The 56,643-nt window shown below is 72.4% G+C and carries 49 protein-coding genes (1 of these 49 only partly in view); 13 read left to right on the top strand and 36 right to left on the bottom strand.

What is annotated here, in order from left to right; all coding sequences use genetic code 11:
* The 5 genes from ACFVHO_RS34845 to ACFVHO_RS34825 all read right to left on the bottom strand — a co-directional run.
* Positions 1-359: the 5' portion of an ATP/GTP-binding protein gene (locus ACFVHO_RS34845; RefSeq protein WP_030357053.1), read on the bottom strand. Its footprint begins 241 nt before the window's first position; only the first 359 of its 600 coding nucleotides appear in the window; the start codon lies at positions 357-359; its stop codon lies beyond the left edge, outside the window.
* Positions 337-708, bottom strand: coding sequence for a DUF742 domain-containing protein (locus ACFVHO_RS34840; RefSeq protein WP_030357052.1), 372 nt, complete (start codon positions 706-708; stop codon positions 337-339). Before ACFVHO_RS34840 ends, ACFVHO_RS34845 begins: the two co-directional genes overlap by 23 nt.
* A 2-nt stretch (positions 709-710) precedes the next feature.
* A complete protein-coding gene (locus ACFVHO_RS34835; RefSeq protein WP_030357202.1) occupies positions 711-1,145 on the bottom strand; it encodes a roadblock/LC7 domain-containing protein in 435 nt (144 codons plus the stop codon).
* 182 nt (positions 1,146-1,327) lie between these two features.
* Positions 1,328-3,454, bottom strand: a complete 2,127-nt coding sequence (locus ACFVHO_RS34830) for an ATP-binding protein (protein ID WP_385723745.1) — start codon at positions 3,452-3,454, stop codon at positions 1,328-1,330.
* 410 nt (positions 3,455-3,864) lie between these two features.
* On the bottom strand, positions 3,865-5,061 hold the full coding sequence (locus tag ACFVHO_RS34825; protein ID WP_385723742.1) for an MBL fold metallo-hydrolase: 1,197 nt from the start codon (positions 5,059-5,061) through the stop codon (positions 3,865-3,867).
* A gap of 200 nt (positions 5,062-5,261) precedes the next feature.
* On the opposite strand from ACFVHO_RS34825, the gene ACFVHO_RS34820 reads away from it, so the two are divergent.
* The 3 genes from ACFVHO_RS34820 (at position 5,262) to ACFVHO_RS34810 (ending at position 7,942) form a co-directional block, all read left to right on the top strand.
* The gene (locus ACFVHO_RS34820; protein WP_385723739.1) at positions 5,262-5,840 is read left to right on the top strand and encodes a carboxymuconolactone decarboxylase family protein; all 579 of its coding nucleotides are present in this window, start codon (positions 5,262-5,264) and stop codon (positions 5,838-5,840) included.
* 151 nt (positions 5,841-5,991) lie between these two features.
* Positions 5,992-7,257, top strand: coding sequence for a Glu/Leu/Phe/Val dehydrogenase dimerization domain-containing protein (locus ACFVHO_RS34815; RefSeq protein ID WP_385723737.1), 1,266 nt, complete (start codon positions 5,992-5,994; stop codon positions 7,255-7,257).
* 73 nt (positions 7,258-7,330) lie between these two features.
* Entirely contained in the window at positions 7,331-7,942 is a 612-nt protein-coding gene (locus tag ACFVHO_RS34810; RefSeq protein ID WP_385723734.1) for a TetR/AcrR family transcriptional regulator, read from the top strand.
* Positions 7,943-8,191: 249 nt separating this feature from the next.
* Here the strand turns inward: ACFVHO_RS34810 and ACFVHO_RS34805 are convergent, their stop codons facing one another.
* The 3 genes from ACFVHO_RS34805 to ACFVHO_RS34795 all read right to left on the bottom strand — a co-directional run bounded on the left by ACFVHO_RS34805 (position 8,192) and on the right by ACFVHO_RS34795 (position 12,321).
* Positions 8,192-9,094, bottom strand: a complete 903-nt coding sequence (locus ACFVHO_RS34805; RefSeq protein ID WP_385723732.1) for an SIMPL domain-containing protein — start codon at positions 9,092-9,094, stop codon at positions 8,192-8,194.
* Positions 9,095-9,306: 212 nt separating this feature from the next.
* Entirely contained in the window at positions 9,307-10,110 is an 804-nt protein-coding gene (locus ACFVHO_RS34800; protein ID WP_385723729.1) for an SGNH/GDSL hydrolase family protein, read from the bottom strand.
* 78 nt (positions 10,111-10,188) lie between these two features.
* Positions 10,189-12,321, bottom strand: coding sequence for an alpha-galactosidase (locus tag ACFVHO_RS34795; RefSeq protein WP_385723727.1), 2,133 nt, complete (start codon positions 12,319-12,321; stop codon positions 10,189-10,191).
* A gap of 267 nt (positions 12,322-12,588) precedes the next feature.
* Between ACFVHO_RS34795 and ACFVHO_RS34790 the strand changes: the two genes are divergently transcribed.
* The gene (locus ACFVHO_RS34790) at positions 12,589-13,386 is read left to right on the top strand and encodes a tyrosine-protein phosphatase (RefSeq protein WP_385723724.1); all 798 of its coding nucleotides are present in this window, start codon (positions 12,589-12,591) and stop codon (positions 13,384-13,386) included.
* A 36-nt stretch (positions 13,387-13,422) separates the two neighbouring features.
* Here ACFVHO_RS34790 and ACFVHO_RS34785 read toward each other — a convergent pair whose 3' ends face one another.
* From ACFVHO_RS34785 to ACFVHO_RS34695, 19 genes are all read right to left on the bottom strand, one after another.
* Positions 13,423-13,539, bottom strand: coding sequence for a DUF6126 family protein (locus ACFVHO_RS34785; RefSeq protein ID WP_289955497.1), 117 nt, complete (start codon positions 13,537-13,539; stop codon positions 13,423-13,425).
* Positions 13,540-13,594: 55 nt separating this feature from the next.
* Entirely contained in the window at positions 13,595-14,266 is a 672-nt protein-coding gene (locus tag ACFVHO_RS34780; RefSeq protein ID WP_385723721.1) for a helix-turn-helix domain-containing protein, read from the bottom strand.
* A gap of 94 nt (positions 14,267-14,360) precedes the next feature.
* Positions 14,361-15,746: an aspartate aminotransferase family protein gene (locus ACFVHO_RS34775; RefSeq protein WP_385723767.1), complete on the bottom strand. Its 1,386-nt coding sequence runs from the start codon at positions 15,744-15,746 to the stop codon at positions 14,361-14,363.
* Positions 15,747-15,751: 5 nt separating this feature from the next.
* Positions 15,752-17,719, bottom strand: a complete 1,968-nt coding sequence (dxs, locus tag ACFVHO_RS34770; RefSeq protein ID WP_385723719.1) for a 1-deoxy-D-xylulose-5-phosphate synthase — start codon at positions 17,717-17,719, stop codon at positions 15,752-15,754.
* 26 nt (positions 17,720-17,745) lie between these two features.
* Positions 17,746-18,912 (bottom strand): flavodoxin-dependent (E)-4-hydroxy-3-methylbut-2-enyl-diphosphate synthase, encoded by a 1,167-nt coding sequence (gene ispG, locus ACFVHO_RS34765; RefSeq protein WP_385723716.1) that lies wholly within the window; start codon positions 18,910-18,912, stop codon positions 17,746-17,748.
* A 4-nt stretch (positions 18,913-18,916) separates the two neighbouring features.
* The gene (gene hpnH / locus ACFVHO_RS34760; RefSeq protein ID WP_289944018.1) at positions 18,917-19,939 is read right to left on the bottom strand and encodes an adenosyl-hopene transferase HpnH; all 1,023 of its coding nucleotides are present in this window, start codon (positions 19,937-19,939) and stop codon (positions 18,917-18,919) included.
* A gap of 5 nt (positions 19,940-19,944) precedes the next feature.
* Complete coding sequence (locus ACFVHO_RS34755) at positions 19,945-20,595, bottom strand: 1-hydroxy-2-methyl-2-butenyl 4-diphosphate reductase (protein ID WP_385723713.1); 651 nt, start codon at positions 20,593-20,595, stop codon at positions 19,945-19,947.
* Positions 20,595-22,589, bottom strand: coding sequence for a squalene--hopene cyclase (shc, locus tag ACFVHO_RS34750; protein ID WP_385723710.1), 1,995 nt, complete (start codon positions 22,587-22,589; stop codon positions 20,595-20,597). Before shc ends, ACFVHO_RS34755 begins: the two co-directional genes overlap by 1 nt.
* 105 nt (positions 22,590-22,694) lie before the next feature.
* On the bottom strand, positions 22,695-23,819 hold the full coding sequence (locus tag ACFVHO_RS34745) for a polyprenyl synthetase family protein (protein WP_385723709.1): 1,125 nt from the start codon (positions 23,817-23,819) through the stop codon (positions 22,695-22,697).
* Positions 23,816-25,222, bottom strand: a complete 1,407-nt coding sequence (gene hpnE, locus ACFVHO_RS34740; protein WP_385723706.1) for a hydroxysqualene dehydroxylase HpnE — start codon at positions 25,220-25,222, stop codon at positions 23,816-23,818. The genes ACFVHO_RS34745 and hpnE overlap by 4 nt, the downstream gene beginning before the upstream one ends.
* A 109-nt stretch (positions 25,223-25,331) precedes the next feature.
* On the bottom strand, positions 25,332-26,282 hold the full coding sequence (hpnD, locus tag ACFVHO_RS34735; RefSeq protein WP_385723703.1) for a presqualene diphosphate synthase HpnD: 951 nt from the start codon (positions 26,280-26,282) through the stop codon (positions 25,332-25,334).
* Entirely contained in the window at positions 26,279-27,178 is a 900-nt protein-coding gene (gene hpnC, locus ACFVHO_RS34730) for a squalene synthase HpnC (RefSeq protein ID WP_385723701.1), read from the bottom strand. The genes hpnD and hpnC overlap by 4 nt, the downstream gene beginning before the upstream one ends.
* 336 nt (positions 27,179-27,514) lie before the next feature.
* A complete protein-coding gene (locus ACFVHO_RS34725; RefSeq protein ID WP_385723698.1) occupies positions 27,515-28,300 on the bottom strand; it encodes an ABC transporter ATP-binding protein in 786 nt (261 codons plus the stop codon).
* Positions 28,293-29,222 (bottom strand): ABC transporter permease, encoded by a 930-nt coding sequence (locus tag ACFVHO_RS34720; protein ID WP_385723695.1) that lies wholly within the window; start codon positions 29,220-29,222, stop codon positions 28,293-28,295. The genes ACFVHO_RS34725 and ACFVHO_RS34720 overlap by 8 nt, the downstream gene beginning before the upstream one ends.
* Before the next feature lie 98 nt (positions 29,223-29,320).
* A complete protein-coding gene (locus tag ACFVHO_RS34715; protein WP_385723765.1) occupies positions 29,321-30,166 on the bottom strand; it encodes a glycosyltransferase family 2 protein in 846 nt (281 codons plus the stop codon).
* A 71-nt stretch (positions 30,167-30,237) separates the two neighbouring features.
* On the bottom strand, positions 30,238-31,017 hold the full coding sequence (locus ACFVHO_RS34710; RefSeq protein WP_380855864.1) for a CDP-alcohol phosphatidyltransferase family protein: 780 nt from the start codon (positions 31,015-31,017) through the stop codon (positions 30,238-30,240).
* A complete protein-coding gene (locus ACFVHO_RS34705) occupies positions 30,995-32,059 on the bottom strand; it encodes an iron-containing alcohol dehydrogenase family protein (protein ID WP_385723692.1) in 1,065 nt (354 codons plus the stop codon). Before ACFVHO_RS34705 ends, ACFVHO_RS34710 begins: the two co-directional genes overlap by 23 nt.
* Complete coding sequence (locus ACFVHO_RS34700; protein WP_385723690.1) at positions 32,047-32,799, bottom strand: sugar phosphate nucleotidyltransferase; 753 nt, start codon at positions 32,797-32,799, stop codon at positions 32,047-32,049. Before ACFVHO_RS34700 ends, ACFVHO_RS34705 begins: the two co-directional genes overlap by 13 nt.
* The gene (locus ACFVHO_RS34695; protein WP_385723762.1) at positions 32,796-34,649 is read right to left on the bottom strand and encodes a DUF5941 domain-containing protein; all 1,854 of its coding nucleotides are present in this window, start codon (positions 34,647-34,649) and stop codon (positions 32,796-32,798) included. Before ACFVHO_RS34695 ends, ACFVHO_RS34700 begins: the two co-directional genes overlap by 4 nt.
* Positions 34,650-34,904: 255 nt before the next feature.
* Here ACFVHO_RS34695 and galE point away from each other — a divergent pair, with 255 nt between their 5' ends.
* The 4 genes from galE (at position 34,905) to idi (ending at position 39,334) form a co-directional block, all read left to right on the top strand.
* On the top strand, positions 34,905-35,885 hold the full coding sequence (gene galE / locus ACFVHO_RS34690; RefSeq protein ID WP_385723687.1) for a UDP-glucose 4-epimerase GalE: 981 nt from the start codon (positions 34,905-34,907) through the stop codon (positions 35,883-35,885).
* A gap of 181 nt (positions 35,886-36,066) precedes the next feature.
* Entirely contained in the window at positions 36,067-36,999 is a 933-nt protein-coding gene (locus tag ACFVHO_RS34685) for a cation diffusion facilitator family transporter (RefSeq protein WP_385723685.1), read from the top strand.
* Between the two features lie 290 nt (positions 37,000-37,289).
* Positions 37,290-38,582 carry a GNAT family N-acetyltransferase gene (locus ACFVHO_RS34680; protein ID WP_385723682.1) on the top strand — a complete coding sequence of 431 codons (1,293 nt, stop codon included), beginning with the start codon at positions 37,290-37,292 and terminating at the stop codon, positions 38,580-38,582.
* A 158-nt stretch (positions 38,583-38,740) separates the two neighbouring features.
* Positions 38,741-39,334, top strand: coding sequence for an isopentenyl-diphosphate Delta-isomerase (gene idi, locus ACFVHO_RS34675; RefSeq protein WP_380855876.1), 594 nt, complete (start codon positions 38,741-38,743; stop codon positions 39,332-39,334).
* A gap of 33 nt (positions 39,335-39,367) precedes the next feature.
* Here the strand turns inward: idi and ACFVHO_RS34670 are convergent, their stop codons facing one another.
* Together ACFVHO_RS34670 and ACFVHO_RS34665 are read right to left on the bottom strand one after the other, a co-directional pair.
* Positions 39,368-39,844 (bottom strand): ATP-binding protein, encoded by a 477-nt coding sequence (locus tag ACFVHO_RS34670; RefSeq protein ID WP_385723679.1) that lies wholly within the window; start codon positions 39,842-39,844, stop codon positions 39,368-39,370.
* A gap of 129 nt (positions 39,845-39,973) precedes the next feature.
* Positions 39,974-40,681 (bottom strand): HdeD family acid-resistance protein, encoded by a 708-nt coding sequence (locus tag ACFVHO_RS34665; protein WP_385723676.1) that lies wholly within the window; start codon positions 40,679-40,681, stop codon positions 39,974-39,976.
* A 74-nt stretch (positions 40,682-40,755) separates the two neighbouring features.
* Between ACFVHO_RS34665 and ACFVHO_RS34660 the strand changes: the two genes are divergently transcribed.
* Positions 40,756-41,577 carry an enoyl-CoA hydratase/isomerase family protein gene (locus ACFVHO_RS34660; RefSeq protein WP_385723674.1) on the top strand — a complete coding sequence of 274 codons (822 nt, stop codon included), beginning with the start codon at positions 40,756-40,758 and terminating at the stop codon, positions 41,575-41,577.
* Here ACFVHO_RS34660 and ACFVHO_RS34655 read toward each other — a convergent pair.
* Together ACFVHO_RS34655 and ACFVHO_RS34650 are read right to left on the bottom strand one after the other, a co-directional pair.
* The gene (locus tag ACFVHO_RS34655; RefSeq protein ID WP_385723672.1) at positions 41,552-42,199 is read right to left on the bottom strand and encodes a DJ-1/PfpI family protein; all 648 of its coding nucleotides are present in this window, start codon (positions 42,197-42,199) and stop codon (positions 41,552-41,554) included. The two genes, ACFVHO_RS34660 and ACFVHO_RS34655, sit on opposite strands and share 26 nt — an antisense overlap.
* A 71-nt stretch (positions 42,200-42,270) precedes the next feature.
* Entirely contained in the window at positions 42,271-43,260 is a 990-nt protein-coding gene (locus ACFVHO_RS34650) for a GlxA family transcriptional regulator (RefSeq protein WP_385723669.1), read from the bottom strand.
* Positions 43,261-43,462: 202 nt separating this feature from the next.
* Between ACFVHO_RS34650 and ACFVHO_RS34645 the strand changes: the two genes are divergently transcribed.
* The 3 genes from ACFVHO_RS34645 to ACFVHO_RS34635 all read left to right on the top strand — a co-directional run bounded on the left by ACFVHO_RS34645 (position 43,463) and on the right by ACFVHO_RS34635 (position 47,089).
* Positions 43,463-44,356, top strand: a complete 894-nt coding sequence (locus ACFVHO_RS34645; RefSeq protein ID WP_385723666.1) for a hypothetical protein — start codon at positions 43,463-43,465, stop codon at positions 44,354-44,356.
* Positions 44,357-44,463: 107 nt separating this feature from the next.
* The gene (locus tag ACFVHO_RS34640; RefSeq protein ID WP_385723664.1) at positions 44,464-44,607 is read left to right on the top strand and encodes an LPFR motif small protein; all 144 of its coding nucleotides are present in this window, start codon (positions 44,464-44,466) and stop codon (positions 44,605-44,607) included.
* Between the two features lie 67 nt (positions 44,608-44,674).
* Entirely contained in the window at positions 44,675-47,089 is a 2,415-nt protein-coding gene (locus ACFVHO_RS34635; protein ID WP_385723661.1) for a Tex family protein, read from the top strand.
* Between the two features lie 172 nt (positions 47,090-47,261).
* On the opposite strand, the gene ACFVHO_RS34630 is transcribed toward ACFVHO_RS34635, so the two are convergent.
* Both ACFVHO_RS34630 and ACFVHO_RS34625 read right to left on the bottom strand, forming a co-directional pair.
* Positions 47,262-48,905 carry an ABC-F family ATP-binding cassette domain-containing protein gene (locus ACFVHO_RS34630; RefSeq protein WP_385723658.1) on the bottom strand — a complete coding sequence of 548 codons (1,644 nt, stop codon included), beginning with the start codon at positions 48,903-48,905 and terminating at the stop codon, positions 47,262-47,264.
* A 218-nt stretch (positions 48,906-49,123) separates the two neighbouring features.
* Positions 49,124-50,197, bottom strand: a complete 1,074-nt coding sequence (locus ACFVHO_RS34625) for an oxidoreductase (RefSeq protein ID WP_385723655.1) — start codon at positions 50,195-50,197, stop codon at positions 49,124-49,126.
* A gap of 66 nt (positions 50,198-50,263) precedes the next feature.
* Here ACFVHO_RS34625 and ACFVHO_RS34620 point away from each other — a divergent pair, with 66 nt between their 5' ends.
* On the top strand, positions 50,264-51,229 hold the full coding sequence (locus ACFVHO_RS34620; RefSeq protein WP_385723652.1) for an FAD-dependent oxidoreductase: 966 nt from the start codon (positions 50,264-50,266) through the stop codon (positions 51,227-51,229).
* An 82-nt stretch (positions 51,230-51,311) separates the two neighbouring features.
* Here the strand turns inward: ACFVHO_RS34620 and ACFVHO_RS34615 are convergent, their stop codons facing one another.
* The 3 genes from ACFVHO_RS34615 to ACFVHO_RS34605 form a co-directional block, all read right to left on the bottom strand.
* A complete protein-coding gene (locus ACFVHO_RS34615; protein ID WP_385723649.1) occupies positions 51,312-53,048 on the bottom strand; it encodes a BCCT family transporter in 1,737 nt (578 codons plus the stop codon).
* Positions 53,049-53,131: 83 nt separating this feature from the next.
* Complete coding sequence (locus ACFVHO_RS34610; RefSeq protein WP_385723646.1) at positions 53,132-54,418, bottom strand: M14 family metallocarboxypeptidase; 1,287 nt, start codon at positions 54,416-54,418, stop codon at positions 53,132-53,134.
* Positions 54,415-56,430, bottom strand: coding sequence for a Xaa-Pro dipeptidyl-peptidase (locus tag ACFVHO_RS34605; RefSeq protein ID WP_385723643.1), 2,016 nt, complete (start codon positions 56,428-56,430; stop codon positions 54,415-54,417). Before ACFVHO_RS34605 ends, ACFVHO_RS34610 begins: the two co-directional genes overlap by 4 nt.
* Between the last annotated feature and the right edge of the window lie 213 nt (positions 56,431-56,643).

Genomic DNA, 56,643 nt, shown 5'->3' with positions numbered 1-56,643 from the left:
GCGAAGCAGTCCTCCAGGCGGCGGGTGTCCGCGAGGACGACCGCGCCGAGCGCCCCCTCGGACAGCTCGTCCCACATGAACCAGAACCGCTCCTGGCCGGGCGTGCCGAACAGGTAGAGCACGTGCGCCGGGTCGAGGGTGATCCGCCCGAAGTCCATGGCGACGGTCGTCGTGGTCTTGTGTTCCACGCCCGCGAGGTCGTCGGTGCCCTCGCTGACCGTCGTGAGCAACTCCTCGGTGCTCAAGGGCGCGATCTCGCTGACCGCGCCCACGAAGGTCGTCTTGCCGACCCCGAACCCGCCCGCCACGAGGATCTTCAGCGCGGTGGGGAAGGCGTCAGAGCTGTCGTCGTAGTCCATCGAGCACTGCCTCCAACAGGGACCGGTCAGTCGGGTTGTGGTAGAAGTCCGGGGCTCTCGTGGTGATAGCCCCGCAGTCGACGAGGTCGGACAGGATCACCTTGGTGACCACCGCGGGCAGCTTCAGCTGGGCGGCGATCTCCGCGACCGACGTGGGTGCCTCGCACAGGCCGAGCGCGAGGGCGTGCTCGGGGCCCAGATAGCCGGACGGGACGGTGCCGGTCGTCCGCACCTGGGACAGCAGGTCGAGCTGCGCCGTCGGTCTGGTGCGCCCGCCGCTGACCGTGTAGGGGCGGATGAGCCGCCCCGCGGCGTCGTCGAGCCACGGCCCGTCGTGCGGGGCCCCCACGCTCAGTGCCTCATCGACGCGGGCTCGACCGCGGGCTGCCGGGGCGCTGTGACCAGGTAGGGGCGCACGCTCTTCACGAGCATCGCCATCTCGTACCCCAGCACCGCCGCGTCCGCGTCCCGCCCGGCGAGCACGGCCAGACAGGTGCCCGAGCCCGCCGTGGACACGAAGAGCAGCGTGGAGTCCAGCTCCACGACCACCTGCCGTACGTCCCCGCCGTCCCCGAACCGGACGCCCGCGCTGCGCCCCAGGGAGTAGAGCCCTGAGGCCAGCGCGGCCATGTGGTCGGCGCTGTCCGGGTCGAGGCCATGGACCGACTTCACCAGTCCGTCGCAGGAGAGCAGGACGGCGCTGTGGGTGTGCGGCACACGCTGCACGAGGCCGCTCATCAGCCAGTCGAGATCGGATACCTGGCCGGTCGGCGCATCGCTCGCCATGGTGGATCGACTCCTTGAGGTACGGGGGTTCTCGAAGTTCTCGAGGTCTGCCGGGGCAGACGGGGTGGGGGTGGTGCGGGCGGACACCCTGCTCGGCGCGGCGGGCACGTCCGGGGCGACCGGCGCGGCTCGTGCCTCCGGTGCGCCCGGTGCCCTCGGTGCGACCGGCGCGACCGGCGCGGTCAGCCGCCCTGGTCAACGCGGCCTGCTCGGTCGCCGCGGTCGGCGGTGGCGGTGGGGCCGGGCCCGGGGTTCGTCCCGGCCGCGCCGTCCCGGGGCAGGTCGCGGGCCTCGGCGGCCTGGGCGAGGCCGATGCCGCGCTGGAAGGCGGCCATCAGGCCGGGGTCGTGACCGACGTGTTCGTCGTCCGCGCGGGGGGCCCTGGCGTCGCGCAACTGGGGTGCCAGGTGTTCCTGGGCGCGGCGCTTGGGCAACTGCGGTCTGCCGACCCGGCCGCGGACCGCGCCGTTGCGGGGCAGCGGCGGGGTGGCGGTGTGCTCGATGGCGCTCTGCCGGTCCTCGGGGCGGATTCCCGGTACGGCCTCGGCGGGGGTGGGCCGGTCGCCGCGGGGGCCCCGGACGGGCAGAGGGGCGGGCTGGGTGGTGGTTTCGGGGCCGGTGGGGCCCATGGTGCCCGGGTGCCCGTGCTGCGGGGTGGAGGGCGTGGGGGGCGTGGGGGTTGAGGGCGCGCCGATCCCCTGGATGCCGAGGGGGTCGTGGGAGTGGTGGGGATGGTGGGGGGCGAGGGATTCCTGGGGGGTGTGGGTTTCTCGGGGGGTGTGGGGTTCTTGGTACGGGGATGAGTGCGGCTGTGCGTGCGGGGTGTGGCGCTGGGCGGAGTGGCGGGGCTGGGCGGAGTGGCGGGGGCGAGGGGTGGTCGTCGCCGGGTCCCCGGCAAGGCCGGTGCCGGGTGCGGAGGGCTTGGCGGTGGCTCGGGCCGGGGCCGCTCCCGGGTGGGCCGAGGAGGCCTGCCGGGGCCCCGGGACGAGGCCGCTGGCGCCGCCGCTCGCCCCGGCGCCACCCACGCCGACCGTGCCACCTGTGGCACCCGTGGCACCCGTGCCCCCGCCGCCTCGGGCAGCCGACGGCGCCTCGTCCTGCTCGGCGCCGAGGAGACCCTGCGGCACGATCAGGACGGCTTGCACACCGCCGTAGATGTTGGTCTGGAGGCGCACCGCGATGCCGTGTCTACGGGCGAGCGCGGCGACCACGAAGAGCCCGATGCGCCCGTCCTGGAGCAGGCTGGCGACGTTGACCTGGTCGGGGTCGGCGAGCAGTTGGTTCATCCGGGCCTGTTCGGCGAGCGGCATGCCGAGGCCGCGGTCCTCGACCTCGACGGCGAGCCCGGCGGTCACGAGGTTGGCGCGCAGCAGGACTTGGGTGTGCGGGGCGGAGAACACGGTGGCGTTCTCGACGAGTTCGGCGAGCAGGTGGATGACGTCGGCGACGGCGTGCCCGCGCAGGGTGCCGTCGATCGGCGGCACCAGCTTGACCCGGGAGTACTGCTCTACCTCGGCGATCGAGGACCGCAGCACCTCCGTCATGGTCACCGGCCTGCTCCACTGGCGCCGGGACATGGCGCCGCCGAGCACGGCCAGGTTCTCCGCGTGCCGCCGGATGCGAGTGGCCAGGTGGTCGATGTGGAAGAGGCCCTTGAGGAGTTCGGGGTCCTCGACGGTGTTCTCCAGGTCGTCCAGGAGCGAGATCTCGCGGTGCACGAGGGACTGGAGCCGCCGGGCGAGATTGACGAAGACCTCGACCTTCTGCTCGCTGCCCGCCTGGCTGGAGAGCTGTGCCGCCTGCACGACGGCGGTGACGGCGCCGTCGTGCGCGCGGGACAGCTCCTCGGCGAGCGGGGCGAACTCGTCCCCCGCGGCCACGGGCCGCGGGGTCTGCTGCCCGGGCGCGGGCGGCGCGTCGCCCCGGCGCAGTTGTTCGACGAGTTCGCGCAGGTCGGCCTGGCCGCGCGCGGAGGCGCGGCGGAGCGCGCCGACGCGGTCGCGCACGGACCGCGCGGCCCGCTCGGCGGCGATCGCGGCGATCACGACGCTGGCGAGGCCGAGCAGCACGGCGGCGCCGAGCACGGCGATCAGGGGCGGCCGTGGCGGGGCCTCGGCCTCCCGGATCAGATAGAGCACGGCGGCGCTGCCGCACAGGCCGACCGCGACGGCGGGCAGCACGGCGATGCGCAGGAGCTGGGGCCGTATGCGCGCCTCGGGCAGGGGCGGCGCGGCGCGGCTCCCGGACCTGCCGTGCCGCCCGCTCTCCCGGCGGTCTGCGCGTGCTGCCGGTGCGCGAAGGTGAGACATCTGCGTCCTCGGTACGTGCGGACGACACGCCACGGCGGTCCGCCGCGGCACCTCGTCGATGGCATCGCGATGCCGGCCGGCAGGCCGTGATGTGATCCCTGCGTCGCCCGACGGCCACACACGGTAGTCGTCACCGCATCAAGTGCGGTGGGCAGTTGACAAACTCCGGCGGCAGGGGTCCCGCTCTGGTATGACGCGTCGCACGACTGCGCGAAAACGCTCGTACGGGTGCGCGAGGAACGGCACGGATGTCCACTCCGAGGGGGCGGGGCCCGGAGCGCGGGCCCGCAGCGGAGAGCGGGGGCAGCCGGATCTCCGGTCCCCGCGGTCCGCCGACTTCCGGGTCGGCCGCATCAGCCGCCCCTGTGCTCAGCCGACTTCCGGGTCGGCCGCGCCACCCGTCCCCGTGATCAGCCGACTTCCGCGACCTCGTGCCCCGGCGCGTTCGGCGTCGTCGGCTTCTTCCGGCCGCACGCCCTCGGGGCGCCGGCCGCGGTCTCCTGCGGCGCCCGGGCGACCGCCCGCCACCAGGGGGCCTGTGGCACGGCGTCGGACGACGGCTCGAAGGGCTCGCCAGGGATCGGCAAGGCGACGGCGGTGTCCTCGGCGCGAGCGGCGGCGAGGGTGCCCTCGCCGGGCTCCGACCAGGGGTGCGGCGCGAGGTTGAACGTGCCCCAGTGGATGGGCAGCAGGACGCCGTGCGGCGTGCCGCCCTGGAGGTCCAGGTGGGCGCGTACGCCTTCCTCGGGACGCATGTGGATGTCGGGCCAGAAGTCCGAGTACGCGCCGATCTGGATCATCGTGGCGTCGAACGGGCCGTGCTGGGCGCCGATCTCCTCGAAACCCGGGAAGTAGCCGGTGTCGCCGCTGTGGAAGACGCGGTGCTCGGGGCCGCGCACGCTCCAGGACGCCCAGAGCGTGTGCTGCTGGTTGCGCAGACCGCGACCGCAGAAGTGCCGCGCGGGCGTCGCCGTCAGGGTCAGGCCGCCGATGTCCGTGGACTCGTGCCAGTCCAGCTCGCGCAGCCGGTCCGCGGGCACGCCCCAGCGCTCCAGGTGGGCGCCGACGCCGAGCGGCACCGCGAACACCGTGTCCGTACCGGCGAGCGCCTTGATGCTGGGCAGGTCCAGGTGGTCGTAGTGGTCGTGGGAGATCACGACCGCGTCGACGGGCCCTAGCGCCGCGAGCGGCACCGGCACCGGATGCAGCCGCTTCGGCCCGGCGAAGGCGAAGGGGGAGCACCGCTCGCCCCACACGGGGTCGAAGAGGACCCGGCGCCCGTCGATCTCGGCGAGGACGCTGGAGTGCCCCATCCAGGTGAGCCGCAGGCCGCTCGCCGGGGGCCTGGCGAGGTCGGCGAGCGTCGTCGCGTGCACCGGGATCGGGTCGGACGGGGTGCGGTGGACCCGCTCCTCCTTGCGGAAGTAGATCTTGGCGAACTCCAGGGCGGATCCGGACGGTCTGGTCCGGGCATCCAGCGGGTTCTGGAACGAGCCGTTCGCGAAGTTCGGCGATCTCTGGATGCGCGCCAGGCGCTCCCCCGCGGGGTCCGCGCCGAAGGCGGCGGGCCGCAGTGAGCGGAGCCGGGGGCTCGAGAACCGGGACACGGCACCTCCAGGAACAGGATTGCTCAGGCTCCCCCCATTATGTGCGCCACCTCCGACAGCGGCCGCCGGGGCCGGGCCGCACGGCTCCCGCCGGGCCGCCGTCGGCCGCTTCCGGCCCCGATGTCACATCGGAGCACCTTCGCTCCGTCTCCTCCGTGAGACGGCGAAACCACGCCGCGTACGCACCGGAGGTGGCCCCCATGGCCCGCATTTCGCTCAGCCCGCCCCGCACGCTCTTCTTCCGCGCCATGGAGTGGTACTCGAAGCGCGCCTACGGCAAGGTCCTCGACCCCGGGAAGGCGATGGCGCACAACAGCCGCGTCCTCTGGTCCTACCTGCGCTTCGAGCAGTCCGTCGCCAAGTACGACAAGCTCGACGCCGGCCTGAAGGCGCTGGCCGAGATGGCGTCGGCGGCGTCGATCGGCTGCTCCTGGTGCATGGACTTCGGCCACTGGGAGAGCCAGCGGCGCGGCCTGGACCCGCGCAAGCTGCGCGACGTACCGCTGTGGCGCGAGAGCGATGTCTACACGCCGCTGGAGCGGGACGTGATGGCGTACGCGGAGGCGATGACCGCGAATGCGCCGGAGGTCGACGACGAACTGGCCGCCCGGCTGCTCGGCAGCCTCGGCGAGGCCGCGTTCGTGGAGCTGACCATGATGGTGGCCGTCGAGAACATGCGCTCGCGCTTCAACTCCGCGATGGGGCTGACGAGTCAGGGCTTCAAGGAGTTCTGCGACCTGCGCGACGTGCCCGCGGGGAACTCCCGGCCCGCCGTGTGAGCCGACGGCGCGGGGCCGATGGTGTACTACTGGGTTACTGACCGAACAGTCAGTAGCCCGGTCAGCAGCCTGGCGGACCAGCAGCCACTGGCACACCAGGCCGTACACCGGCAGTCCGTACACCCGTCGGCAGATCCGCAGGAGCCGCCCCATGCCCGCGCCCACCTCACCGCAGCCGCCCGCAGCCCCGCCTTTCCTGTCCCTCACCTGGACCGACCACGTCACCGGGCGACGCGGCTTCCTGGTGGTCGACCGGCTGGTGCGCGGGGTGTGCAGCGGAGGCCTGCGGATGCGGCCCGGCTGCACCCTGGAGGAGGTCGCCGGGCTTGCGCGCGGGATGACGATGAAGGAGGCCCTGCACTACGACCCCCGGGCCCGCTACATCCCGCTCGGCGGCGCCAAGGGCGGCATCGACTGCGACCCCCGGGACCCGGCGGCGTACGACGTGCTCGTGCGCTACCTGCGGGCGATGCGCCCCTACATCGCGGACTTCTGGACCATGGGCGAGGACCTGGGCCTGACCCAGGACCTCGTCGACCGGGCCGCCGCCGAGGCCGGTCTGACGTCCTGCGTGCAGGCCGTCTACCCGCTCCTCGACGACGAGGCGGCGGCCCGGCGGCGCCTCGCGGACGCGTTCGCCGTCGAGGTCGACGGGATCGGGCTCGACGCGCTCGTCGGGGGCTGCGGTGTCGCGGAGTCCGTGCTCACCGCGCTCGACGCGGCGGGCACGGACCCCGCGCACGCGCGCGTGGCCGTGCAGGGCCTCGGCACCATGGGCGGCGCCACCGCGCGCTTCCTCGCCCGGGCGGGACTCACGGTCGTGGCGGTGGCCGACATCAAGGGCACGATCGCCAACCCCGACGGCCTGGACGTGGAGGCGCTCCTCACCGCCCGGGACGCCTACGGCACCGTCGACCGCGCGGCGCTGCGCCCCGGCGACCGCGAACTCCCCGACGACGCCTGGCTGTCGGCCGACGCGGAGGTCCTCGTACCGGCCGCCGTGTCGTACGCCGTCGACACCGCCAACCAGGACCGGATCAGGGCGCGTTGGATCGCGGAGGCGGCCAACATGCCGGTGCTCGCGGACGCGGAGCGGCTGCTCACCGCGCGCGGTGTCACGGTCCTGCCGGACGTGGTGGTCAACTCCGCCACGAATGCCTGGTGGTGGTGGACGCTGTTCGGCGACATCGGCACCGCTTCCGCGTCGCGGGCCGCCGGGGCGACCGACGGGGCGGCCATGGCCGACGAGGCCTTCGCGCACACGCGTCGCGCCATGCGGGCCCTGGTCGGGCAGGTGCTCGCGCGGGCGCGCCGGGACGGTACGACACCACGCGCCGCCGCACACGCCCTGGCCGCGGACCGCCTCCCGGAGATCACGAACCGCTTCGGCTGGCACCGGCCGCCCGCGACGCCCTGACGCGCACGGCGGGGCGCGCGCCGTGCCCGCCGCGCATACGCCCTGGGTGACGCGCGTAGGTAGGGTGCACGGCGTGACAAGAGTGCGGTTGAGCGTGGCGGAGCGGCGGGTGGAGCTGCTGACCGCCACCGTCGAGCAGATCGAGGTACGCGGCGTGGCGGCCGTGCGCATCGCGGACGTCGCGGCCGCGCTCGGGGTGAGCAACGCGCTCGTCCTGTACCACTTCTCGACCAAGGACGAGCTGGTCGCCGCCGCGTTCGCGCATGCCGCCGAGGGCGATCTGGCGCATCTGCACAAGCTCCTCGGCCGCCGCACGTCGGCGGTGCGCCGGCTGCGGGCGGCGGTGCGCTGGTACGCGCCGACGGGGACGGCCAAGGGCTGGCGGCTGTGGATCGAGGGCTGGGCGTCGGCCCTGCGCGAGCCCGCGCTGCGCTCGGTCACCCGGGATCTGGACCGCCGCTGGAAGGCCGCGCTCGCCGGGGTGATCGCCGAGGGCGTGGCGGCGGGCGAGTTCCGCTGCCCCGACCCGCAGGCCGCGGCCCTCCGCCTGACGGCCTTCCTCGACGGCCTCGCCGTCCAGGTGACGGCCTATCCCGGCTCGGTGTCCCGCGCGCGGACGCGCACCTGGGCCGACGAGGCCCTGGCCCGCGAACTGGGCTTGTCCACGGACGACTTGAGCACCTGACTTACCCCGCCCTCGACCCTCGCGGGGCGCCCCAGTCCCACCCCTTCTCCGAAACCGGGGGCTGCGCCCCCTGGACCCCCCTGATCGGCGCTCCGCGCCTCGTCCTCAAACGCCGGACGGGCTAGATGATGTGCGGGTAATTTTCAGCCCCTCCGGCGTTTGAGGAGCGGGGTCTGGGGCGGAGCCCCAGTTTCGGGAAAGGGGTGGGATTGGGGAGCCCCCGGCAGCGCCCCGACCTCAGCCCACCCCTCACCGCAACTCGTACACCGCCACCACCGACACACTGTCCTGGATCTCCCCCGGCGCCACCGGCACCCCCTCCTGCTTGGTGAAGGCCGACGGCGACACCGTCAGGGGCCGGGGGTTGCCGGACTCGGCCTCGGTGAGGGAGACGAGGCGGCCGAGGCCGCGGCCCGTCAGGGCGGCGTAGTGCTCGGCCTTGGAGCGGGCGTCCGCGTGCGCGGCCTCACGGGCCTCGGCCCGCAGCGGCCGCGCGTCGGCCAGGTCGAAGGTGACCCCGTTGACCCGTACGGCGTCACCGGCCGCGGCCACCGCCGCCTTGACGACACGGCCGGTGCGATGCGGCTCACGCACCTTCACGCTGAAGCTCTGCGCGGCCCGGTACCCGGTGAGCTTGGACGCCCCGCCGCCGTCCTCGTACACGGCCGACAGCTCCAGGCTGTCCGTACGGACGTCGCGCTCGGCGACCTGCTGCCCGCGCAGGGCGCCGAGCAGCGCGTTCGCGGCGGCGTGCTGCGCGGCGAGCGCCTTCTCCGCGGTCGGCGCGGTGACCTCCACGGCCATGCCGACCACGGCCAGGTCGGGGGCGGCGCTCGCGGAGCCCGTGCCGGTGACGGTCACGGTGGAGGGGGTGGGGGTCGGGTCGTCCCGGAAGTCCGCGACCGCCGGAGCCGGGGCGTGAGCCGGAGCCGGAGCGGAAGCCGGAGCCGGAGCGAGAACGGAGGATGCCGGGGCTGATCCTCCGGGGACACCGGCGGCACCGGCCGCCGCGGCGCGCGCGACGAACGCCGACGGCAGGCCGAGCGCGGCGAGCACGACGACGGCCGCCACGAGCGCGCGCGGGGCGGTGCGCGCACGCGGAGGACGGGCGGGGGCGCCGGTGCGCACGGGCGGGGGCGGGGCTGCGGACATGGCGGGAGTCCTTCCGGTGTACCGGTCGTCCGCCCCCGAGGGGACGGCTGGCCGTCATCCCAGCACCCGCCAACCCGCGCACGGGGCCCGCCACTCCCGCCCTGTCACCTCACCGGTCGAGCCCGCCCGCCCAGAGCGCGGTCACCTCACCGGTCGAGCCCGCCCAGAGCACGGCCACCTCACCGGCCGAGCCCACCCCGCCCCCGCGGCGCCTACAGCGGCATCAAGTCCGGCCGCTTCGCGGCCACATGGTCGCCGGAGGACTCCCCGCGCAGCCGCCGCCCGATCCACGGCACCAGGTGCTCACGCGCCCAGTGGATGTCGTCGCGCCGTACTTCCAGGGTGCCGCGCGGCGGCAGCGGCGGCCAGGGCTGCTCCGGGTCGGCGGGCACCTCGATGCCGAGGGCCTGGGCGGCCCGCAGCGCCACCCGGGTGTGTCCCTCGGCGGACAGGTGGAGGCGGTCGTCGTCCCAGGCCCGTCGGTCCTGCACGGACTTGAGGGACCACAGGTCGAGCACGGGGCAGCCGTACCGGTCGGCGACCGCGCGGACATGGCCGTTGTACGTGGCGATCTTGCCGCGGAGGTGCTTGAGGAGGGCCACGCCCCGGGTGTCGAAGCCCGTGGTGACGACGACGGTGCCGACGGCGGAGGCGAGGTCGGCGACGGCGCGCTCGAACCGCTCGGCGACCTCGTCGGGGTCGGTGCCGGGCCGGATGATGTCGTTGCCGCCCGCGGCGAACGTGACCAGGTCGGGTGCCAGCTCCTTGGCGCGCGGCACCTGGTCCGCGACGATCTGGTCGAGGAGCTTGCCGCGCACGGCGAGGTTGGCGTACCGGAAGGAGTGCTCGGGCACGCGGTCGTCGAGGAGGACGGCGAGCCGGTCCGCCCAGCCGACGAAGGTGCCGTCGGGTCCGGGGTCCCCCACGCCTTCGGTGAAGCTGTCGCCGACCGCTGCGTAGGAGGTGAAGGTGTCCGTGGGTGTGTTTTTGATGAAGTGTGTCGACTCTGCTGTCACGTCGTCACATCTTTCCTGGCGACAAGTGACCTACGCCATCGTAATAAGGGGTTGACGCGGGGTGAGATAAGCCATTGGTCAAGATTGCGCCAACCCGGAATACGCGCCTGCGACGTCCGCGATCCGCCGGAGCCGGAACACGGCCGCGTCCAGATCGCCCCGGAGCCCGGTCCGCAGCCCGTGATGCAGCAGGACGGCGCCGCGGTGCACCGCCGCCGTCTCCCGGCACGCGTAGGCGGCCGCCGGGTCGAGCCCCCGCAGCCGCACCGGCGGTGTCTCCTGCCCGTACGCCTGCGCAGGGAGCCAGGCGAGGACGACGACCTCGTCCCCGAGGACGTACTGCACCGCGCAGAGGCCGCCGTCCGGATCCCGCAGCCGGTACAGGTCGCCGAGCTGCACGACGGGCCTGATCTCCTTGTAGAGCTCGACCCAGTCGCGGGCCTCGGCGAGCTCCGCCGCGCTCCACCGGGTCAGGTCGCCGCCGACTCCGAGCACGCCCGCCATCGCGCTGACGAAGCGGAACCTGAGCGAGCTGACGCGCCCGTTGAGCTGGGTGTTGGGGCTGTCGGTGACCCAGGCGGCCATGACGCGCGCCGGGTGGATCTGGCTGAATCCGTGCTGGATGGCGAGCCGGTCGAGCGGGTCGGTGTTGTCGGACGTCCAGACCTGGTCGGTGCGGGCGAGGACGCCGAGGTCGATACGGCCGCCGCCGCCCGAGCAGGACTCGATGGCGACGGTGGGGTGCGCGGTCCGCAGCCGGTCCAGGAGGTCGTAGAAGCCGTGCACATGGGCGTCCCACAGCCGCTGCGGGTAGGGCTCGCCGGGCCAGCCGGCGTCGGTGAAGCAGCGGTTGAAGTCCCACTTGACGTAGTCGACGGGCGCGCTGGACAGCAGGGCGTCGAGCTGGTCCCACAGGTGGGCGCGGACGTCCTCGCGCGCGAGGTTGAGGACGAGCTGGTTGCGGAACTCGGTGCGGGTGCGGCCGGGGTGGTGCTGCACCCAGTCGGGGTGGGCGCGGTAGAGGTCGCTGTCGGCGTTGACCATCTCCGGCTCGACCCAGATCCCGAACCGCATGCCGAGGGCGTGCACGTCGTCGGCGAGCGGCTTGAGGCCGCCGGGGAAGCGCTCGGGGTTGGGCGTCCAGTCGCCGAGCCCCGCCCGGTCGCTGACCCGTCGGCCGAACCACGCGTCGTCGACGACGAACAGCTCCACGCCGAGCCCGGCGGCCCGCTCCGCGAGGGCCCGCTGCTGCTCCTCGGAGATGTCGAACCCGGTGGCCTCCCAGGAGTTGTAGAGCACCGGCCGGACCTCGTCCGCGTCCGGGATCACGTGCGCGCGCTGGTACGCGTGCCAGGCCCGGCTGGCCGCGCCGAAGCCCCCGTCGGTCCACAGCCCCGCGAAGACGGGCGTGGTGAGGGACGCGCCGGGGGCGAGCAGTCGCTGCCCGGAGTCGTCGTGCCCGCTGCCGCCGGTGATCTGCACGGCGCCGTCCGGGAGCCGGTGCACCGCGATCCGCCAGGACCCGGACCAGGCGAGGGCGCAGCTGTGCACCTCGCCGTGCTCCTCGGTGGCGCCGTCGGCGTCGAGAGCCACCCAGGGCAGGTGCTGGTGCCCGGTGTGCCCGCGCCTGCTGCCGATGACCTGCTCGCCGTACGTGAGGTCGGAGCGTGCGAGCCGGGACTCGGCGGCCCAGCGCCCGTGCAGCTGCGAGAGCCGCCAGTGCTCGCGCGGCGGCAGGGTCCAGGTCGCGGAGTCGGCCCGCAGGACCTCCACGTGCGGTGCCGTGGGCGGGCCCTGGTGGGTGAGGACGGCGTACCGCTCGACGACGTCCCCGCGCATCCGGTAGGCGAGCGTGATCAGGAGGCCGTGCACGGCGTCGGTGAAGCGCAGCCGCAGTTCGTCGCCGGTGTCGTCGGCCGGTCCCAGGAAGCGCCACTCGGTTCCGCGTACCCCGCCGCCGCGCACCGAGAGCGCGGGCCGCACGAACCGCGGCCCGCCCTCGACCGGATACTCCTCGCGGCCGTCCAGCCACGACTCGAAGGGCCGCTCCGGGGGCGTCGGCGCCGCCGCGAGGGCCTCGGCGTCGGCCAGGGCGAGGCGCGGGCCCCAGTGGAGATGCAGCAGTTCGTCACGGTCCGTGAGACGCAGCGCGTAGCTGCTGGTGGGCCCCGAGAGGAGCCACGTCCGGCCGTCTGCGCCGATCTCGATCATCGAACCCCCAGAGCTCCACAGCTGCGGAAACAGATCTCAACAGGCACGCGCGTGTACGCACATCTTCGAGCCCATACGACCATCGGGGCAACGCCCGCGCACCTCCCGCGTACGCCACCCTGACGCACCCCCGTGCGCACCTCCGGGCACCCCCGCACCAGGACTGATTGCCTCAGGAACCCGTGTCGTATCGTCGAAGGCGCAACCACGCGCGGGCCGTGGGCCCGCGAGGTCGCGCGAAGCCGCCCCCGATCAAGAGGAGACCCCGTGACGCAGCAGGTCCCGTCGACCGAGCCCGAGCTGGCCGGCGTGCGCAACTTCCGTGACGTGGGCGGGCTGCCGACGCTCGACGGCCGCCGGGTGCGCCACGGCGTCCTCTTCCGCAGTGGTCACCTCGCGCACGCCACGGACGCCGACGCCGCGTTCCTCGGCTCGCTGGGCCTGCACACGATCTTCGACTTCCGCAACGCCGCCGACCAGCGCCTGGAGGGCCCGGACGTGGCGCTGCCGGGCGTGCGCAATGTGAACCTGCCGCTGACCGACCCGGCCGACGGCGCCGAGTTCTGGAAGATGGTCCGCGACGGCGACCTGGACCAGTTGCGCTCGGTCCTGTCCGACGGCAAGGCCGCGGGGCGGATGTCGGCGTCGTACCGGACGATCATCAAGGAGCGCACGGCCGAGCACAGCCGGGTCCTGCACGCGCTGGCCGAGGACAGTGTCCCCGCGCTCATGCACTGCGCGGCGGGCAAGGACCGGGCGGGCCTGTCCATAGCGGTGACGCTGCTCGCGGTCGGCGTGGAGCGCGACGCGATCAAGGCGGACTATCTGGAGTCGAACGCCGCGCACCGCCGCTACAAGGTGCACCGCAGCAGCACCTCGGCGGACGCGATGTCCCCCGAGGTCATGGAGCTGCTGAGCCCGCTGTTCGACGCCCGCGCCGAGTATCTGGACGCGGCCTTCGAGACGATCGCGCTGACGTGGGGCGACACCGACACGTATCTGGAGCGGGGCCTCGGTGTCAGCCCGCTGACACGGGAGCGGCTGCGCGACCGGCTCCTCGACTGACCCGGGCGTCCCGTCGGCCGGGACGCCCCGCCGCCCCTACTGGTTCTTGCCCCCGAGCACGAACAGCAGATAGACGAAGAACGCGAACACGTGGCCCACGGCCACATAGATGATCAACCGCACCCACAGGGCGCGCGGGAACTTCTCCTGCATGACCATGCGGCGCTCGGGCCGCGCCGCCTGCTCGGGGCCGGCCTGCCGCGGCTGCTCAGATTCCGTCATGTCGGTCTCCCTGGGTGGGGCCGCCGAGGCACAGCGCGGTGGCCGGGCTCTGCAGCAAGGTGTGGACGAAGAGGAGGTCGGCGCCGCCGTGGTCCGCGGCGGCGATCCGGTGCGGGGTCAGCGAGTCGAAGTGCGCGCTGTCGCCCGGGGCGAGGGTGTACGCGGTGTCGCCGAGCCGGAGCCGGAGCCGCCCGGTGAGGACGTACAGCCACTCCTCGCCCGGGTGGACCCGCACCATGTCGCCCTGCGCGCCGTGCGGGACGTGCACCCGCAGCGCCTGCATGCCCCGGCCGGGCGCGCCCGCCTGCCAGTAGGTCCAGCCGCCGGCCGCCGTGGGCTCCATGTCGGGGGCGCGGACGACGGAGTGCCGGTCGGCGGGTGTCTCGCCGAGGAGCTCGGAGACCGTCGTACCGTAGGTACGGGCGAGCGCGAGCAGCATCGGCAGGGACGGCTGGCGCAGACCGGTCTCCAGACGGGACAGGTGCGCGGGCGAGAGCCCGGCCGCGCGGGCGGCGGCCTCCAGGGTCAGGGCGGCGCGTCGGCGCAGGTCCCGGAGCTGGGGCGCGACGACGGGCAGGGCATCGGCGACGGTGTCGGCCCGGGGGTCGGCGGCGTCGTCGGGCTCCGGGGCGGCCCCCGCGGGCTCGGCAGGGTTCATGCTTCGATTCAGCCAGAGGCTTGCCTCAGGGGCAACTTTCTTGCCCCTGAGGCAAAAACCCTCCGATGGACCGCGTCACTGCCGGACCTCACGGCTACCGGTTCGCCACCGCCTGCTTCACCAGCGTCTTGCCGAAGTCCCACATCAGCCCGCCCCCGCTGTGCGCGTCGTCCATGACGGCGGTGAAGGCGTCCACGAACCGGTCGACGTCCTTCTCCCCCACCGTGAGCGGCGGGATCAGCTTGATGACCTCCAGGTGGTCGCCGGAGACCTGGGTGAGGATGTGGTGCTTCTGGAGCAGCGGCACCACCACCATCTGCGCGAACAGGCCCTTGCGCGCGGCCTGGAGCATCGTCCAGCGGCTGCGCAGCTTCAGGGACTTCGGTCTGCCGAACTCGATGCCGATCATGAGCCCGCGCCCGCGCACCTCGCTGAGCAGTTCGTAGCGGTCCACGAGCGCGCCGAGCCGCGACTTCAGGAGCTCACCGGTCACGCGCGCGTTCTCGACGACCTTCTCGTCCCGCATGACGGCGAGGACGGCGAGCCCGGCCGCCATGGCCTGCGCGTTGGCCCCGAAGCTCGCCGAGTGCACCAGGACCCGGTCCATGGACGAGTAGACCTTCTTGAAGATCCAGTCCTTGCCGAGGGTGGCGCCGACCGGCACATAGCCGCCGGACAGCGCCTTGGCCACGCACACCAGGTCGGGCTCGACGCCCTCGTCGTGCTGGTAGGCGTAGAACTCGCCGGTCCTGCCGAGGCCGGTCTGCACCTCGTCGGCGATGAGGAGCGCCTTGTGCCGGCGCAGCAGCTCCTGGGCGGCGCGCAGATAGCCCGGCGGTGCCTCGTGCACGCCCTTGCCCTGAATGGGTTCGACGATCAGCGCGGCGACGTCGCCCTTCTGCAACTCCGCGCGCAGGGCGTCCAGATCGCCGAGCGGGACCGCCGTGTCGGGCAGGAGCGGCGCGAAGCCGTCCCGGAACCCGTCCTCGCCGTTGACGGAGAGCGAGCCGGTGGTCAGCCCGTGGAAGGCGTGCGCGCAGTACAGCACCCTCGGCTTCCCGGTCGCGTACCGGGCGAACTTCAGGGCCGTCTCCACCGCCTCGGTGCCGCTGTTGCCGAAGAACACCCGGTCCAGGTGCGGGCTGTGGGTGAGCAGTTGCTCGGCGAGCAGGCCGGGGAGGGGCTGGCAGTCGAAGCGGGTGAGGTCGGCGAGGGAGGCGTCGAGGACGTCGTGCAGCGCCTTGCGCACGACCGGGTGGTGGCGGCCGAGGCCCATGACGCCGAACCCGGCGAGCATGTCCAGGTAGTCGTTGCCGTCCGCGTCCCAGAAGTGGGCGCCCTCCGCGCGTTCGTAGACCTTGTCGAAGCCGATGGTGTGCAGCATGCGCGGCAGTTGGTGGTTCAGATGGCGCGCGTGCAGTTCGTACCGTTCGCCGCCGCGCTCGGCGAGCAGCCGGCCGAGGTCGAACTCCTTGCTCATGCTGGTCATGCCCGACTCTCCTCGCCGGCCGCACCGGCTCTCTCGGTGCCGGTGGGACCGGCCTGTTCCGGCGCGTCGGCGCCGGTGGCGCGCCGGCGCGCGATGGTCGCGCTGATGCTCCCGGCGATCTCCACGGGGGTGAGCCCGAGGTCGGCGAGCACCTCGCCCCGCTTGGCGTGCGCGAGGAACTGGTCGGGGATGCCGAACCGCCGTACGGGAACGTCCACTTCGGCCTCGCCGAGGGCCAGCGCGACCGCCGCGCCGACCCCGGACGCCTTGCTGTTGTCCTCGACGACCGCGACGAGCCGGTGCTCCGCCGCGAGCGCGGGCAGCTCCGGGTCGACGGGCTTGACCCAGCGCGGGTCGACCACGGTGACGCTGATCCCACGCTCCCGCAGCAGGTCGGCGGCGCCCAGGCACACCGGAGCCATCACGCCGACGGCGACGAGCAGCACGTCGGCGGTCGTGCCCTCCTCTTCGGGGCCGCGGCTCAGCACGTCCATGGCGCCCACGCGGTCGACGGCCGGGATCGCGGGGCCCACCGACTCCTTGGGGAACCGCAGCAGCGTCGGCGCGTCGTCGACGGTGACGGCCTCGCGGAGCTGGGCGCGGAGCTGGTCGGCGTCGCGCGGCGCGGCGATCCTGAGGCCGGGGACGACCTGGAGGACGGACAGGTCCCACATGCCGTTGTGGGACGCCCCGTCGGGCCCGGTGACCCCGGCCCGGTCGAGGACGAACGTCACCCCGCAGCGGTGCAGCGCCACGTCCATCAGGAGCTGGTCGAAGGCGCGGTTGAGGAAGGTGGCGTAGACGGCGACGACGGGGTGGAGGCCGCCGGTGGCGAGGCCCGCGGCGGCCACCGCGGCGTGCTGCTCGGCGATGCCGACGTCCCACACCCGGTCCGGGTAGGCCTCGGCGAACCGGGTGAGCCCCACCGGGTGCAGCATGGCGGCCGTGATGGCCACGACGTCCTCGCGCTCGGCGCCGATGCGGACGATCTCGTCGCCGAACACCGAGGTCCAGGAGGGGCCGTTGGACGGGGCGAGGGGTTCGCAGGTGAGCGGGTCCATGACGCCGACGGTGTGGAAGCGGTCCGCCTCGTCGGCGAGCGCGGGTTCGTAGCCGCGGCCCTTCTCGGTGAGGCAGTGCACGAGCACGGGCCCGTGGAAGCGTTTCGCGCGGCGCAGCGCCGACTCGACGGCCTTGGTGTCGTGCCCGTCGATCGGCCCGACGTACTTCAGGCCGAGGTCCTCGAACATGCCCTGGGGCGCGAAGGCGTCCTTGAAGCCCTTCTTGGCGCCGTGCAGCGACTCGTAGAGGGTGCGGCCGACGACGGGAGTGCGCTGGAGGAACTCCTTGCCCCAGGCGAGGACCTGTTCGTAGCTGTCGGTGGTGCGCAGGGTGGCCAGGTGGTTGGCGAGGCCGCCGATGGTGGGGGCGTACGAGCGCTCGTTGTCGTTGACGACGATGATCAGGGGCTGGTTCTTGGCGGCCGCGATGTTGTTCAGCGCCTCCCACGCCATGCCGCCGGTGAGCGCGCCGTCCCCGATGACGGCGACGACGTGCCCGCGTTCGCCGAGGACGTCACGGGCCTTGGCGAGGCCGTCGGCCCAGCCGAGGGCGGTCGACGCGTGGCTGTTCTCGACGATGTCGTGGTCGGACTCCTCCCGCGAGGGGTAGCCGGAAAGGCCGCCCTTGCCGCGCAGCTTGGAGAAGTCCTGACGCCCGGTCAGCAGCTTGTGCACATAGCTCTGGTGGCCGGTGTCCCACACGATGCGATCGAGCGGTGACTCGAAGACCCGGTGCAGGGCCATGGTGAGCTCCACCACCCCCAGGTTGGGCCCGAGGTGACCGCCGGTCCTGGCGACCGCGTGCACCAGGAACTCCCGTATCTCCTCCGCCAGTTCGGCGAGTTCGCGCTCGGTCAGCGCCTTCAGGTCGCGCGGCCCCCGGATCGTCTCCAGAATGGTCATGCTCGGGCCCCCTTACTGGTTCGTTCTCAGCTCACTGTGACGTCGGGCACCCCGGACGGGACGCCTGCGGCCTCCATCTGCTCGGCGATCTTCATCGCCTCTTCGATGAGGGTCTCGACGATCTTCGACTCGGGCACCGTCTTGACGACCTCGCCCTTGACGAAGATCTGGCCCTTGCCATTGCCGGACGCGACACCCAGATCGGCCTCACGCGCCTCACCCGGCCCGTTCACCACGCACCCCATGACCGCGACCCGCAACGGCACCTCCATGCCGTCGAGCCCCGCCGTCACCTCGTCCGCCAGCTTGTAGACGTCGACCTGGGCGCGCCCGCAGGACGGGCAGGACACGATCTCCAGGCGGCGCTGGCGCAGGTTCAGGGACTCCAGGATCTGGATGCCGACCTTGACCTCCTCGGCCGGAGGGGCCGAGAGCGAGACACGGATCGTGTCGCCGATTCCCTCGGCGAGCAGCGCGCCGAAGGCGACGGCCGACTTGATCGTGCCCTGGAAGGCGGGGCCCGCCTCGGTCACCCCCAGATGCAGGGGGTAGTCGCAGGCGGCGGCCAGCTGCCGGTAGGCGTTGACCATGACCACCGGGTCGTTGTGCTTCACCGAGATCTTGATGTCCCGGAAGCCGTGCTCCTCGAACAGCGACGCCTCCCACAGCGCCGACTCGACCAGGGCCTCCGGCGTCGCCCTGCCGTACTTCTTCAGCAAGCGGGCGTCCAGGGAGCCCGCGTTGACGCCGATCCGGATTGGGGTGCCCGCGTCGTTCGCCGCCCGTGCGATGTCCCGCACCCGGTCGTCGAACTGCTTGATGTTGCCGGGGTTCACCCGCACCGCCGCGCACCCGGCGTCGATCGCCGCGAACACGTACTTCGGCTGGAAGTGGATGTCGGCGATCACCGGGATCTGCGACTTCCGCGCGATCGTCGCGAGCGCGTCCGCGTCGTCCTGCGTCGGACACGCCACCCGCACGATCTGGCACCCCGACGCCGTCAGCTCCGCGATCTGCTGCAGCGTCGCCCCGATGTCCGACGTACGCGTCGTCGTCATCGACTGCACCGAAACCGGCGCGCCGCCCCCCACGGCCACCGGTCCGACCTCGATGCGCCGCGAGACGCGGCGCTCGGCGAGGGGCCGGACCGGCAGCTCCGGGAGGCCCAACGTGACGGGCGCTCCAGGGCTCATGACGTCACCCGCGGTTTCCGTTGACGGTCTCACGCATGGCCCGCAGGGACTCCTTGAGGGAGCCCATGGTGGCGAGGACGGCCGTCGGCTCGTACCCGCAGTGCGCCATGCAGTTGGCGCACCGCTCGTCCTTGCCGCGGCCGTACTTGGACCAGTCGGTCTTCTCGATCAGCTCCCGGTACGTGGGGACGTACCCGTCGCTCATCAGATAGCAGGGGCGCTGCCAGCCGAAGAGCGAGTAGTTGGGGATCGCCCACGCCGTGCACTGGAAGTCGACCTTGCCCTCAAGGAAGTCCAGGAACAGCGGCGAGTGGTTCAGCCGCCAGCGGCGCCGGTTGCCGCCCGCGAAGGCCTTCTTGAACAGCTCGCGGGTCTGCTCGACGCCGAGGAAGTGCTCCTGGTCGGGCGCCTTCTCGTAGGCGTAGGCGGGCGACAGCATCATCTCGTCGACCTGCAGCTCGTCATTGAGGAAGTTGAGCACCTCGATGATCGTCTGCGGGGTGTCCGTGTTGAAGAAGGTCGAGTTGGTGGTCACCCGGAAGCCGCGCCGCTTGGCCTCCTTCATGGCCTCGACCGCCTCGTCGAACACCCCCTCCTTCGCCACCGACTCGTCGTGGCGCTCCCGCATCCCGTCGATGTGCACGGCGAACGCGAAGTACGGCGAGGGCTTGAACTTGTCCATCTTCTTGCGCAGCAACATGGCATTGGTGCAAAGGAAGACGTACTTCTTCTTGGCGACCAACTGCCGGACGATCTCATCGATCTGAGGGTGCATCAGCGGTTCGCCGCCGGCGATGGACACCATCGGCGCACCGGACTCGAGAACGGCGCCCACGGCCTGCGCCACCGGCATGCGCTGCTTGAGCACCCCGGCCGGATGCTGGATCTTGCCGCAGCCCTCGCACTTCAGGTTGCACGCGAACAGCGGCTCCAACTCGACAATCAGCGGGAACTTGTCCCGCTTGCGCAGCTTCTGTTCCATCAGGTACGTAGCGACCTTGATCGACTGACGCAGCGGCATGACCATCTGGCTCACCTCCGGGGGAGCAGCGAAGAACGGTGCCATTCGAAGAAAGCGGGAAGCACGGCACGGAGAACGCGGAAGGCCGATATTCCACCGCGCACCGTGCCGATTCGTACGAGTTCGTGCTGTGGGGCGTCCACGACCACCCGGACGGCGGCAACGGGGCGGGGCCCGGCCGTCACGGCGGTGCGCAGCGTGACGGCGGACTCCATGTCCACCGCGATGGCACCGGTGGCGAGCAGATCGCCGCGTTCGTGGCCGCGGACGACGTGGTCGGAGCCCGTGAGCGGCCCGGTGTGCACGGTGCGGCGGGGCAGCGCGCGCACCAGCTCCTCGACCAGGAGCTCGGTGCCCACGCAGGGCGTGGCGCCGCCGTCGTGGCGGGTCTCCCCGGCGACGACCAGATCGCCGGGGTGCATGCCGGGGGCGAGCCCGGCGCAGAAGCCGGTGGCCACGACGGCCGCGTCGTGCAGGGAGGGGCCCTCGAGCGCCTTGGCCACGGCGCGCTCGGCGGCCCGCGGTCCCATGCCCGTCCTCAGGACGGTCATGGGGCCGCTCGCACCGCCCCGCTCGCCGGTGCGCAGGGCGAGGTGCTCGATGCCGAGCGCACAGGCGACGAGGAGCGGTGCGGGGCCCGGCCGCGCCGGGGACACGGCCATCAGCCCCCCTTGCCGGAGCCGCCGACGGCCGGCTCTCCGTTGACGTACCGGCCGAGCGCGGTCAGCGGGAAGACCTGCCGGTAGAGGTGGTAGTTGATCGAGAAGTCCCAGGGGAAGCCGGTGCCGGTGAAGTACGGCTCGTCCCAGGAGCCGTCCTCGGTCTGCGCCTGCACCAGCCAGTCGACGCCGCGCTCCACGGACTTGGTGTCCCGCTGCCCCGCCGCGAGCAGCGCGAGCAGCGCCCAGGCGGTCTGCGACGCCGTGGAGGCGCCGCGCCCGACCCACTGTTCGTCGCGGTAGGAGCGCAGGTCCTCGCCCCAGCCGCCGTCGTCGTTCTGCACCGACTCCAGCCAGGCGACCGCGCGTCGGATCGCCGGGTGCGAGGCGGGCAGTCCGGCGGCGACGAGCGCGGGCAGCACCGACCCGGTGCCGTAGACGTAGTTGACGCCCCAGCGCCCGAACCAGGCGCCGTTCGGCTCCTGTTCGGCGAGCAGCCACTCCACGCCGCGCCGGGTGCGCGGGTCGTGGGACCTGCCCTCCCAGGCGAGCATCTCCACCACGTGCGCGGTGACGTCGGCGGAGGGCGGGTCGATGACCTCGCCGAAGTCGCAGAACGGCAGGCGGTTGGGGAAGGGGCTGGTGTTGTCGACGTCGAAGGCGGCCCAGGCGCCGTTCTTCGACTGCATGCCGAGGTTCCAGCGCACACCGCGCTCGATGGCGTTCTCCAGGCGCGGCTTGTCCGGGTGCGCGACCCGGCGCAGCGCGAGGACGACCTCGGCGGTGTCGTCGATGTCGGGGTAGTTGTCGTTGTGGAATTCGAAGGCCCAGCCGCCGGGGGTCAGTCCCGGCCTGCGCACCGACCAGTCGCCGGGCCGCACGATCTGCTCGCCCAGCATCCAGTCCGCGGCCTTGACCAGCTGCGGATGGTCGGCGGGCACCCCGGCGTCGGCGAGGGCGATGGCCGCGAGGCAGGTGTCCCACACCGGCGACTGGCAGGCCTCGATCATCCGCGCGCCGTCCTCGCGCCACACGGCGAAGCGGTCCAGGGACGCGAGGCCCGCCTTGAGGACCGGGTGGTCGAGGTCGTAGCCCATCAGGTGCAGCGCGATCACGGAGTACACGGCGGGCGGCTGGATGCCGCCCCAGCAGCCGTCGTTCTCCTGCCGCTCGATGATCCAGCGCGCGGCGCTGTTCATCGCGGCCTTGCGCACACCGCGCGGAGCGATCTTGTGATAAAGGTGCAGCGCCTTGTCCATGCGCTGGAAGACGCCGTCCCAACTCGCCACCGGGGCAAGGGGTTTGGCGGGATTCGGGGCGCTCGCGTCGGTGTGCAGCTCATCCAGCGGGAAGGGCGCGGGACGCACCGGGCGCTTGGCCGAGACGATGGTGAGCGGCACGATGGTCTGCCGCGCCCAGCAGCCGAAGTCGTAAATGTTGAGCGGGAACCACTTGGGAAAATAAAGGAGTTCGGGCGGCAGCTCGGGCAGGTCGTCCCACTTCCACCAGCCGAAGAGGGCGAGCCAGATGCGGGTGAAGACCCGGGCCGAGGCGATGCCGCCCCGCTCCCTGATCCAGGCGGACGCCTTGGCCATGTGCGGAGCGTCCGGGGCGTCCCCCGCGAGGCGCAGCGCCACGTACGCCTCGATGGTGGTGGAGAGTTCGCCCGGGCCGCCGTAGAAGGTGGCCCAGGTGCCGTCGTCGCGCTGCTCGCCGCGGATGAAGAGCGCGGCGGCCCTGGTCGTCGACTCGTCCTGGATGCCCAGGAACTGACGGAGCAACAGGTCCTCGGCGTCCATGGTCACATTGGTTTCCAGGTCGCCCTTCCACCATCCCTGGGCGTCCTGGCGGGACAACAGGAATTGCGTGGACCGTTCTATGGCGCGGGCCGCGGCACCCAGTGCGCCGGGCGCCGCGGGAGTGGTGTCGGTCGTTCCGGTGGCCGAGGCCGCTCGGGGCGTCGCCGCTCCGGTGCTTCCGTCGGTCGTCGCTGTCATGGCTTCCCCTTCTACGCAGTGCTTCATCTCTGCCGGGTCCGCCGTCGGCCGGGGCCCTGGAGGGACACAGGCCGGCGACTGCGATTCAGTTGGGGCCGATAGTGATCATCTCTTTCGTACGACGACGAAGTCGGCGAGCGCGGTGAGCTGCGCCCGCACCTGGTCCGGCATCTGGACCGCGTCCAGGGCCTCGATGGCGACGGCGTGCTGCCGTCGCGCCTCCTCGGCGGTCCACTCGCGGCCGCCCGCCTGCTCGATCAGGGCGGCACGCGCGGCGAACTCCTCCTCGGAGAAGCTGTCGAAGTCGTTGCTCTTGGCGTCGGCGGCGAGCAGCTCGCCGAGCCGTTCGGAGGCCGGGCCGCCCGCGGCGAGCGCGGCGACCACGGGCAGGGACTTCTTGCGCTGGCGCAGATCGCTCCAGGTCTGCTTGCCGGTGGCCTCCGGGTCGCCCCAGATGCCGAGCAGGTCGTCGACGGCCTGGAAGGCGAGGCCCAGGTGGTAGCCGTACTTCTCCAGGATGTCGGCGGTGGCGTCGTCGGCGCCGCCGAGGACCGCGCCGATGGAGACCGCGCAGGCGAGCAGCGCGCCCGTCTTGTTGCCCTCCATCTCCAGGCACTCCTCGACGGTGACCCGCTCGCGGTGCTCGTAGGAGATGTCCTGCGCCTGGCCGTCGATGAGGGCGCGGGTCGCTGTGGTGAGCCTGCGCGTGGCGCGGCCGGCCTCGACGGTGCCGAGTTCGAGCAGGACCTCGTTGGCGAGGGCGAACAGCGCGTCGCCGACGAGGATCGCCTGCGCGGGGCCGTGCACCTTCCACACCGTGTCGCGGTGGCGGCGCTGCTCGTCGCCGTCCATCAGGTCGTCGTGCAGGAGCGAGAAGTTGTGGACCAGCTCGACGGCGACAGCGCCGGGCACGCCGGTCTCCGGGCTCGCGCCGGCGGCCTCCGCGGAGAGCAGGGCCAGTGCCGGGCGCACGGCCTTGCCGCCGTCGCCGACGGACGGGTTGCCCGCCGCGTCGATCCAGCCGAAGTGGTAGGCGGCGACGGTGTCCATGGGCGGCGCGAGGCGGTCCACCGCGGACCGCAGGACCGGGGTGGCCAGCGTCCGGCCGCGTTCCAGCAGCGCGGTCACGTCCACAGCGGCCGGTTCGGCCGAGGGCACAGTCGGCACATTCTCTCCTCTGGTTCCGGTGCGGGGTTCCTGGGGCGGGGGCCCCAGCAGGTCGAGCTTCACGCCGCCTCCTCGAAGAGATGGCCATGGGGGCGGTCGAGTGCGGTCAGGGCCGCCCGGGCTGCGGTGATTCCGCTGCGTACAGCGCTTTCCATCGTCGCGGGCCAGCCGGTCGCGGTCCACGCGCCGGCCAGGTAGAGCCCGGACGCGTTGGTGTGCGCGCCCGGTCGCAGGCGGCCGACGCCCGGCGTGGGCGCGAAGGTCGCGGTGCGCTCCCGGGTCACGAAGAAGTCGAGGACCCGTGCGCCGTGCGCGGCGGGCAGGAGGCGCTCGAGCTCCGGCAGATAGCGCTCTCTGAGCGCCGCCACGGGAGCGTCGATCTCGTCCTGGGCCGCGGACTGCGACACCGCCAGGTACTGGCCCGCGGCCAGGCCCGAGGCGTCGGTCCGGTCGAAGACCCACTGCACGGGGGTGCCGAGCGCGGCGAAGAAGGGCCGCTTGAGAACCTTCCGGTCGTACACGACGTGGATGTTCAGGATCGGCGCGGTCTCGATGCCGAGCAGCCGGTCGGGCTCGTCGAGGGCGCCGTCGGGGAGCAGGTCGTGGGTCTCGGCCTGGGGCACGGCGAGCACCACCGTGTCCGCCGGGATGGTCTCACCGGGAACCTCGACGCGCCAACCGCCGTTCTCACTACGGGAGATGGAGGTGACACGTGCCCTCAGTTCGGTACGCACGCCCGCCGAGTCGAGCGCCTTGCGGGCCAGACCGTCATGGATGTCACCGAGGGGCACCCGCGCCCAGCCGATGTCGGCGGCGCCCGGGTCGGAGAGCAGACCGGTCTTGAACACCATCGCGGCGAGGCCGAGCGAGGCGTCGCCCGCGACGGCGTTGAGGGTGGCGACCCCGACGAGGTCCCACAGGGCCTCGATGGCGCGCTTCGACTGTCCGCGGGCGGCCAGCCAGCTGCCGAAGTCCTGACTGTCGAGCGCCGGGTCGGCCGGGTCGAGCCCCTTGAGGGCGAGCGCCGCGCGGCCGACGGCGGCGCGCTCGGCGAGCGACAGATGCGGGTAGGTGGCGAGGCTCGCGGCCAGGTGCAGGGGCACGGGCAGCGCGGTGCGGCGCAGCCGCCCGAGCCGATGCCGGTCGGCGTCGAGCACGGGTACGTCGAGTCGTTCCTGCAGCGGTGCCAGGTGCGCGCCCTCGACCCGGTCGAGGAACCAGCGGTAGGCGGTGCAGCAGCGCAGGTAGACGTGCTGGCCGTTGTCGACGGTCAGCTCGCCGCGCTGGAAGGAGAAGGCGAGTCCGCCGAGGCGCGGGCGGCCCTCGAGCAGGGTGACGTCGAGGCCGGCGTCGGCCAGGGCGAGGGCTGAGGTGATGCCGGCCAGGCCGCCGCCCACGACGACGGCGGACGACCGTTTGCCGGATCCGTCGGCGTCTCCTTCGGGCTGCCTGTCGTCCTGCCTCATGCGTCCTCCCTTTCGGCAGTTGCAGTCTGGGACGCCATGGTCATGCGGAGGGTTGCCCACCGTTTGAGCCGACGCGCGGGACCTGCGCCGGGGCCGTCGCACTTGCGCATCAGGTACGCCTCCTGACGGCCCCCCGGGAGACGCTGCGCGCGTCGAGCCCGGACAGACCGCGCACGGCGACGTACGCCTTCTCGCGTCCCGGCAGCGAAACGCGGCCCCGAAGGACCGCTTCCGGCTCCCGCTCGATGCGGTCGAGGAGGCGGCGGTAGATCCCCGCCATCGCCGCCACACAGGCGCCGCTGCGCCGGTCCAGCATGGGCAGCAGGCGGTAGCCCTCGGCGAACAGGGCCCGGGCGCGGCGGACTTCGAAGTGCACCAGGCCCGCGAAGTCCGACCCCGCGGGCGGCTCGCTGCCGGCGAACCCGGCGGAGCAGCCGAACTTGGCGAGGTCGTCGGCCGGCAGATAGGTGCGGCCCTCCAGCGCGTCCTCGCGAACGTCCCTGAGGATGTTGGTGAGTTGGAGCGCGAGGCCGAGCGTATCGGCGTACTCCGGTGCGCGCTCCGCGTGCAGCGCCCCCGGCTCGGTGCCGAAGACCCCGAGGGAGAGCCGCCCGATCGCTCCGGCCACACAGCGGCAGTAGACCTTCAGGTCGTCCCAGGTCTCGTACGTCTCGCCGCGCACGTCCATCAGGACGCCGTCGATCAGCTCGTCGAGCCCGCCGAGCGGGATCGGGAAGTGCCGGGCCGCGTGGCTCAGCGCCACGGCCACGGGGTCGGTGTCGTCCTCCGCCACCTCGCCGTCGCGGACCCGGGCGAGCAGGGCCCGGGTGTCGTTCAGCCGCGCCCCCTTCACCTCCGGCTCCAGGGCGCCGTCGCCGATGTCGTCCACGCGCCGCGAGAACGCGTAGAGCGCGGACATCGCCCGCCGCTGGGGCGTCGGCAGCAACCTGATGCCGTACGCGAAATTGCGCGCCTGCTGCCCGGTCACGGTCTCGCAATAGCTGTATGCGGCGAGTACCGGCGCGGACACGCGAGGTTCTGACTCCACGGTCCGGCTCACCCCTCTCCTCGCAGAACCGCACCCACCTCGCGCACCAGGCGCGGCTTCGTGGGCTTCGGCGGCCTTGGAAGTACGTCGTATCCGGCGGCGGCGATCGCCGCGACCGCCGCCCTCCCCCCTGCCACGAACCCTGCAAGCAGCAGCTTCAGCCTGCCGTGGACGCTACCCACCAGGGGGGTGCCTTCATTCAGGAGGCAGCGGGCGCGTTCCGCTTCATATGCAACCAGTGCGCGCACCGATGCGCCTGCCGTAGGGGCAGCCAGATCCCGCTCCTGGACATGAAAGCGCTTCATGTCCTCGGCGGGGAGGTAGACACGGTCACGGGCCAGGTCCTCGCGCACGTCCTGGAGGTGCTCCACGATCTGCAGCGCCGTGCACACGGAGTCCGAGAGGCGGACGCGCTCGGGCGTGGCCGTGTCGGTGATGGCGAGGACGAGGCGGCCGACGGGGTTCGCGGACAGCTCGCAGTAGGCCACGAGGTCGTCGTAGGTCTCGTACCGCTTGACGAGCTGGTCCTGGCGGTTGGCCGCGATCAGGCCGAGAAAGGGCTCGGGGGTCAGCCGGCGGCGGCGCACGGTGGGCACCAGGGCCCGCAGCAGCGGGTGGCCTGGCTCCTGGCCTGCGAAGACCTTGCCGAGGTCGGCCTCGAAGGCGTCGAGGAGTGCGACCGGGTCGGCGGCGGCCGCGGGGTCCGCGCCGAGGTAGCGGGCGTGGGCGGCGCCGCGGTCGAGGTCGGCGTCGCCGATGTCGTCGACCAGGCGGGCGTAGCCGTACACGGCCATGAGGTCCTCGCGCCAGGCGCGCGGGAGGAAGAACGGGGCCACGGGGAAGTTCTCGTCCGCGGCTTTGTCGAGGACGGCGGACGCATCGCGGAGCCGGAGATCGTCCGTAGCCATTGCCGTCACATCTCCCGTTCTACACTGCCGACCCAAAACATCCTATTTCGGACACGCCGCCCTGCCCCCCGTGCGGCCGACCGTGCCCGTCGCCACGATGTCGCGCGATATCGCCCCACTTGCCGCGAATCAGCACCGGTACAGCTTACGTTGTACAACGCACACCGAGTCGTCGGGGTGTTCGGCACATCACAACAACGCACCGATTGGCTTCAATCTTCCCTGAACTCCGGTGACTTGAGGGGCTCCTGGTGCCCGAAAACGGGTCAGGGCCCCGCCCGGATGTCCCGGCGGGGCCCTGACCCGTTCGGCCGCCACCCGCGTGCGGCCATTCGGCTACTTGCCGGTGAACTTCTCGTACTCCTTGATGACCTCGTCCGTCGGTCCGTCCATCCGCAGCTCGCCCCGCTCCAGCCAGAGCACGCGGTCGCAGGTGTCACGGATCGACTTGTTGTTGTGGCTCACCAGGAAGACCGTGCCCGCCTCCTTGCGCAGCTCGCGGATGCGGGCCTCGGAGCGCTTCTGGAACTTGCGGTCACCGGTGGCAAGGGCCTCGTCGATCATCAGTACGTCGTGGTCCTTGGCCGCCGCGATGGAGAACCGCAGGCGGGCGGCCATGCCGGAGGAGTAGGTGCGCATCGGCAGGGTGATGAAGTCGCCCTTCTCGTTGATCCCCGAGAAGTCGACGATGTCCTGGTAGCGCGCCCGGATCTGCTCGCGGCTCATGCCCATCGCGAGTCCGCCGAGGATCACGTTGCGCTCGCCGGTCAGATCGTTCATGAGGGCCGCGTTCACACCGAGCAGCGAGGGCTGGCCGTCGGTGTACACCTTGCCCTTCTCGGCGGGAAGGAGCCCGGCGATGGCGCGCAGCAGGGTGGACTTGCCGGAGCCGTTCGACCCGATCAGGCCGATCGCCTCGCCGCGGTAGGCGGTGAAGCTGACCCCGCGCACGGCGTGCACCTTGCGCACGCCGCGCTCCTCGCCGCGCCTGATGATGCGGCTCAGCGCGGAGGTGGCGCTGCCCTTGCCCGTCTTGGCGCCGTTGACGCGGTAGACGATGTGCAGCTCGTCCGCGATGACGGTGGGGATGTGCGTCCTGTCGGCGCTCTTGTCGTCAGCCACGGCCGTACCGCTCCTCCGCCTTCCAGAAGTACACGAAGCCGCCCACGGCGACGAGCACGGCCCAGCCGGCCGCGACCGCCCAGACGTGCGGCGGCAGGTTCTCGGAGCCGTAGCCGTCGATGAGCGCGAAGCGCATCAGGTCCATGTAGATGGCGGCCGGGTTCCACTGGAGGATGTCGGCGATCCACGCCGGGTGCTCCTTGAGCATCACCGGGATGGAGAACATCACGCCGGACGCGTACATCCACGTGCGCATCACGAACGGCATCAGCTGCGCGAGGTCGGGGGTCTTGCTGCCGAGCCTCGCCATGATCAGCGCGAGGCCGGTGTTGAAGAGGAACTGCAGCGCGAGCACCGGCAGGATGAGCAGCCAGGACAGCCGCGGGTAGCTGCCGAAGCCGACCGCCACCACGAACAGCACGATCATCGAGAACAGCAGCTGCTGGAGCTGCTGGAGCGAGAACGAGATCGGCAGCGAGGCGCGCGGGAAGTGCAGCGCGCGCACCAGGCCGAGGTTGCCCGAGATCGCCCGTACGCCCGCCATCACCGAGCTCTGCGTGAAGGTGAAGACGAAGACGCCTGTCACGAGGAACGGGATGTACACCTCCCGCTCCATGCCCCGGTCGGCCTTGAGGATCAGGCCGAAGATGAGGAAGTAGACGAGCGCGTTGAGCAGCGGGGTCGCCACCTGCCACAGCTGGCCGAGCTTGGCCTGGCTGTACTGGGCGGTGAGCTTCGCCTGCGAGAAGGCGAGGATGAAGTGACGCCGCCCCCAGAGCTGGCGGACGTACTCGAAAAGACCCGGACGGGCGCCGCTGACGGACAGGCCGTACTTGGCCGCCAGCTCTGCGGGGGACAGCCCGTCGTCGGGCGACGGTGGCGCGGTCACCGCGACTCCACCGTCCTGCGTTGTCTCACTCACGAGGGGAAACTTTCGTCTTCAGATGCACGGCCGGTCGGGCGTAGGCGTGGGGGGCCAGGGACCGGAATACGGCCCGAATGTTCTCAGACCAGAGCTTGTCAGATCACAGGAGGTCGGCCCAGCCGGGTCAGGCGCCACACCGTACGCCACTTCATGGGGCGCCGAGGTCCGCTCGGGCTGGTCCAGCCCTCCTTGAAACCGCCGAACCAGGCCTTCAGGGCGGGCCGCGAGGGGCGCCGGGCGAGGGTGAGCAGGAGCCAGACGCCGAGGTAGACGGGCACGAGCACGGCGGGCAGGTTGCGGCGGGCCAGCCAGACCCGGTTGCGGGCCACCATGCGGTGGTAGACCGCGTGCCGGGAGGGGGCCGTGGTGGGGTGGAACAGCACCATGTCGGCGCGGTAGTCGATCATCCAGCCCGCGTCCAGGGCGCGCCAGGCGAGGTCCGTCTCCTCGTGGGCGTAGAAGAAGGCGTCGGGCAGGCCGCCGACCTCCTTCAGGACCGCGGTGCGCACGGCGTTGGCGCCGCCGAGGAACGTCGTCACGCGGGAGGAGCGCATCGGGTCCGAGGCGCGCAGGCGCGGCACGTGGCGGCGCTGCGTGATCCCGGTGTCCGGGTCGGCGATGCGGAAGCTGATGATGCCGAGCTCGGGGTCCGCCGCGAAGGCCGCGCGGCACAGCTCGGCGGTGTCGGTGTGCGCGAGCAGTCCGTCGTCGTCGAGGAAGAGCAGGACGTCGACGTCGGTACCGCCCGGGCCGAAGGCCTCGATGCCCACATTGCGCCCGCCCGGGATGCCCAGGTTCTCGGGCAGTTCTATGGTGCGCACGCCCGCGGGCACGTCCGGCACGGGGGCGCCGTTGCCGACGACGACCACCTCGACCCGGTCGCCGTCCTGCTTGGCGACCGAGTCGAGCAGGGCGCGCAGCTCCTGCGGGCGGTTGCCCATGGTGATGACGACCGCGCCGACCTTCAGCGGCGCGGTCGGCGTCCCCGGTGTGCCGGAGGGGCTCGGTGTACTCACTTCAGCCTGCTCGACGCGAGGATGGACACGAGGTGCAGCACGGTCTGCAGGAGCGCGATGCCGGCGAGGACCGCGACACCCAGACGCGAGAAGAACAGATCGCCCCGCATCTGGTCCACGACCGCGATGACCAGGATCAGCAGCGACGCCTCGATGCCGAGGATGAGGCGGTGGAACTTCAGCGCTCCGGCGACCTTGCGGGCCAGGGCCACGCCGGACGCGCGCGGCTCGGACGCCGACTCCTGCACCGGCGCCATGCCCTGCTGGTGCCGGGCGACGGCGACGAGGTCGGTCTCGGCCTTGATCAGGATGGCGCCGAGGGCGGCCAGGGTGCCGAGGAAGGCCCACAGCCAGTCGATGCGGCCCGATCCCCACAGGTCGGCGGCGCGCAGGCCGAAGCCGACCAGGACCGCCGCGTCGCACAGGTAGGCGCCGACCCGGTCCAGGTACACCCCGGACATCGAGTACTGCTTGCGCCAGCGGGCGATCTCGCCGTCGACGCAGTCGAGCAGCAGGTAGAGCTGGACCGCGACGACGCCGAGGACGGCGCCCCAGATCCCCGGCACCAGGAGGGCCGGGGCCGCGAGGACGCCCGCGACGGTCATCAGGTAGGTCAGCTGATTGGGCGTGATCCTGGTGTTCACCAGGTAGCGGTCGCAGCGCAGCGAGATCTCCCGCATGTACATGCGTCCCGCCCAGTGCTCACCGCTGCGCCGGTCCTTCACCCCCGCGGGGTGAACGACGGGCCGGAGTTCAGCTACCGATGGCCTTGGCATAGTCGGCGTATGCGTCCTTGATCTGGTCGGTGTTCAGATTGAGGTGCTCGAGGATCGTGTAGCGGCCCGGCCGGGTCTGCGGGGCGTACTCGACGACCTGGACGAACTCGTCCACGGTGAAGCCGATCTCCTCCGGCAGGACCGGCAGGCCGTGGCGGCGCAGGACCTCCGCCATGTACGCCGACTCCTCACGGGCACCGCGCAGGTACATCGCGAAGGCGGCGCCGAGCCCGCACTGCTCGCCGTGGCTCGCGGCGCGCTTGGGGAAGAGCAGGTCGAAGGCGTGGTTGATCTCGTGGCAGGCGCCGGACGCCGGGCGGGAGTCGCCCGAGACGGACATGGCGATGCCGGTGAGGACCAGTCCCTCGGCGAGCACCTGGAGGAAGCCGTCGTCGCCGACGCCGCCGGGGTGGCGCAGGACCGCCTCGCCGGCCTGGCGGGCCATCGCGGCGGCCAGGCCGTCGATGTCCTCGCCGCGCTCGCGGGCGGCCAGCTCCCAGTCCCTGATCGCGGAGATGTTGGACAGGGCGTCGCCGATGCCGGAGCGCACGAAGCGCACCGGGGCCTCGCGGATGACGTCGAGGTCGATGACGACCGCGATCGGGTTCGGCACGCCGTAGGAGCCTCGGCCCGCGTCGTTGTCGAGGGTCGCGACGGGCGAGCACAGGCCGTCGTGCGACAGGTTCGTCGCGACGGCGACCAGCGGCAGGCCGACGCGCGCCGCGGCGAACTTGGCGCAGTCGATGATCTTGCCGCCACCGAGGCCGACGACCGCGTCGTAGCGGCCCTTCTTCATGGCGTCGGCGAGCTTGATGGCGTCATCGAGCGTGCCGCCGCCCACCTCGAACCATTCGGCGCCGGGCAGCGACGGCTCGAGCCGCTTGCGCAGCACCGCGCCGGAGCCGCCGCTGATGGCGATGGCGAGCTTGCCGGTCGACGAGCAGATCCGCTGGTCGGCGAGGACACCGGCCAGGTCGTTCAACGCCCCCGGCCGGATGTCCACGACGACCGGCGAGGGGATGAGCCTCGTCAGTACTGGCACGCGATCTCACGTCCCTTGGCGAGGTCGTCGTGGTTGTCGATCTCGACCCACTTGACGTCGCCGATCGGCGCCACATCGATCTTGAAGCCGCGGTTGACGAGCTCCTGGTAGCCGTCCTCGTAGTAGAGGTCGGGGTCGCGCTCGAAGGTGGTCTTCAGCGCGTCGGCGAGCTCGTCGGCCGCCTCGCCCTCGATGAGGGTGACGCCGATGTACTCACCGGTGGCCGTCGCCGGGTCCATCAGCTTGGTGATCTTCTGGACGCCCTTCTCGGGGTCCACGATGACCTTCATCTCCTCGTCGGCGAGGTTCTTCACCGTGTCGAGGGCGAGGATGATCTTCTTGCCGTCGCCGCGGGCGGCGAGCAGCGTCTTCTCGACGGAGACCGGGTGCACGGTGTCACCGTTGGCGAGGATCACCGAGTGCTTGATCGAGTCGCGGCCGCACCACAGGGAGTAGGCGTTGTTCCACTCCTCGGCCTTGTCGTTGTCGATCAGGGTGAGCTTGAGGCCGTACTTGGCCTCGAGCGCCGCCTTGCGGTCGTAGACCGCTTCCTTGCGGTAGCCGACGATGATGGCGACCTCGGTCAGGCCGATCTCGGCGAAGTTCTTCAGGGTGAGGTCGAGCACGGCCAGCTCGTTCTCGGTCCCCTCGCCCACCACGGGCACCAGGGCCTTGGGGAGCGTTTCGGTGTAGGGACGCAGACGCCGGCCGGCGCCGGCGGCCAGGACGAGGCCGATCATGCGGGTTCTCCTTCATCGTGTACGGCGGGTGCGCCACGCTTGTGAGCGGTCACCCAGAAGCGGATGCTCTCGATGAGCACCACGAGTGCCACGGCCACGGCGAGCGCCGTGAGCGCGACGGTGAAATCTGTGTCTGTCAGCAGGGCGGCGAGCACGGTGACCGCGAACGTCCTGCCTTCGTGCCCGCCGATCGCCCGTACCAGCCAGCGCGGCGGCGCGCCGACACCGCGAATGCGGTACACGGTGTCGTAGTGATGGTAGGCGACCGCGGCCACCAGGCCGAAAGCCGCGGGAAGGCTGCCGTTCACGTCGGCTTTGGCGGCCAGTACCAGAACGGTGCCGTATTCGGCCGCCCGGAAGAACGGCGGAACCAGCCAGTCGAGGCGTCCCTTGAGCGGCTGCGTGACGGCGAGGCCGGACGTGACGGCGTAGACGGCGGCGGCGATCACCGGCCAGGGGCTGCCGTAGGAGCTGAAGGCGGCCGTGCAGACGACGACGGCGGCGCCGACCAGGGCCAGGAGCGGCGCGAGGGGCAGCGGTGTCCGGCGCAGCGCGGCGAACGCGGCGGCGACGGTGCCGCTGTCGGCGAGGTCGGCGAGGGCCTGGGCGGCACGGTCGGTGCGGGGGGCCTTGCGCAGCGAGCGCAGGACGCGGCCGGCCGTGGTGTAGCAGGCGGCGAGGCCGCAGCCGATCAGGAGCACGACGAAGGTGATCCGCGGCGTGGTGACGGCGGTGAGGACGGCGATGAGGGCCCAGCGCTCGCCGATGGGCAGGACGATCATGCGGCGCACCCAGACCGTCCAGCCGACGCCGTCGAGCTTTCCGGAGAGCGTCGCGGTGGGGCTGGTGTTGACGGCGGCATTGCCCGCGTCGTCGACGTTCCCCTCGTTGAAGGAGAAGTCCACGACGTGCCGGCAGGTCTGCAGGATCATCGCGCCGAGCGCGAGCGCCCATACGTCATCACTGCCCCCGCCGCGGGCGGCGCCGAGGGCGAGGCCCGCGTAGTACGCGTACTCCTTGGCGCGGTCGAACGTCGCGTCGAGCCAGGCGCCGAGCGTGGAGTACTGCAGTGAGTAGCGGGCGAGCTGGCCGTCCGTGCAGTCGAGGACGAAGGAGAACAGGAGCAGCAGTCCGGCGGCGACGAAGCCGCCGCGGGTGCCGGTCGCCGCGCAGCCCGCCGCGATCACGGCGACCAGCAGGGAGGCGGTGGTGACCTGGTTCGGGGTGAGGCCCCGGCGCGCGCACCAGCGGGCGAGATAGCGCGAGTAGGGGCTGATGCAGTACGTCGTGAAGAAGCCGTCGCGGGCCTTCACCGCGCCGCGCAGGCGCACGGCCTCGTCGTCGACGGCGGCGACGGCCTGGCGCGCGGTGTTGCGGGACTCGGGGTCGTCGGGCACGGCCGCGATGAGCGTGCCGAGTTCGGGCCGGTGCACGTCGGTGCCGGTGGCTTCGACGGCGGCGGCGACGCGGTCGGGCACGGCGCCGGAGGCGAGCGCCACGGACGCGCGGCCGCCGTCGGCCGCGGCCTCGGCTCCACCGGCCCCAACTGCCGTACGCAGCGCGGCCGTCAGCTCCCGGCGCGCCCCCGCCTGCGCGGTCACGGCGCCGGGCACGGCCGACACGGGGAAGCGCGGGTCGGTCAGGCCGAGCCGCAGGGCGTGGACGTGGCCGACGAAGCGGCTGTCGACGAGGGCGACGCGCTCGTCGGCGGGCAGGTCACGCAGCAGGGCCTCGAGCTCTTCCGGGGACGCCGCATCGGGGGCGGTCCGCACGTCGAAGCCCAGGGACCGCAGATCGCCTTCGAGCGGCGAACCGGGCACCGGCCGGCCGGTGAGGATGGCGGTCGACAGACGAACTCACTCCTTGATTCCCGGCGCGGCTCGCGCGGGCACGTGCGTGACGGGGGCACCCGGGCAGCGAGACGGCCGGGCGGCATGTCGGCAGAGGCTATCGGATGAATGGAAGCGGGCGTTCACCGCCCGTTCACGCCCCGATCAGCGCGGTCTGCGTGGTTCTCGACCGCCGCGATCATCATGGTCGAAAGCAGCCCGCGGCCACAAACCGCGGGGTCCACACCCGTCCAAGCCAGCCTAAGGTGGACGTCCATGACATGGATGATCACAGGTGGAGCGGGATATATCGGGGCGCATGTGGCGCGGGTCATGGCCGGGGCGGGTGAGCGGGTCGTCGTCGTGGACGACGTCTCGTCGGGTGTGCCGGAGCGACTGCCCTCGGACATTCCGCTGGTACGGGGCACTTCGCTCGACGGGGCGCTGCTGCGGCGGGTGTTCGCCGAGCACGCGGTGACGGGTGTGGTGCATCTCGCCGCCCGCAAGCAGGTCGGCGAATCGGTGGAGCAGCCGCTGCGTTACTACCGGGAGAACGTCGGGGGCCTCACGACGCTCCTGGAAGCGGTGGTGGACGCGGGCGTGGAGCGGTTCGTCTTCTCGTCGTCGGCGGCCGTCTACGGCAATCCGCCGGACGCCGACCTGGTCGCGGAGGACACGCCCTGCGCGCCGGTGAGCCCCTACGGCGAGACGAAGCTGGCGGGCGAGTGGCTGGTGCGGGCCGCCGGGCGGGCCCACGGGCTGACCACGACGTGTCTGCGCTACTTCAACGTGGCGGGCGCCGCGAGCCCGGAGCTCGCGGACACCGGGGTCTTCAACGTGGTCCCGATGGTCTTCGACCGCCTCACCCGCGGCGAGGCCCCGCGCATCTTCGGCACCGACCACCCCACGCCCGACGGCACCTGCGTGCGGGACTACATCCACGTCAGCGATCTCGCCGAGGCGCACCTCGCCGCCGCGCGCAGGCCGGTCGAGCCGGGCAGCGATCTGACGGTGAACATCGGCCGGGGCGAGGGCGTTTCCGTACGCGAACTCCTCACCGTGATCGCGGAGGTGACCGGGGACCACCGCGAGCCGCTCGTCGAGCCGCGCCGGGCGGGCGACGCGCCGCGCGCCGTGGCGGACGTGCGCCGCGCGGCGAAGGAGCTGGGCTTCGACGCCCGGCGGGGCGTGCGGGAGATGGTGGAGTCCGCGTGGGCGGGCTGGTGCCTGCGTCACCCGGAGGCCGTGCGCGGCTAGCCACGCCGGGACCCGGCCCGTCCACCCGCCGCTCGCAAGGCTCTGACCTGCGGAGCATTTGCGCAGGTCAGAGCATATGACAACGGTTCTCAAGAGCGTGTTGCACATACCCCCCACCCGTAGTTGACTGAAGGTCGCGACCGGACCTGGGCGCCGACGGACGACGACGGAGGAACGCACCATGGGGGCAGGACACGACCACGGCCACGCGCCGCCCGCCAAGGGCACGGCCACGGCCGCCTACAAGGGTCGTCTGCGCATCGCGCTGTCCATCACGGTCACCGTCATGGTGGTCGAGATCGTCGGCGGCATCGTCGCCGACTCCCTCGCGCTGATCGCGGATGCGACGCACATGGCGACGGACGCGCTCGGCCTGAGCATGGCGCTGCTCGCCATTCACTTCGCGAACCGCCCGCCGAGCGAGAACCGCACCTTCGGCTACGCACGCGCCGAGATCCTGGCGGCGCTCGCCAACTGTCTGCTCCTGTTCGGCGTCGGCGGGTACGTCCTGTACGAGGCGGTGCAGCGGTTCGTCACGCCCGCCGAGACCGAGGGCGGCCTCACGATGGTCTTCGGCCTGATCGGCCTGCTGGCCAATCTGGTCTCGCTGGCCCTCCTGATGGGCGGCCAGAAGGACAGCCTCAATGTGCGCGGTGCCTTCCTTGAGGTCCTCGCGGACGCGCTGGGGTCGGTCGCGGTGCTCGTCTCGGCCGCCCTGATCCTGCTCACGGGCTGGCAGGCCGCCGACCCCATCGCCTCCATCGTCATCGGGCTCATGATCGTCCCGCGCGCCTGGAAGCTGCTGCGGGAGACGCTGAACGTCCTGCTCGAATCGGCGCCCAAGGGCGTCGACATGGCCGAGGTCCGCGCCCACATGCTGGCCCTGCCCGGCGTGGAGGACGTGCACGACCTGCACGCCTGGACGATCACATCAGGGATGCCGGTCCTGTCCGCGCACGTGGTCGTCAGCTCCGAGACGCTGACCGCCATCGGCCACGAGAAGATGCTGCACGAGCTGCAGCTCTGCCTGGGCGACCACTTCGACGTCGAGCACTGCACGTTCCAGCTGGAGCCGGGCGGCCACGCGGAGCACGAGCCGGGCCTCTGCCACTGACTTCGCCACTGACGCGGGGCGGCTGCCGTCACGGAGCCCCCCGCGACGGCAGGACAGGGGATCACGGACGGTGGTACCCTGGCCAGGACTTTGACGGCAGACACGGAAGAGAAAGAGGTGGGTTGATGACTGTCGCGGCTGACGCTGCTCTGCGCGGCGACACGACTGTCCCCACTTCCCGGGCCCACGCCTGACCTTCCGTACGTCGCCTCGCGCACGTACGTCGCGTACGCAGCGTGCGTACGTCCTCCGTGTCACGGCCGGGCCCACTCATTCAAGGGTTCACTCCGTTGACTCAGAACGCGATCACCAACGCCTTCTTCGCCCTGCACCACGGCCTGCCCCGGCAGGGCCCCGGCTCCGACGCCACCACCCGCGCGCTGCTCGCCCTCGCCGGTGAGCTGCCCGCCCGTCCGCGCGTGCTCGACCTGGGCTGCGGCCCCGGCCGGTCCGCGCTGCTCCTCGCCGCCGAGGCCGGAGCCGAGGTCACGGCCGTCGATCTGCACGAGCCGTTCCTCGCCGAACTGCGCGCGGCGGCCGACGCCCGCGGGCTCGGCGACCGTGTGCGCACCGTCAAGGCCGACATGGGCGAACTGCCCTGCCCGGACGGTTCGTTCGACCTGATCTGGGCCGAGAGCTCGGCCTACTCCATCGGCTTCGACACCGCCCTCGCCACCTGGCGGCGGCTGCTCGCGCCCGGCGGGACGCTCGTCGTCACCGAGTGCGAGTGGACGACCGCCGACCCGTCCGGGGCGGCGCGTGCCTTCTGGGACCAGCACTATCCGCTGCGCACCACGGAGGAGAACACGCGCGCGGCACTCGCCGCCGGGTACGCGGTGCTCGGCACCGTGTCCCAGCCGGAGTCCGACTGGGACGAGTACTACGGTCCGCTCGGCGCCCGCGCCGACGGGGCCGACCCCGGGGCGCCCGGCATGGCCGAGGCCCTGGCCGCCACCCGCGCCGAGATCGCGATGCGGCGGGAGCACGGGGCGGAGTTCGGCTACACCGGCTACGTCCTGCGCCCGGCGGGCGGCGGCTGGCGCACCCGGCCCGAGGCGGCGTCCGGCGCCGACCGCGCGGCGGTGCGCGCCGTGAACGCCGCCGCCTTCCCCACCGAGGCGGAGGCCGACCTCGTGGACGCGCTCCGCGAGGACCCCGGGGCCTGGCTCGACGGACTCTCGTTCGTGGCCGAGGCGCCCCTCACGGACGGCTCGAACACGCCGGGCGGGGAGGTCGTGGCGCACGCCCTGGTCACCCGCTGTCACGTGGACGGCGCTCCGGCCCTGTGCCTGGCGCCGGTGGCCGTACTACCGGCGTACCAGGGAACGGGCGCTGGTTCGGCCGTCGTGCGCGCCGTGCTGCACGCCGTGCGCGCCCGTGGCGAGCAACTGGTCCTGGTCCTCGGGCACCCGGACTACTACCCGCGGTTCGGGTTCACCCCGGCCTCGGCATACGGGATCCGGCCAAGTTTCGAGGTGCCGGATGAGGCGATGATGGCGCTGGTCCTCGACAGGGCCGACACGGACGGTGGGGTGCCGGTTCCGTCCGGCACGATCGCCTATCCGGCGGCCTTCGGGGTCTGATCCCGGCCGTCCCCAGGCCCGGCGCCCGGCACGCCGCGGCCGAATCCGCATGTCCCGTCCCCACGGTCGGGGACGGGACATGCGGGGCCCCCGGAGTGCCGGGAGAGCCCCTGTCGTACGGCAGACTTGGCCATCCGAGACCGAAGCGAAGGATGGGTATGCCGATCACACCTGCCACCGCGGCGAACAGCTCGTCGAACGGCACCGGAGAGACAATCCTGCTGGAACTCGTCGACGAGGACGGCAGGACGATCGGCACGGCGGAGAAGCTTGCCGCTCATCAGGCGCCAGGGCAGTTGCACCGGGCGTTCTCCGTCTTCCTCTTCGACGAGCAGGGCCGACTGCTGCTGCAGCAGCGGGCGCTCGGCAAGTACCACTCCCCCGGCGTCTGGTCGAACACCTGCTGCGGGCACCCGTACCCCGGCGAGGCGCCGTTCGCGGCCGCCGCCCGGCGCACCTTCGAGGAGCTCGGCGTCTCGCCGTCGCTGCTCGCCGAGGCGGGCACCGTGCGCTACAACCACCCGGACCCGGAGTCGGGCCTGGTGGAGCAGGAGTTCAACCACCTCTTCGTGGGCATGGTGCAGGCCGAGCTGCGCCCGGACGCGAGCGAGGTGGGCGACACGGCGTTCGTGACCGCCGCCGAGCTGGCGGAGCGGCACGCGAAGGGGCCGTTCTCCGCGTGGTTCATGACCGTCCTTGACGCGGCGCGGCCGGCGATCAAGGAGCTGACGGGGCCGGGCGCGGGCTGGTAGGCCACGGGCGCCGCGGGCCCCGCCCGGCGGGCCTCAGATCCCGTTGGGTTTCAGGGGCAAGGCAGCCCAGATGACCTTGCCCCCGCTCGCCGTGTGCTCGACGTCGCACGCGCCGCCCGCCTCGCGGGTGATCTCACGCACGAGGAGCAGTCCGCGGCCGCCGGTCTGGCCGTAGTCGGCCTCCAGCGCCGTCGGGCGGTAGGGGTGGTTGTCCTCCACGGAGACCCGCACCCACTCCGCGCCGACCGCGACCTCCACGGCGAGCATCGGCGAGAGCAGTGCCGCGTGCCGCACCGCGTTGGTGACCAGTTCGGAGACGATCAGCAGGAGTCCCTGTACCAGCTCGTCCGGTGCCGGCACCCCCTGACGCGCGAGCAGATCGCGCACCGCATGCCGTGCCTGGGGCACCGAGGCGTCGACGGCGGGGGCGGTGAACCGCCACACGCCCTCGTACGGCACCCGCCCACCTCCCCCGGGGAGCGGGCCCGGCCCTCTCCCGTCGTTCCCCATTGCCCGGTCCCCGCCCTCGCGCTCGGTTGTCACCACACGTCGAGTGTTGGTAACGCGCTGGTCCGTACCGCGCTACTGACCAGAAGTCAGCGACTATCGACGGGATTTGATCGCCCCCGCGTGACGTCGTCAGTTGCGCGACTGCTCCTGCCCTTCTTGTTCCGCCTTCAAGGGTTCTTCAGCTTGTACGGCTTGCGGGGCGTCGCCGTCGCCGCCCACGCGCTCCGAGACCAGGCTGATCAGGCGTCGGCCGCCGACGGCCGTGGCGATCAGGCCGAGCCCGTCGAAGAGCAGCGCGAGGGAGAAGAAGCAGCCGATGACGTACTGACTGCTGCTCGGCCAGTCGCCGAGCACGAGCACGCCGAGCAGCACGCCGAAGGCGCCCTGGAGCAGCGTCACGGCCATCTGCGGTCCGCGCACCACCAGGCTGCCGACGAGCCGGAACACACCGCCGGTGAGGAAGAGCAGCGCCGCGAACATCGTCAGCGCCTCCGCGGCCACGTCGGGCCTGCGGATGACGACGACGCCCGCCGCCAGGTTCAGCGCGGCGACCACCACACCGAGCCAGAAGAAGTTCGAGCCGCGCGACTGCACCGCGTGGAGGAGCGCCACCATGCCGCCCACGAGGAGCAGCCAGCCGAACAGGAGCATCGAGGTGAGCGTGGCCACCCCGACGTACACGATGCCGATGAGCCCGCCGAGGACGAGGATCGCGCCGAGCACGGCGAGCCAGCCGAAGCTGCGCCGCAGGCGCTCCCCCTCGGCCGTGCCGCCGGTGCCGCCGGTGCTGTCAGAGCTGGCCTGAGCTGCGTCTTTGCGTGTTCCGCCGATCACCATGAGGGCCTCCGTCCGCTGTGCGAAGTCGCCCCTTCTTGATCGTACGTTCGCGGGGTGCGGATAGCATCCGGCGCATGGAGCCGCAGCTGAGGCACGCCGTCGCCGACGGCGTCGCCACCGTCGTCATCGACCACCAGGCCAAGCGCAACGCCATGACGGCGGACATGTGGCGCGCGCTGCCGCCGCTGCTCACCGCGCTCGCCGCGGACCCCGCCGTGCGGGCGCTGGTCCTGACCGGCGCCGGGGACACCTTCTGCGCGGGCGCCGACATCTCCTCGCTGCGGGAGGAGCCCGCCCGCGCCCAGGAGCTCGCGGTGCGGGCCGAGGAGGCCCTCGCGGCCTTCCCCAAGCCGACGCTCGCGGCGGTGCGCGGGTACTGCGTGGGCGGCGGCTGCCAGCTCGCGGCGGCCTGCGACCTGCGGTTCGCCGACGAGGGCGCGGTGTTCGCGGTCACCCCGGCGAAGCTCGGCATCGTCTACCCGGCGTCGACGACGCGCCGTCTGGTGTCGCTCGTGGGGCCCTCGACCGCCAAGTACCTGTTGTTCTCCGGCGAGTCGATCGACACCGGGCGTGCGCTGCGCAGCGGGCTGGTGGACGAGGTGCTGCCCGCCGGTGAGCTGCAGGGGCGCGTCACGGAGTTCACGCGGATCCTGGCCGCGCGCTCGCTGCTCACGCAGGCGGCGGCGAAGGAGTTCGCGTCCCCGGCCGCCGGTGCGGACGGCCCCGGCGGCGCGGACGCGGGGGCCGCGCGGGAGGTCCACTGGGCGGAGCAGATGCGCGCGAGCGGCGACACCGCGGAGGGTGTCGCCGCCTTCCTGGAGCGCAGGCAGCCGCGCTTCGCCTGGACTCCGCCCGAGCCCGAGGTCCCGGCTACGCCGACTGCTCCGCTTCGCTGAACCGGCTGCGGTCGCGGAACATCTCAACGATGTGGGCGGGCGCCTTCTCCGGCGAACCGGCGTCGTAGGGCGGCTGGGGGTCGTACTCCATCATCAGCTGCACGGCCTGGGCGCGTTCGTCGCCCGCGATCCTGCCGACGAGGGCGAGGCCCATGTCGATGCCGGACGACACACCGGCCGCCGTGACGTACTTCCCGTCGAACACCACCCGCTGCCCGGTCGAGCGCACGCCGACCTTCTCCAGCTCCTCCAGGGCCAGCCAGTGCGACGTCGCCCGGCGGCCCTCCAGGAGCCCGGCGGCGGCGAGCGCCAGGGAGCCCGTGCACACGGACGTCGTCCAGGTGCTGGTCGCGTCGGCGGTACGCAGCCAGCCGAGCAGGGACTCGTTCTCCATCTGGTCGCTCTGGCCGGGGCCGCCGGGGACCACCACGATGTCCGGGCTCCGCACCTCGTCGAAGGTCTTGTCGGCGATGAGGGTGAGCTGGCCGGTGTCGTCGTGCACGGGTCCGGCCTGCTCGGCCACGAAGACGACCTCGGCGTCCGGGATGCCGGCGAGCGTCTGGAACGGGCCGATGGCGTCGAGGACGGTGAAGCGTTCGTACAGGGCGATGGCGATCTGCATGCGGGCTCTCCTTGGGGAGGCGGGTCGGATGACGGTGTGCGGTGGTGGCTGGTGAGTGGTCGGGCGATGGGTCAGGCGGAGGCGGTGAGGGGGCTGTGGAAGCGGCGGCGGTACTCGGCCGGAGCCGTGCCGAGCGCCTTGACGAAGGCGCGGCGCATGGCCTCCGGGGTGCCGTAGCCGCACGCGCGCGAGACCTCCTCGACGCCGTCGGCGGTGTCCTCCAGGAGCCGCCGGGCGTGCTCGACGCGGACGCGGTCGACGTACTTGCCCGGCGTCATGCCGGTCTCCGCCCGGAAGGCGCGGGCGAAGTGCCGGGGCGAGAGCCGGGCGCGCTCCGCGAGGGACTCCACGCTCAGGTCTCCCCCGGGGTGCTCGGTGATCCACTGCTGGACCTCGCGCAGCGGCTCACGGCGGGCCGTCTGCACCGCCAACTGGGCGCTGAACTGCGCCTGGTTGCCCGGGCGGCGCAGGAACACGACGAGGAACCGCGCGATGGTCAGCGCCGTGTCCCGGCCCAGGTCCTCCTCGACGAGGGCGAGCGCGAGGTCGATGCCCGCCGTGACGCCCGCCGATGTCGACACGTTCCCGTCCCGGACGTAGATGGGGTCGGGGTCCACGTCGATCTCCGGGTGGTTGCGGGCGAGTGTGTCGCAGTACGCCCAGTGGGTCGTCGCGCGGCGGCCGTCGAGCAGGCCCGCGCGCGCCAGCAGGACGGCCCCGGTGCAGACCGAGATCAGCCGCTCGGCCAGCGGGGCGTGGGCCCGCAGCCAGGCGACCAGTGCCTCGTCCTCGTCCCTGGTGCCCGCGCCGCCGGGCACCAGGACGGTGTGCGGCACCGGAGCGCCGTCCCGTCCCGAGTGCTCCGCGAGCGTGGAGTCGGGGACCAGCGTCAGGCCGCTCGACGTCCGCACGGGGGCGCCGTCGAGGGAGGCGGTGCGCACCCGGTACGGCGGGGAGTCCGGGTGGTGGTGGCTCGCGCCCGTGAACACCTCGGCGGGGCCGGTGACGTCGAGGCTCTGGACGCCGTCGAAGAGGACGATCAGGACGGTTCGCTGCTCCATGCCCACGATTCTTGGGGTGCGGCGGGATGGCCGCAATGACGGGCAGCCCACCTTTCCTGCCATCCTTTCCTGCCATCCCTTTCTGTCGTTCGCTCCCGGCGCTCCCGCAACTCCCGCAACCTTCTTCTGCCACCGCCCTTCTTTCTGTCATCCGCGCCCGGAAGCCCTTCAGCTCATACCGACCAGTCGGTAACGTGTGGCCATGACCTCTTCGACGACCCCGGCCCCGGTCGGCGCGGCGCTGCCCCCGCGCGCGGGACGGCGCTGCCACAACGTGCTCAACGCCCTCCACACCACCCACTACTTCTCCCCGGACGTGGGCCGCGAGCTGGCCCCGCTCGGCATCAGCCACCCGAAGGCCGTCAACTTCGCCATCCGGGCGGCGGCCCTGGGAGCCGTGGGCGCGGGCACCGTGACGGCCACGTTCTACAACTACAAGCCGGACACGGTGGCCCGGTTCGTGCCGGAGATCTGGCGCACCGCCGCGCCCGAGGACGTCCTCGCCGCCCGGCTGCGCGGTGTCGACACGACGCTGCGGCGGCTCCTCGGGGACGAGGCGGTGGCGTCCCCGGAGATGGCGGAGGCGGCCCGGCTCGCGCTGCGGGCCACGGAGGCCTGTTCGCCGGGCGGCCGCCCGCTGTACGCCGCGCACGCCGCCCTGGCCGTGCCCGACGAGCCGCACCTGGCCTACTGGCACGCGGCGACCCTGCTGCGCGAGCACCGCGGCGACGGCCACCTCGCCGCGCTCCTGGACGCCGAACTCGGCCCGGTGGAGGCGCTGGTGACCCACACCGCGACGGGCAAGGGCATGACGCCCACGTGGAACCTCAACACCCGGGGCTGGACCAAGGAGGACTGGGACGCGGCCGTCGAGCGGCTGCGCGGGCGCGGACTCGTGGACGCCGACGGCGAGCTGACGGAGTCCGGCGTCGACCTGCGCAAGGCGATCGAGGAGCGCACCGACCGCCTGGACCGGGCGCCCTACGAACACCTCGGCGCCGCGGACGTGGAGCGGCTCACGGAGCTGGGCACGGTCTTCGCCGGGGCGGCGCTGCAGGCGGGGGCGTTCCCCGCGGACCTGCTCGGCAAGGGCTGAGCTGCCCGGCGCATGTAGACCCGCCCCCGGGGTACTCGCCCGTTCCGCGGCCTCGAACGATCCTCCGTAAATCCGCCAAGGGGCCGGGGAGACGAAGGGAGTACCTCGTGTTCCGTGCGATCGCAGACGTGCTGCGCCAGATCGCTGGGGCGATCGCCACTGTGGTCACCCTGCCGTTCCGGGTCCTGGCCCGGCTGTTCGGCGGAGCTTCACGTTCCGGGAGCCGGTCGGGCCGGGCCCGCCGGGTCTGACTGCCTCGCTGTCGGTGCCACCTGCCACAATTGGCGGGCAACCCCAGTGAGAAGGCGGTACCGGAACGTGACGACCACCCCAGCGTCCATCGAAGGCAGGATCGCCGAGGAACTCGGCGTGCGGGAGCGGCAGGTGAAGGCCGCCGTGGACCTGCTCGACGGCGGGTCGACGGTGCCCTTCATCGCGCGCTACCGCAAGGAAGCCACCGAGATGCTCGACGACGCGCAGCTGCGCACGCTCGAGGAGCGGCTGCGCTATCTGCGGGAGCTGGAGGAGCGGCGGAGCGCCATCCTCGACTCGGTGCGCGAGCAGGGCAAGCTCACCGACGAGCTGGCGGCCCGGATCCGCGAGGCCGACACGAAGGCCCGCCTGGAGGACATCTACCTGCCGTTCAAGCCGAAGCGGCGGACCAAGGCGCAGATCGCCCGCGAGGCCGGTCTTGAGCCGCTGGCCGAGGGGCTGCTCGGGGACCCGACGGTGGAGCCGCAGGCCGCGGCCGCCGCGTTCGTCGACGCGGACAAGGGCGTCGCCGACCCGCAGGCCGCCCTGGACGGCGCCCGCGCCATTCTCACCGAGCGGTTCTCCGAGGACGCCGACCTCATCGGCGAGCTGCGCGAGCGCATGTGGGTGCGCGGCCGCCTCGCCGCGAAGGTGCGCGACGGCAAGGAGGAGGCGGGCGCGAAGTTCGCCGACTACTTCGACTTCGCCGAGCCGTTCACGGAGCTGCCCTCGCACCGCGTCCTCGCGATGCTGCGCGGCGAGAAGGAGGACGTGCTCGACCTGGTCCTGGAGCCGGAGGAGGCCACCGAGGGCCCGTCGTCGTACGAGGGCTCGATCGCCCGGCGCTTCGGCATCGCCGACCGCGGCAGGCCCGCCGACAAGTGGCTGACGGACACGGTGCGCTGGGCGTGGCGGACCCGCGTCCTGGTGCACCTCGGCATCGACCTGCGCCTGCGGCTGCGCACGGCCGCCGAGGACGAGGCGGTGCGGGTGTTCGCCGCGAACCTGCGCGACCTGCTGCTCGCCGCACCGGCGGGCACGCGCGCGACGCTGGGCCTCGACCCCGGTTTCCGTACAGGCGTGAAGGTCGCCGTCGTGGACGCCACCGGCAAGGTCGTGGCGACGGACACCATCCACCCGCACGTCCCCGCGAACAAGTGGGACAAGTCCCTGGCCACCCTCGCGCGGCTCGCGCAGGAGCACGACGTCGACCTGGTCGCGATCGGCAACGGCACGGCGTCCCGCGAGACGGACAAGCTCGCCGGTGAACTCATCACCAAGCACCCCGAGTTGAAGCTCACGAAGGTGATGGTGTCCGAGGCGGGCGCTTCGGTGTACTCGGCGTCGGCGTTCGCCTCGCAGGAGCTGCCGGAGCTCGACGTGTCGCTGCGCGGCGCGGTGTCGATCGCCCGCCGCCTGCAGGACCCGCTCGCCGAGCTGGTGAAGATCGACCCGAAGTCGATCGGCGTCGGGCAGTACCAGCACGACCTGTCCGAGGTGAAGCTGTCCCGCTCCCTCGACGCGGTCGTCGAGGACTGTGTGAACGGCGTGGGCGTGGACGTGAACACGGCGTCCGCGCCGCTGCTCGCCCGGGTCTCCGGCATCGGCTCCGGCCTCGCCGAGAACATCGTGGCGCACCGCGACGCGAACGGCCCCTTCAAGAGCCGCAAGGGCCTCAAGGACGTGCCCCGGCTCGGCCCGAAGGCCTACGAACAGTGCGCGGGCTTCCTGCGCATCCTGGGCGGCGACGACCCGCTTGACGCCTCCAGCGTGCACCCCGAGGCGTACCCCGTGGTGCGGCGGATGGCGGGCACCGCGGGCGGCGCCGTCGGCTCCCTGATCGGTGACACGGCCACGCTGCGGTCCCTGCGGCCCGCCGACTTCGTCGACGACGTGTTCGGCCTGCCGACCGTCACGGACATCCTCAAGGAGCTGGAGAAGCCCGGGCGCGACCCGCGTCCCGCCTTCAAGACGGCCACCTTCAAGGACGGCGTCGAGAAGATCTCCGACCTCGCGCCCGCCATGGTCCTGGAAGGCGTCGTCACGAACGTCGCCGCGTTCGGCGCGTTCGTCGACGTCGGCGTCCACCAGGACGGCCTCGTGCACGTCTCCGCGATGTCCAGGACCTTCGTCAAGGACCCCCGGGACGTGGTGAAGCCCGGCGACATCGTCAAGGTGAAGGTCCTCGACGTGGACGTGCCGCGCAAGCGGATCTCGCTCACGCTGCGACTCGACGACGAGGCCGCGCAGGACGCCTCCGCGCCCGGCGGCCGCAGGGAGCGCGGCGGGCGTCCCCCGCAGCAGCGCGGCGAGCGGGGCCGGGGCGGCGGCAAGCAGCAGGGCCAGGGCGGCGGCCGGGACCAGGGCGGCCGGGGCGGCAGGCCTCAGCAGCGTCAACAGCGCCAGGGCCCGCCGCCGGCGAACGACGCGATGGCGGAGGCGCTGCGCCGGGCCGGGTTGGTCGACCCCAAGCAGCGCTGACACCGGGGGCGTCGGGGCGCCCGGAGGAACGGGGTCACGGTGGCGGCTGCCTCAGGGGGCTGCCACCGTGACGAGCCGTCCCGACCGCCAGGCCGACCCGACAGGTCGGCCCGTCAGGCTGACCCCTCAAGCCGACTCCTCAAGCCGACTCCTCAAGCTGAGCGAGCACCCCTCAGAGCGACAGCTCCGTCACCTTGCCCTCCGACACCTCCAGGCGGCGCGTGACGCGGACCGCGTCGAGCATGCGGCGGTCGTGGGTGACCAGGAGGAGCGTGCCGGTGTAGGAGTCGAGGGCCGACTCCAGTTGCTCGATGGCGGGCAGGTCCAGGTGGTTGGTGGGCTCGTCGAGGACCAGGAGGTTCACGCCTCTGCCCTGGAGCAGGGCCAGGGCGGCGCGCGTGCGCTCGCCCGGTGACAGGGTCACCGCGGGACGCAGCACGTGGTCGGCCTTCAGGCCGAACTTGGCGAGGAGCGTGCGGACTTCCGCCGGGTCGGTGTCGGGCACCGCCGCCCGGAACGCGTCGAGCAGCGACTCCGCGCCGTGGAACAGCGCCCGGGCCTGGTCGACCTCGCCGACGACGACACCCGAACCGAGCGCGGCATGGCCCTCGTCCACGGCGACGCGGCCGAGCAGCGCGGCCAGGAGCGTCGACTTGCCCGAGCCGTTGGCGCCGGTGATGGCGACGCGGTCGGCCCAGTCGAGCTGGAGGTCGACCGGCCCGAGCGTGAAGGACCCGCGGCGTACGACCGCGCCGCGCAGGGTGGCCACGACCGTGCCGGAGCGGGGCGCCGCCGCGATCTCCATCCGCAGCTGCCACTCCTTGCGGGGTTCCTCGACGACGTCGAGGCGCTCGATCATGCGCTGGGTCTGGCGCGCCTTCGCCGCCTGCTTCTCGCTGGCCTCGCTGCGGAACTTGCGGCCGAGCTTGTCGCTGTCGGTGGCCTTGCGGCGGGCGTTCTTCACGCCCTTGTCCATCCAGGTCCGCTGCATCTGGGCGCGGTCCTGGAGGGCGGCGCGCTTGTCGGCGTACTCCTCGTAGTCGTCGCGGGCGTGCCTGCGGGCGACGTCGCGCTCCTCCAGATACGCCTCGTAGCCGCCGCCGTAGAGGTTGATCTGCTGCTGGGCCAGGTCGAGTTCCAGGACCTTGGTGACCGTGCGGGTCAGGAACTCGCGGTCGTGGCTCACGACGACGGTGCCCGCGCGCAGGCCGCGGACGAAGGACTCCAGGCGGTCGAGGCCCGCCAGGTCCAGGTCGTTGGTGGGCTCGTCGAGCAGGAACACGTCGTAGCGGGACAGCAGCAGCGAGGCGAGGCCCGCGCGCGCCGCCTGGCCGCCGGACAGCGCCGTCATCGGCTGGTCGAGGCGCACGCCGAGGCCGAGCGACTCGGCCACCTCCTCGGCGCGATCGTCCAGGTCGGCGCCGCCGAGGGCGAGCCAGCGCTCCAGGCTCTGCGCGTACGCGTCGTCGGCGCCGGGCGCACCCGCCACGAGGAGTTCGGTGGCCTCGTCCATGGCGGCCTGCGCGGCGGTGACGCCGGTGCGGCGGGCCAGGAACGCCTGGACGGTCTCGCCGGGGCGGCGGTCGGGTTCCTGCGGCAGGTGGCCGACCGACGCGGCCGGCGGGGAGAGGCCGACGCGTCCGGACTCCGGGATGTCCAGGCCCGCGAGGAGGCGCAGCAGCGTGGACTTGCCGGCGCCGTTGGCGCCCACCAGGCCGATGACGTCGCCGGGGGCGACGACGAGGTCCAGGCCCTCGAAGAGGGTGCGGTCGCCGTGGCCGGCGGCGAGTTCTTTGGCGACAAGGGTGGCGTTCATCAGGCCCCGAGCCTAATGCGCGGGGGCGGGGTGCGGCGGGGGTGGTACCGGAGGCGCGGGGGCGGCGCGTCGCGGCGGCGGAGCAGCGGGCCGCCGGTCCGCGGGCCCATCGTCTCGGGGCGGGCCGCCGGTCCGCGAGGCCGCCGTATCTCAGGGCGAACCACCCGTCCGCAGGCCCGCCGCCTCAGGACGGACCACTCAACCGCGAACCCACCGCCTCAGGACGAAGCCGCCGACACCAGCACGCTGTCCGGCGTCCGCGCCACCACGAAGCGAGCCCTGTCCGGCAGGGCCACCCGGTGCTCGCCGGGTTCAAGGACCTCGTCGAGGACTTCCTGGACGCGGGTGCGGTAGAGGCGGTCGACGCGGTAGACGGTGAGCCGGACGCGGCACGTGGAGGTGACCTCGGTGACCACGGAGTCGCCTGCCACCGCGAGCCGGGTCAGTCGGCGCTGTGCCAGCGGGCTGCGGTCCAGGGCGTACTCGATCTGGGCGACGAGCAGCGGGACGATGGGCGCGAGGCCGTCCACGTACGCGACATCGACGCCCGCGCCCTCGAACGACGCCCGCACCGCGTCCCGGGTCGGCGCGGGCACCTCCCGCGCGAACGCCACCGCCCCGTAGGTCCGCAGCTCCTCCGCGGGAACCCCCGTCGCGTCCGCCGCGATCTCCGCGCCGATGCCGATGGTGCGCAGCGCCGCAGCGAGCTTCGCGTTCAGCGCCACCCGCGCCCCGATGAGGAGCACCCGCCGCCCGGCCCCCGGCGCGACCCCGTTCAGCAGCCGCCCCAGCTCCGCGCGGTACTCGCCGCCGCGGAAGCGGAACGGCCCTATGCCGTGGTAGCCGTTGAGCTCCAGGTCGGCGCGCTCGGAGGTCTGCCAGGCGAAGTCGCGCCACACATAGTCACCGTCATCGGCGTCGTCACCGTCATCAGCGTCGTCGGCCTCGTCACCGTCGTCGGCACTGTCGGCGCGCGTCCGCTCGATCACCGCCGTGACGGCCCCGCACTCCAGTCCCTCGCACTCCGGGCAGCCGTAGATCACGTACCGTCCGTCGACGAGCGGGGCCTCGGCCTCCAGGAGGAGGCGGCGCACATGGGTCGTGAAGATCGCCGGGGGGATGTCGGACGCCAGTGGGGACACCGCGTCGAGGTCGGCGAGCTGGAACAGCAGCGGGCGGCCGTTCACGATGAAGTCGACGAATTCGCGGTGCACTTGGTAGTCACCGCCTGCGAGAACTCCACCGGCGCGCATCGCCGGTGCCAGGCCGAAGGTCGCATACTCGGCAGACATGCTGTGAGTATCCCCACCCGGTACGGGGTCTGAGCACGGCATGGGGTATTCCGCTACGTTTCCGGGATGGGTGGGACTGAGAAGGCTGATGTGACGATCGTCGGCGGCGGGGTCATCGGCCTCACCACCGCCGTGGTGCTCGCGGAGCGCGGCCATCGCGTCCGGGTCTGGACGCGGGACCCGGTCGAGCGCACGACCTCGGCGGTTGCGGGCGGCCTGTGGTGGCCCTACCGCATCGAACCGGAGGCACTCGTCGGCGAGTGGTCGGTGCGCTCGCTCGAGGTGTACGAGGAGTTGGCGGCCGACGCGGAGCGCACGGGCGTACGCATGGTCGAGGGCGTACACGCCGAGCTCCGCTTGGACGGTCTGGGGCCGTGGGCCGCGCGGGTGCGGGGGCTGCGCGCGGCGACGGCCGAGGAGTGCGCGGGCGGCGGCCTGTGGGCGCGGCTGCCGCTGATCGACATGCCGGCGCACCTGGCGTGGCTGCGGGAGCGGCTGCTGACGGCGGGCGGCACGGTCGAGGAGCGGACGGCGAAGAGCCTCGACGAGGCGCTCGACGCGTCCCCGTGCGTCGTCAACTGCTCGGGGCTCGGCGCCCGGGACCTCGTACCGGGAGACCCGGTACGTCCCGTGCGGGGGCAGCTCGTGCTCGTGGAGAACCCCGGGATCCGTACGTGGTACACGGCCGCTGACGCCGCGTCGGCGACGACGACGTACTTCATGCCGCAGCCCGGGCGGCTGGTGCTCGGCGGGACGGCCGACGACGGCGACTGGTCCCTGGAGCCCGATCCGGCGGTGGCGAAGGAGATCGTCGAGCGGTGCGCGCGGGTGCGGCCCGAGATCGCGACGGCGCGGGTCATCGGGCACCGGGTGGGGCTGCGGCCCGCGCGCGCGTCGGTGCGCCTGGAGAGCGAGGCGCGCGAGGGCGGGCGGGTGCTCGTGCACAACTACGGGCACGGCGGGGCCGGGGTGACGGTGGCGTGGGGCTGCGCCGGGGAGACGGCGCGGCTCGTGGCGGAAGCCACCGCCTGAGAGCAGAAGCCGTACCGGCCACGGCGCGAGCGCCGTGGCCGGTACGCGGATCCGAGCGAACCTCAGCAGAACTCGGCAGGCCTCAGCGAGCCGGATCTGGCTGCTGCTCGGCGTCCGAGTCGGTGTCCGTGTCGTCCCCGTTCTCGGACGGGCCGATCTGGAGCTCGAACTCGCCGACGCCGTACTGCTCGTGACCGGCGATGACGGCCTTCTCGACGGCCTCCGTGCCGTGCTCGCCCCGCACGATCAGCGGGTCGTGACGCAGATCGCGCATGAGCGCCACACACATCCCGATCATGACCAGGGTGAAGGGCGCCGCCACTAGGATCGTCAGATTCTGCAAGCCCGTGAGGGCGTTCTTCTTCCCGTCGCCGATGAGCAGCATGATCGCCGCGACGGCTCCCGTCACCACGCCCCAGAAGATCACCACGAGGCGACCGGGTTCGAGTGAACCCTTCTGGGAGAGCGTGCCCATGACGATCGAGGCGGCGTCCGCCCCGGACACGAAGAAGATGCCGACGAGGATCATCACGAGCAGGCTGGTGGCCGTCGCGATGGGGTACTCGTGCAGCAGACCGAACAGCTGCGCCTCCGGGGTGTCGTCACCCTTGAAGCCGCCGCCCTCCTTGACCTTTATGGCGCTGCCGCCGAAGACGGCGAACCACAGCAGGCTGACCGTGCTGGGCACGAGGATGACGCCGCCCACGAACTGCCTGATGGTGCGGCCGCGGCTGATGCGCGCGATGAACATGCCGACGAACGGCGTCCACGAGATCCACCAGGCCCAGTAGAAGACCGTCCAGCTCCCGAGCCAGGCCGAGACGCCCTCACCGCTCGATGCCTCGGTGCGCCCGATGAGCTGGGGCAGGTCGCCCAGGTAGGAGCCGATGGAGGTGGGGATCAGGTCGAGGATGATGACGGTCGGACCCGCGATGAAGACGAAGACGACCAGGACCAGGGCGAGCACCATGTTGATGTTCGACAGCCACTGGATGCCCTTCTCCACGCCGGACACCGCCGAGGCCACGAACGCCACGGTCAGTACGGCAATGACGGAGATGAGCAGCCCGGTGGTCGCCTTGTCCCGCCAGTCCAGCTCCTCGATGCCACTGCCGATCTGGAGCGCGCCGAGGCCGAGGGAGGCCGCGGAGCCGAAGAGCGTGGCGAGGATGGCGAGGATGTCGATGACCCGGCCCCACGTCCCGTGGGCGTGCTTCTCGCCGATGAGCGGGACGAAGACGGAGCTGATGGTCTGGCGCCGGTTACGCCGGAACGTGCTGTAGGCGATGGCGAGGCCCACGACCGCGTAGATCGCCCACGGGTGCAGCGTCCAGTGGAAGAGGGTCGTCGCCATGGAGGTCTCCATGGCGGCGGCCTTGTCCGCGGGGTCGGTGCCGGGCGGCGGCGTGGAGAAGTGCGCGAGCGGTTCGCTCACGCCGTAGAACATCAGACCGATGCCCATGCCGGCGCTGAACATCATCGCGACCCAGGACACGGTGCGGAACTCGGGCTCCTCACCCTCCTTGCCGAGTGTGATCTTGCCGTACCGGCTGACCGCCAGCCACAGCGCGAAGACCACGAAGCCGGACGCCGCCAGCATGAAGGCCCAACCACCGTTGTGGATCAGGCCTTCGAGCATGTCCGACGAGACGTCTTCGAGGGTGTCCGTGGCGACGGCACCCCACACCACGAAGGCCAGGGTGAGCCCGGCGGTGACGCCGAAGACCACCCGGTCGGTCTGTGGGGACCGGCCGACGGAGGGGCCCGCCGCAGGCGGCGGGCCTCCTCCGCCGTCCGCTTTATCTGTTTCCTGGGTCACAGGTGCACCTTTCGCGGAGTCGTTGATCGACCTTGGGTTCTTCTCCGCTACCCCCTACCACATGTGACGTGCGCTCCGATGCCTCAACAGTCGGTGTCGGGCTGCCCGGTGACGAGGTGGTACGGCGCGCGTTCGTCCAGGAGCAGCGGGACGAGTGCGCGCGCGGACTGCCGCAGCGGCACGAGAGCGCCCGCGCCGTCCCGCTTCACGGTAACGCCGTGGAGGCCGAGTTCGTCCTTGACGTCGGCGAACTGTTGCGGCGTCAGCCGGTAGCCGCACGCCGGGTCCTCGATGATTTCGCCGGGCTCGGCCGGGTCGTTGTCGGCGCCGCCCAGGTAGACGGGTCCGCGGTCGCGCAGGCCCGCGAGCCGGGACGCGGTGCTCGCCGCCTCCAGGCGCCACCGGTGCTCGTCCGCGTACGAGAACAAGCCGGTGAGTGCCGAGAGTTGTGAGTGCACCCGGCGCCGGTTGTTCAGGGCCTCGTCGTTCTTCTCGGCGTCGGTGAGAGGATCGACGCGGCTCTCGATGAGCAGTCCGGCGGCGTGCTTGAGGCCGGAGGCGTTGCGCAGGATGCGCTCCTGGCCGTCGCCCGCGACCTGCTTGATCGGCTCGCCGGTGACCGGATCGGTCCAGATGCCGTACGTGCCCGTGGTGTAGCCGTCCGCCTCGGCGGCGGGCCGGACGTAGTCGAGGGACAGCGCCTTGGCCTCCCGGTGCACCGCGCCGTGCGTGTTGAGGTTGCGCGGCCACAGGTCGAACAGGTCCTTGTCGTAGTACTTGGGCGTGGCCCCGTACTCGTGCAGGTCGTAGATGGCGTCGGGCTTGTGGTCGCGGATGACGGCGGCCATGGCGCGGCCCTCGGCGGTGGCCAGGGAGATGTGGTCGCGGTTGATGTCGACGCCGTCGGAGTTGCCGCGGGTGTCGGCGGCGCGCCCGTCGGGGTTGGCGGTGGGCACGACGAGGAGGGTGGTGCGGGACAGGAAGCGCCGGGTCTTCTTGTCCTTGGCGTACGCCAGGTCGCGGATCGTGCTGAGACAGGCGTCGCGGCCGGACGGCTCGTCGCCGTGCTGGCTGCACACGAGCAGCACGGTGCTCGCAGTGCGGCGCTCGCCGATCCGCACCAGCTGGACGGGCCGGTCCTGCTTGGTGGTGCCGATGCGGGACACCGACACCCGGTCGGTGGCCTTGTCGACGGTTCTGAGGAGTCGCTGCTCCTCGGGCTGGCTGGTCCAGCGCGCTCCGTTGCTCTCCTCGAAGCCGGTGCGCGGCGGTGTGGGCGGCGGGGCCGCCTGCGCGGGAGCCGTCAGGAGAGGGGCGGCGAGGGCGGCACAGGCCGCAGCCAGGGCCACGGCACGGATGCGGGGTGTCATGAGGTGCGGCCTCCAGGGATGGGGGTGATCGGGCGCGGCTTTCCGACGCCCTCAAGCCGGGACTCACGCGGAATGTCGCTGTGCGGGGTCGTGGCGAGGGCCTTCGCGCCGCCCACGAGCGGGACCCGCGCGACGGTGCGGGCGAGGTCGACGGTCAGGGTCGGGGTGTCGGCGGGAGCCGTGATGAGGTTCCGGTCGGTGCCGCCGACGATCAGCGCGAGCCGGTGGCCCTTCGGTACGACGTGGTCGCTCGCGGCCAGGTCGAGAGTGATGGTGTACGGCTTGCCGGGCGTCAGCGGCTCCCCCTGGTGGTCGGAGGCGTGGTTGCCGAGGTCGGCCCAGCCGCGGCTGAAGATGGTGTAGTCGACGTCGGCGGTCCTGGCCTCGGTGTTCTTGAAGCAGGAGCTGTCGCCGGGGGTGCTCGCGCCCCAGCAGGAGCGGTCGGGAAGCGTGTTGATGCCCTCGTCGTCGTGGGCGTAGTCGCGGATGGTGTCGGGGCCGAGGTCGACGAGGACGGCGCTCAGATGGGCCGTGCGGGTCGTCGGCGTGACGGTGACCTTCACCTGCGAGGAGCCGGAGACCCGCAGGTCACGGGCGAGCGGTCGGGTGGTGAACCCGGCCTTGGCGGACGTGGACGAGTCGATCGTCGCGGCCCAGTCGGTCTCGCTGAGGCGCCGGTCGTCGGTGAACGTCTCGGTGCCCTTGCCGGGGCGGGTGCCGAGGACGCCGACGCCGGGCGCGCCGCCCTTGGTGGGGCGCAGCGCCGTGGTGTGCGTGGCGCGCGGCGGCCAGGTGCGGTCGGTGGTCCAGCGGTCGGGGGCGCGTTCGACATCGGCCATGGGCTCGCGGTCGATGCCGTTGCGGTGGCCGAGGAGTTCGTGGTCGAACCAGCGGTGCAGGGTGCGGACCCAGTCGGCGCGCCGGAAGTCGAAGGGGTCGACGTGTCCGGCCTGGCTCAGCCAGATCTTGCGCTGCACACCGGCGTCGGCGAGGGCGTCCCACCACTGGCCGAAGTGCTTGGTGCGCACGTTCAGGTCCTGCAGGCCGTGCACGACGAAGACGCTGGCCCTGACCTTGCGGGCGTCCGGCACGTGGTCGCGCTCGGTCCACAGCGGGGTCCAGTCGCCGGTGCGGGGCGCGCCCTGGATCAGGCGCTGCTTGACGTGGCCGCAGCGGGCGGCGGCCTCGGGGCTCTCCACACCGCGGGCGAGCCCGTCGGGGCCGCTGTTGAACAGCGGGGCGCCCTTGGCGAAGTAGTAGTCGTACCAGGAGGAGATGGCGCCGATCGGCACGATCGTCTCCAGGCCCTCGACTCCGGTCGCGGCGACGCCGTTGGCGATGGTGCCGTCGTAGCTCTTGCCGATCATGCCGGTGCGGCCGTTGGTCCAGCGCGCGTCGGTCCGCTGCTCGCCGGTGCGCGAGGTGTAGCCGTGGGCGCGGCCGTTCAGCCAGTCGACGACGGCCTTGGCGGACTGGACGTCGGAGCGGCCGCCGATGTCGACGCAGCCGTAGGAGCGGTTGGTGCCCGCGAGGTCGACGGCGACGAAGGCGTAGCCGCGGGGCACGAAGTAGTTGTCGTAGTAGAGCGGGAACTGGACGGGGTTGCCGTTCTCGTCGTACGTCTTCTTCTGGCTCTCGTTGCCGCGTCCGCAGCAGGAGTAGTACGGACTGGCGTCCATGATGACGGGTATCTTCCGGCCCTTGGCGGCGGGTTCGCGGGGCCGGACTATGTCGACGGCGACGCGGTCGGTCTTTCCGTCCGCGTCGCCGTCGATCCGGGTGTCGACCCACACGGACTCGCGTATCGCGTCCGCGTAGGAGTAGACGGGTCTGCTCTCCTTGGCCTTCCCGGCCGTGGCCGAGCTGTCCTGGGCGGCCGGGGTGCGGGGCGCGGAGTGCGCGGCGCCGCCCGGGGACAGGAGTGTGGCCAGCAGGGCGGCGAGGGCCGCTGCCAGGAGCGTTCTCCACATCGGGAGGGTCACAAGGCGCGTGCGTCGCGCGCGTATCGGCATGGCGCGGAAGGTACACGCGTCAACAGCCGCCGGAAAGAGGGCCGTAGAAGGATCGGAAAGGTCCATGGGACGTGATCGCACATGTCGGCCGAATGGCGATCGTGTGACATATGCGGCCATGGACATGGCCAGGGGCGGGAGTGCTCAATAGGGTCGACCGCATCGTGCTTCACCTCGTGCCGGACGCGGCTCGGCGGCCCCGTATCCCTGGGG

The sequence above is a fragment of the Streptomyces sp. NPDC127108 genome (genome assembly GCF_042677545.1).
Lineage (GTDB): Bacteria > Actinomycetota > Actinomycetes > Streptomycetales > Streptomycetaceae > Streptomyces.
The sequence above is the reverse complement of the archived record's forward strand: the minus strand, read 5'-3'. Positions and strand labels throughout refer to the sequence as shown.

Bases quoted from the DNA above. Each gene is read 5' to 3' on its own strand.
- ACFVHO_RS34665 (WP_385723676.1), bottom strand. From the start codon at position 40,681: ATGGTGATCGGCGGAACACGCAAAGACGCAGCTCAGGCCAGCTCTGAC.
- ACFVHO_RS34775 (WP_385723767.1), bottom strand. From the start codon at position 15,746: ATGAGCAAGGAGTTCGACCTCGGCCGGCTGCTCGCCGAGCGCGGCGGC.
- ACFVHO_RS34655 (WP_385723672.1), bottom strand. From the start codon at position 42,199: ATGCAGATCGCCATCGCCCTGTACGAACGCTTCACCGTCCTCGACGCC.
- ACFVHO_RS34835 (WP_030357202.1), bottom strand. From the start codon at position 1,145: ATGGCGAGCGATGCGCCGACCGGCCAGGTATCCGATCTCGACTGGCTG.
- ACFVHO_RS34650 (WP_385723669.1), bottom strand. From the start codon at position 43,260: ATGGAGCAGCGAACCGTCCTGATCGTCCTCTTCGACGGCGTCCAGAGC.
- ispG (WP_385723716.1), bottom strand. From the start codon at position 18,912: ATGAGCCCTGGAGCGCCCGTCACGTTGGGCCTCCCGGAGCTGCCGGTC.
- ACFVHO_RS34710 (WP_380855864.1), bottom strand. From the start codon at position 31,017: ATGCCAAGGCCATCGGTAGCTGAACTCCGGCCCGTCGTTCACCCCGCG.
- ACFVHO_RS34795 (WP_385723727.1), bottom strand. From the start codon at position 12,321: ATGATCGAGATCGGCGCAGACGGCCGGACGTGGCTCCTCTCGGGGCCC.
- ACFVHO_RS34805 (WP_385723732.1), bottom strand. From the start codon at position 9,094: ATGTCCGCAGCCCCGCCCCCGCCCGTGCGCACCGGCGCCCCCGCCCGT.
- ACFVHO_RS34715 (WP_385723765.1), bottom strand. From the start codon at position 30,166: ATGGGCAACCGCCCGCAGGAGCTGCGCGCCCTGCTCGACTCGGTCGCC.
- ACFVHO_RS34670 (WP_385723679.1), bottom strand. From the start codon at position 39,844: ATGGGGAACGACGGGAGAGGGCCGGGCCCGCTCCCCGGGGGAGGTGGG.
- ACFVHO_RS34645 (WP_385723666.1), top strand. From the start codon at position 43,463: ATGACCTCTTCGACGACCCCGGCCCCGGTCGGCGCGGCGCTGCCCCCG.
- ACFVHO_RS34780 (WP_385723721.1), bottom strand. From the start codon at position 14,266: ATGAACCCTGCCGAGCCCGCGGGGGCCGCCCCGGAGCCCGACGACGCC.
- dxs (WP_385723719.1), bottom strand. From the start codon at position 17,719: ATGACCATTCTGGAGACGATCCGGGGGCCGCGCGACCTGAAGGCGCTG.
- ACFVHO_RS34620 (WP_385723652.1), top strand. From the start codon at position 50,264: ATGGGTGGGACTGAGAAGGCTGATGTGACGATCGTCGGCGGCGGGGTC.
- ACFVHO_RS34700 (WP_385723690.1), bottom strand. From the start codon at position 32,799: ATGATCGGCCTCGTCCTGGCCGCCGGCGCCGGCCGGCGTCTGCGTCCC.
- galE (WP_385723687.1), top strand. From the start codon at position 34,905: ATGACATGGATGATCACAGGTGGAGCGGGATATATCGGGGCGCATGTG.
- hpnC (WP_385723701.1), bottom strand. From the start codon at position 27,178: ATGGCTACGGACGATCTCCGGCTCCGCGATGCGTCCGCCGTCCTCGAC.
- ACFVHO_RS34610 (WP_385723646.1), bottom strand. From the start codon at position 54,418: ATGACACCCCGCATCCGTGCCGTGGCCCTGGCTGCGGCCTGTGCCGCC.
- ACFVHO_RS34815 (WP_385723737.1), top strand. From the start codon at position 5,992: ATGCCCGCGCCCACCTCACCGCAGCCGCCCGCAGCCCCGCCTTTCCTG.
- idi (WP_380855876.1), top strand. From the start codon at position 38,741: ATGCCGATCACACCTGCCACCGCGGCGAACAGCTCGTCGAACGGCACC.
- ACFVHO_RS34605 (WP_385723643.1), bottom strand. From the start codon at position 56,430: ATGCCGATACGCGCGCGACGCACGCGCCTTGTGACCCTCCCGATGTGG.
- hpnE (WP_385723706.1), bottom strand. From the start codon at position 25,222: ATGAGGCAGGACGACAGGCAGCCCGAAGGAGACGCCGACGGATCCGGC.
- ACFVHO_RS34820 (WP_385723739.1), top strand. From the start codon at position 5,262: ATGGCCCGCATTTCGCTCAGCCCGCCCCGCACGCTCTTCTTCCGCGCC.
- ACFVHO_RS34830 (WP_385723745.1), bottom strand. From the start codon at position 3,454: ATGTCTCACCTTCGCGCACCGGCAGCACGCGCAGACCGCCGGGAGAGC.
- ACFVHO_RS34755 (WP_385723713.1), bottom strand. From the start codon at position 20,595: ATGGCCGTGTCCCCGGCGCGGCCGGGCCCCGCACCGCTCCTCGTCGCC.
- shc (WP_385723710.1), bottom strand. From the start codon at position 22,589: ATGACAGCGACGACCGACGGAAGCACCGGAGCGGCGACGCCCCGAGCG.
- hpnH (WP_289944018.1), bottom strand. From the start codon at position 19,939: ATGGTCATGCCGCTGCGTCAGTCGATCAAGGTCGCTACGTACCTGATG.
- ACFVHO_RS34660 (WP_385723674.1), top strand. From the start codon at position 40,756: ATGGAGCCGCAGCTGAGGCACGCCGTCGCCGACGGCGTCGCCACCGTC.
- ACFVHO_RS34630 (WP_385723658.1), bottom strand. From the start codon at position 48,905: ATGAACGCCACCCTTGTCGCCAAAGAACTCGCCGCCGGCCACGGCGAC.
- ACFVHO_RS34785 (WP_289955497.1), bottom strand. From the start codon at position 13,539: ATGCAGGAGAAGTTCCCGCGCGCCCTGTGGGTGCGGTTGATCATCTAT.
- ACFVHO_RS34685 (WP_385723685.1), top strand. From the start codon at position 36,067: ATGGGGGCAGGACACGACCACGGCCACGCGCCGCCCGCCAAGGGCACG.
- ACFVHO_RS34625 (WP_385723655.1), bottom strand. From the start codon at position 50,197: ATGTCTGCCGAGTATGCGACCTTCGGCCTGGCACCGGCGATGCGCGCC.